Annotated in this window: 51 protein-coding genes and 1 tRNA gene (1 of these 52 running past the window's edge); 21 read left to right on the top strand and 31 right to left on the bottom strand. The window is 45.6% G+C overall.

Annotation, left to right across the window (positions count from 1 at the left end; translation table 11 throughout):
• From JWV37_RS07290 to JWV37_RS07345, 12 genes are all read right to left on the bottom strand, one after another.
• A partial coding sequence (locus JWV37_RS07290) for an Eco57I restriction-modification methylase domain-containing protein (protein ID WP_205459131.1) occupies positions 1-2,167 on the bottom strand: 2,167 nt, incomplete at its 3' end.
• 99 nt (positions 2,168-2,266) lie between these two features.
• The gene (locus JWV37_RS07295) at positions 2,267-3,019 is read right to left on the bottom strand and encodes a GGDEF domain-containing protein (RefSeq protein ID WP_205459132.1); all 753 of its coding nucleotides are present in this window, start codon (positions 3,017-3,019) and stop codon (positions 2,267-2,269) included.
• A gap of 84 nt (positions 3,020-3,103) precedes the next feature.
• Positions 3,104-3,997, bottom strand: a complete 894-nt coding sequence (locus tag JWV37_RS07300) for a DMT family transporter (protein ID WP_205459133.1) — start codon at positions 3,995-3,997, stop codon at positions 3,104-3,106.
• 29 nt (positions 3,998-4,026) lie between these two features.
• The gene (locus JWV37_RS07305; protein WP_205459134.1) at positions 4,027-4,842 is read right to left on the bottom strand and encodes an AraC family transcriptional regulator; all 816 of its coding nucleotides are present in this window, start codon (positions 4,840-4,842) and stop codon (positions 4,027-4,029) included.
• Between the two features lie 74 nt (positions 4,843-4,916).
• The gene (locus JWV37_RS07310; protein ID WP_205459135.1) at positions 4,917-7,481 is read right to left on the bottom strand and encodes a M14 family zinc carboxypeptidase; all 2,565 of its coding nucleotides are present in this window, start codon (positions 7,479-7,481) and stop codon (positions 4,917-4,919) included.
• A 10-nt stretch (positions 7,482-7,491) separates the two neighbouring features.
• On the bottom strand, positions 7,492-8,907 hold the full coding sequence (locus tag JWV37_RS07315) for an ATP-grasp domain-containing protein (protein WP_205459136.1): 1,416 nt from the start codon (positions 8,905-8,907) through the stop codon (positions 7,492-7,494).
• Between the two features lie 8 nt (positions 8,908-8,915).
• Positions 8,916-9,839 (bottom strand): ATP-grasp domain-containing protein, encoded by a 924-nt coding sequence (locus tag JWV37_RS07320; protein ID WP_205459137.1) that lies wholly within the window; start codon positions 9,837-9,839, stop codon positions 8,916-8,918.
• Positions 9,836-10,939 (bottom strand): M20 family metallopeptidase, encoded by a 1,104-nt coding sequence (locus JWV37_RS07325; RefSeq protein WP_205459138.1) that lies wholly within the window; start codon positions 10,937-10,939, stop codon positions 9,836-9,838. The genes JWV37_RS07320 and JWV37_RS07325 overlap by 4 nt, the downstream gene beginning before the upstream one ends.
• Before the next feature lie 97 nt (positions 10,940-11,036).
• Positions 11,037-11,681, bottom strand: a complete 645-nt coding sequence (locus JWV37_RS07330; RefSeq protein ID WP_205459139.1) for a response regulator transcription factor — start codon at positions 11,679-11,681, stop codon at positions 11,037-11,039.
• Positions 11,682-11,690: 9 nt separating this feature from the next.
• Positions 11,691-13,868: a sensor histidine kinase gene (locus JWV37_RS07335; protein WP_205459140.1), complete on the bottom strand. Its 2,178-nt coding sequence runs from the start codon at positions 13,866-13,868 to the stop codon at positions 11,691-11,693.
• A complete protein-coding gene (locus JWV37_RS07340) occupies positions 13,868-15,679 on the bottom strand; it encodes a PilZ domain-containing protein (RefSeq protein ID WP_205459141.1) in 1,812 nt (603 codons plus the stop codon). Before JWV37_RS07340 ends, JWV37_RS07335 begins: the two co-directional genes overlap by 1 nt.
• Positions 15,676-16,182: a rhomboid family intramembrane serine protease gene (locus tag JWV37_RS07345; protein WP_205459142.1), complete on the bottom strand. Its 507-nt coding sequence runs from the start codon at positions 16,180-16,182 to the stop codon at positions 15,676-15,678. The genes JWV37_RS07340 and JWV37_RS07345 overlap by 4 nt, the downstream gene beginning before the upstream one ends.
• Positions 16,183-16,459: 277 nt before the next feature.
• Here JWV37_RS07345 and murA point away from each other — a divergent pair, with 277 nt between their 5' ends.
• From murA to JWV37_RS07400, 11 genes are all read left to right on the top strand, one after another.
• The gene (gene murA, locus JWV37_RS07350; protein ID WP_205459143.1) at positions 16,460-17,722 is read left to right on the top strand and encodes a UDP-N-acetylglucosamine 1-carboxyvinyltransferase; all 1,263 of its coding nucleotides are present in this window, start codon (positions 16,460-16,462) and stop codon (positions 17,720-17,722) included.
• A 9-nt stretch (positions 17,723-17,731) separates the two neighbouring features.
• Positions 17,732-18,919 carry a molybdopterin molybdotransferase MoeA gene (locus JWV37_RS07355; RefSeq protein WP_205459144.1) on the top strand — a complete coding sequence of 396 codons (1,188 nt, stop codon included), beginning with the start codon at positions 17,732-17,734 and terminating at the stop codon, positions 18,917-18,919.
• A 48-nt stretch (positions 18,920-18,967) separates the two neighbouring features.
• Positions 18,968-19,042: transfer RNA gene (locus JWV37_RS07360), tRNA-Gly, on the top strand.
• An 83-nt stretch (positions 19,043-19,125) separates the two neighbouring features.
• The gene (flgA, locus tag JWV37_RS07365) at positions 19,126-19,926 is read left to right on the top strand and encodes a flagellar basal body P-ring formation chaperone FlgA (protein WP_205459145.1); all 801 of its coding nucleotides are present in this window, start codon (positions 19,126-19,128) and stop codon (positions 19,924-19,926) included.
• On the top strand, positions 19,923-20,447 hold the full coding sequence (locus JWV37_RS07370) for a UbiX family flavin prenyltransferase (RefSeq protein ID WP_205459146.1): 525 nt from the start codon (positions 19,923-19,925) through the stop codon (positions 20,445-20,447). The genes flgA and JWV37_RS07370 overlap by 4 nt, the downstream gene beginning before the upstream one ends.
• 5 nt (positions 20,448-20,452) lie before the next feature.
• Positions 20,453-20,941 (top strand): pantetheine-phosphate adenylyltransferase, encoded by a 489-nt coding sequence (coaD, locus tag JWV37_RS07375; protein WP_205459180.1) that lies wholly within the window; start codon positions 20,453-20,455, stop codon positions 20,939-20,941.
• Positions 20,925-21,503: a dTMP kinase gene (gene tmk / locus JWV37_RS07380; protein WP_205459147.1), complete on the top strand. Its 579-nt coding sequence runs from the start codon at positions 20,925-20,927 to the stop codon at positions 21,501-21,503. The genes coaD and tmk overlap by 17 nt, the downstream gene beginning before the upstream one ends.
• Entirely contained in the window at positions 21,500-22,708 is a 1,209-nt protein-coding gene (gene hisS, locus JWV37_RS07385) for a histidine--tRNA ligase (protein ID WP_205459148.1), read from the top strand. The genes tmk and hisS overlap by 4 nt, the downstream gene beginning before the upstream one ends.
• Before the next feature lie 8 nt (positions 22,709-22,716).
• A complete protein-coding gene (gene speA, locus JWV37_RS07390) occupies positions 22,717-24,567 on the top strand; it encodes a biosynthetic arginine decarboxylase (RefSeq protein ID WP_205459181.1) in 1,851 nt (616 codons plus the stop codon).
• On the top strand, positions 24,567-25,280 hold the full coding sequence (gene cysE / locus JWV37_RS07395) for a serine O-acetyltransferase (RefSeq protein WP_205459149.1): 714 nt from the start codon (positions 24,567-24,569) through the stop codon (positions 25,278-25,280). The genes speA and cysE overlap by 1 nt, the downstream gene beginning before the upstream one ends.
• 46 nt (positions 25,281-25,326) lie before the next feature.
• Positions 25,327-26,496, top strand: coding sequence for a pyridoxal phosphate-dependent aminotransferase (locus JWV37_RS07400; protein ID WP_205459150.1), 1,170 nt, complete (start codon positions 25,327-25,329; stop codon positions 26,494-26,496).
• Between the two features lie 39 nt (positions 26,497-26,535).
• Here the strand turns inward: JWV37_RS07400 and JWV37_RS07405 are convergent, their stop codons facing one another.
• The 5 genes from JWV37_RS07405 to JWV37_RS07425 all read right to left on the bottom strand — a co-directional run bounded on the left by JWV37_RS07405 (position 26,536) and on the right by JWV37_RS07425 (position 30,888).
• Positions 26,536-26,772 (bottom strand): hypothetical protein, encoded by a 237-nt coding sequence (locus JWV37_RS07405; RefSeq protein WP_205459151.1) that lies wholly within the window; start codon positions 26,770-26,772, stop codon positions 26,536-26,538.
• Complete coding sequence (gene lpxD, locus JWV37_RS07410) at positions 26,769-27,734, bottom strand: UDP-3-O-(3-hydroxymyristoyl)glucosamine N-acyltransferase (protein ID WP_205459152.1); 966 nt, start codon at positions 27,732-27,734, stop codon at positions 26,769-26,771. Before lpxD ends, JWV37_RS07405 begins: the two co-directional genes overlap by 4 nt.
• A complete protein-coding gene (gene ilvN / locus JWV37_RS07415; protein ID WP_205459153.1) occupies positions 27,731-28,201 on the bottom strand; it encodes an acetolactate synthase small subunit in 471 nt (156 codons plus the stop codon). The genes lpxD and ilvN overlap by 4 nt, the downstream gene beginning before the upstream one ends.
• A 2-nt stretch (positions 28,202-28,203) precedes the next feature.
• Positions 28,204-29,895, bottom strand: a complete 1,692-nt coding sequence (locus tag JWV37_RS07420) for an acetolactate synthase large subunit (RefSeq protein WP_205459154.1) — start codon at positions 29,893-29,895, stop codon at positions 28,204-28,206.
• A 99-nt stretch (positions 29,896-29,994) separates the two neighbouring features.
• Positions 29,995-30,888 carry a Ppx/GppA phosphatase family protein gene (locus tag JWV37_RS07425; RefSeq protein WP_205459155.1) on the bottom strand — a complete coding sequence of 298 codons (894 nt, stop codon included), beginning with the start codon at positions 30,886-30,888 and terminating at the stop codon, positions 29,995-29,997.
• Between the two features lie 65 nt (positions 30,889-30,953).
• On the opposite strand from JWV37_RS07425, the gene JWV37_RS07430 reads away from it, so the two are divergent.
• From JWV37_RS07430 to JWV37_RS07450, 5 genes are all read left to right on the top strand, one after another.
• On the top strand, positions 30,954-31,733 hold the full coding sequence (locus tag JWV37_RS07430) for a pyridoxine 5'-phosphate synthase (protein ID WP_205459156.1): 780 nt from the start codon (positions 30,954-30,956) through the stop codon (positions 31,731-31,733).
• Positions 31,730-32,659 (top strand): 4-hydroxythreonine-4-phosphate dehydrogenase, encoded by a 930-nt coding sequence (gene pdxA / locus JWV37_RS07435; protein WP_205459157.1) that lies wholly within the window; start codon positions 31,730-31,732, stop codon positions 32,657-32,659. Before JWV37_RS07430 ends, pdxA begins: the two co-directional genes overlap by 4 nt.
• Positions 32,660-32,741: 82 nt before the next feature.
• Positions 32,742-34,292 (top strand): inorganic phosphate transporter, encoded by a 1,551-nt coding sequence (locus JWV37_RS07440; protein ID WP_205459158.1) that lies wholly within the window; start codon positions 32,742-32,744, stop codon positions 34,290-34,292.
• Positions 34,293-34,400: 108 nt separating this feature from the next.
• Complete coding sequence (locus JWV37_RS07445) at positions 34,401-35,636, top strand: DEAD/DEAH box helicase (protein ID WP_205459159.1); 1,236 nt, start codon at positions 34,401-34,403, stop codon at positions 35,634-35,636.
• Position 35,637: 1 nt separating this feature from the next.
• Positions 35,638-36,087 (top strand): YaiI/YqxD family protein, encoded by a 450-nt coding sequence (locus tag JWV37_RS07450; RefSeq protein WP_205459160.1) that lies wholly within the window; start codon positions 35,638-35,640, stop codon positions 36,085-36,087.
• Here JWV37_RS07450 and JWV37_RS07455 read toward each other — a convergent pair.
• Genes JWV37_RS07455 through JWV37_RS07505 form a run of 11 tightly spaced genes read right to left on the bottom strand, consistent with a single transcriptional unit; the run spans position 36,084 to position 47,562 of the window.
• Positions 36,084-36,395, bottom strand: coding sequence for a thiamine-binding protein (locus JWV37_RS07455; protein WP_205459161.1), 312 nt, complete (start codon positions 36,393-36,395; stop codon positions 36,084-36,086). The two genes, JWV37_RS07450 and JWV37_RS07455, sit on opposite strands and share 4 nt — an antisense overlap.
• A complete protein-coding gene (locus JWV37_RS07460; protein ID WP_205459162.1) occupies positions 36,392-37,165 on the bottom strand; it encodes a pyridoxamine 5'-phosphate oxidase family protein in 774 nt (257 codons plus the stop codon). The genes JWV37_RS07455 and JWV37_RS07460 overlap by 4 nt, the downstream gene beginning before the upstream one ends.
• A 57-nt stretch (positions 37,166-37,222) precedes the next feature.
• Complete coding sequence (ppdK, locus tag JWV37_RS07465; protein ID WP_205459163.1) at positions 37,223-39,829, bottom strand: pyruvate, phosphate dikinase; 2,607 nt, start codon at positions 39,827-39,829, stop codon at positions 37,223-37,225.
• Complete coding sequence (gene mnmH, locus JWV37_RS07470; protein WP_205459164.1) at positions 39,781-40,818, bottom strand: tRNA 2-selenouridine(34) synthase MnmH; 1,038 nt, start codon at positions 40,816-40,818, stop codon at positions 39,781-39,783. Before mnmH ends, ppdK begins: the two co-directional genes overlap by 49 nt.
• The gene (locus tag JWV37_RS07475; protein WP_205459165.1) at positions 40,818-41,318 is read right to left on the bottom strand and encodes an HIT family protein; all 501 of its coding nucleotides are present in this window, start codon (positions 41,316-41,318) and stop codon (positions 40,818-40,820) included. Before JWV37_RS07475 ends, mnmH begins: the two co-directional genes overlap by 1 nt.
• A complete protein-coding gene (gene trpC / locus JWV37_RS07480) occupies positions 41,318-42,106 on the bottom strand; it encodes an indole-3-glycerol phosphate synthase TrpC (protein WP_205459166.1) in 789 nt (262 codons plus the stop codon). Before trpC ends, JWV37_RS07475 begins: the two co-directional genes overlap by 1 nt.
• Positions 42,103-43,368 carry a tetratricopeptide repeat protein gene (locus JWV37_RS07485; RefSeq protein ID WP_205459167.1) on the bottom strand — a complete coding sequence of 422 codons (1,266 nt, stop codon included), beginning with the start codon at positions 43,366-43,368 and terminating at the stop codon, positions 42,103-42,105. Before JWV37_RS07485 ends, trpC begins: the two co-directional genes overlap by 4 nt.
• Positions 43,338-43,718, bottom strand: a complete 381-nt coding sequence (locus JWV37_RS07490) for a YkgJ family cysteine cluster protein (RefSeq protein WP_205459168.1) — start codon at positions 43,716-43,718, stop codon at positions 43,338-43,340. The genes JWV37_RS07485 and JWV37_RS07490 overlap by 31 nt, the downstream gene beginning before the upstream one ends.
• The gene (locus tag JWV37_RS07495) at positions 43,712-44,401 is read right to left on the bottom strand and encodes a tRNA1(Val) (adenine(37)-N6)-methyltransferase (RefSeq protein WP_369407665.1); all 690 of its coding nucleotides are present in this window, start codon (positions 44,399-44,401) and stop codon (positions 43,712-43,714) included. The genes JWV37_RS07490 and JWV37_RS07495 overlap by 7 nt, the downstream gene beginning before the upstream one ends.
• Positions 44,401-46,605 carry a coiled-coil domain-containing protein gene (locus JWV37_RS07500; protein WP_205459169.1) on the bottom strand — a complete coding sequence of 735 codons (2,205 nt, stop codon included), beginning with the start codon at positions 46,603-46,605 and terminating at the stop codon, positions 44,401-44,403. The genes JWV37_RS07495 and JWV37_RS07500 overlap by 1 nt, the downstream gene beginning before the upstream one ends.
• Positions 46,606-46,608: 3 nt before the next feature.
• Positions 46,609-47,562 carry an NAD(P)-binding domain-containing protein gene (locus tag JWV37_RS07505; protein WP_205459170.1) on the bottom strand — a complete coding sequence of 318 codons (954 nt, stop codon included), beginning with the start codon at positions 47,560-47,562 and terminating at the stop codon, positions 46,609-46,611.
• 231 nt (positions 47,563-47,793) lie between these two features.
• Here JWV37_RS07505 and JWV37_RS07510 point away from each other — a divergent pair, with 231 nt between their 5' ends.
• The 3 genes from JWV37_RS07510 to JWV37_RS07520 are packed head-to-tail and all read left to right on the top strand — an operon-like array spanning position 47,794 to position 50,637.
• Positions 47,794-49,047 (top strand): glutamate-5-semialdehyde dehydrogenase, encoded by a 1,254-nt coding sequence (locus JWV37_RS07510; protein WP_369407666.1) that lies wholly within the window; start codon positions 47,794-47,796, stop codon positions 49,045-49,047.
• Complete coding sequence (locus tag JWV37_RS07515) at positions 49,034-49,618, top strand: ATP-binding cassette domain-containing protein (protein WP_240332098.1); 585 nt, start codon at positions 49,034-49,036, stop codon at positions 49,616-49,618. The genes JWV37_RS07510 and JWV37_RS07515 overlap by 14 nt, the downstream gene beginning before the upstream one ends.
• Positions 49,615-50,637, top strand: a complete 1,023-nt coding sequence (locus JWV37_RS07520; RefSeq protein WP_205459173.1) for a mechanosensitive ion channel family protein — start codon at positions 49,615-49,617, stop codon at positions 50,635-50,637. The genes JWV37_RS07515 and JWV37_RS07520 overlap by 4 nt, the downstream gene beginning before the upstream one ends.
• Here the strand turns inward: JWV37_RS07520 and JWV37_RS07525 are convergent.
• A complete protein-coding gene (locus JWV37_RS07525) occupies positions 50,634-51,986 on the bottom strand; it encodes a class II 3-deoxy-7-phosphoheptulonate synthase (protein WP_205459174.1) in 1,353 nt (450 codons plus the stop codon). The genes JWV37_RS07520 and JWV37_RS07525 overlap by 4 nt on opposite strands.
• A 137-nt stretch (positions 51,987-52,123) precedes the next feature.
• Between JWV37_RS07525 and rarD the strand changes: the two genes are divergently transcribed.
• On the top strand, positions 52,124-53,014 hold the full coding sequence (gene rarD / locus JWV37_RS07530; RefSeq protein ID WP_240332094.1) for an EamA family transporter RarD: 891 nt from the start codon (positions 52,124-52,126) through the stop codon (positions 53,012-53,014).
• 18 nt (positions 53,015-53,032) lie between these two features.
• Positions 53,033-53,491, top strand: coding sequence for a hypothetical protein (locus tag JWV37_RS07535; protein WP_205459175.1), 459 nt, complete (start codon positions 53,033-53,035; stop codon positions 53,489-53,491).
• Positions 53,492-53,518: 27 nt separating this feature from the next.
• Here JWV37_RS07535 and JWV37_RS12925 read toward each other — a convergent pair whose 3' ends face one another.
• Both JWV37_RS12925 and JWV37_RS07545 read right to left on the bottom strand, forming a co-directional pair.
• Positions 53,519-57,658, bottom strand: coding sequence for a PAS domain S-box protein (locus tag JWV37_RS12925; RefSeq protein WP_205459176.1), 4,140 nt, complete (start codon positions 57,656-57,658; stop codon positions 53,519-53,521).
• Between the two features lie 3 nt (positions 57,659-57,661).
• Positions 57,662-57,671, bottom strand: partial view of a diguanylate cyclase gene (locus tag JWV37_RS07545; protein ID WP_205459177.1) — the end only. 1,289 nt of this gene lie beyond the right edge of the window; only the last 10 of its 1,299 coding nucleotides appear in the window; its start codon lies beyond the right edge, outside the window; it ends in the stop codon at positions 57,662-57,664.

The following is a 57,671-nucleotide window of genomic DNA, read 5'->3' on the forward strand; positions in this document are numbered from 1 at the left end:
CTTTTGTTTGCAAAAGTAGATACACATCATCGCCACTCGTTTGTAGTCCCACAAATATTTTTGCAAAAACATCTTTGACTTTTAAAGGTTGTTGGTTGAGTTTTTCCAGCACCGTCAAAATCTCATTATTGGAGAGATTCCATTTGTCGCTTCCTAGTTTTTCGTAGCCGATGGTATCGTATTTAAAATCATCAGAAATATCTTTTGGGCTGATAGATTTAAACTTGAGTTGTTCGTTTCCATGGGAAAGTGTGATGATACATGTATAGGTTGACGCATCTTCAAAGACCATCTCACTGCCAAAATGGAGCAAACTTTCAACCGCTTTATTCTCCGCCAAAAAGCCTCTTAGTCCACTTCCAAAATCTGAAATCAAAAACTTATGAGGCAAGATATAGCTTAGCTTTCCTGTTGGTTTTAACATGCCAAAACTCATCTCTAAAAAGAGTGCGTAAATGTCATAGTTTCCCGTTGCGCTTTGGTATTTTGCTTCGTAGAGTTTCGCTTCATCTTCGTAGTTGCTTTTAAGTCCTTGCACGCGCACATACGGTGGATTGCCAATCACTACATCAAAGCTATTTTCAGGAAATGGCATGTCTAATAGTGAGTTGGCGCATTTGATTTTATCTGCCAGTTTTGTCAGCTCCCTGCCCTTTTGGGCGGTGCGGAGCCAGAGGCTGAGTTTGGCTATCTCTACGGCATCTTCGTTGATGTCCACGCCGTAGAGGTTGTTTTCTAGTACAGAAGCTTCGATGTCATAGTACGCGGTGATGTCGCCCATGATGGTGAGTTTTTCTTGGAGTTCTTTGTGTTCTTTGATGAGGTACTCTAGGGCTTGGGTGAGGAACGCGCCGCTTCCGCACGCGGGGTCAAGCACCTTTACATGTAAGAGCCACTCTTTGTAGTGTTGTAGGGCTTCTTTGGTTTTGGCTTCTTCTTTGGTGGGGCGTTTGCTGTTTTTGGGTGGGGTGACGTGCTTTACATGTAAGGCTTCTTTTTTCTCTTCGCATAGTGCGCCTAGCGTGTTTTGGACGATGTACTTGGTGATGTATTCGGGCGTGTAGAAAACGCCGTCTTTTTTGCGTTTTGATTTGGTTTTGTCAAAGTCGGTGTGCTCGATGTTGGCTTGGATTTCTTCTAGGTCGGTGAGGCTTTGTTCAAAGATATGTCCCAAGATATTGACACTCACATCACTGGCAAAATCATAGCTACTGAGCTTTTGGGCTTCCATGTCTAGGGCATTGTCGCTAATAACCAAAGAGTCCAACTGCTCATCTTTGGCAAAAAGTCCGCCGTTGTATTTTGGAATTTTAAGCCTAGCATTGCCTTCATTGATAGCATCAAAGTAGTTTTTGTACATGTCGTAAAGCACAAAATTAGTAAATTTTTGATTTTTAAACTCGGTGATGATTTCGTTGATAGTGTTGGGTGCTAAAAGCCCTCTGTCTTCGGCAAAGAGAATGAACACAATGCGGTCACAGAGCTTTTGCGTGAGGCGCAAAAGGTGGCTTGGGTCGAGGTCTGGGTTGTGGTGGCGAATGTCGCCAAACAAGTGGGCGCGAAAGGCGCTAAAGTCTTTGTAGAGGGCTTTTGAGATGTGCTGTTCAAAGTGTGCGGATTTTTCTTTGAGCTGGAGGGGTAGATGGGTGCGGATGCTCTCAAAGCTTAAGAGCAAATGGAGTTTTTTAAACCCTTCGTAGTTTAAGTCAAACAGTTTAAACACTTCGTATTCGGTTTTTTTGTCAATATAAAAGCGCAACTCGTCAAAATTTGAGAGGATGATGTAGCGCGAATGGCTGTGCGAGTTGTGGTAATTAAAGGCTTGGGGTTCGATGGCATCGAGGTTTTTGGTCTTTTGGTCTTTGAGTTCTATCACTCCGATGACTTTACCGTCTGCGTAGATCACGCCATCGGCTTTTTTGCCGTCGGTTTCGTTTTTTTTCTCACGCTCTAGGGTGAAGTTTTCGGGGCTGGAGGTTTTGAGGGTGTAGCCAAGGCAGTTTTCAAAGATGTCTTTTAAAAAGCCGTCTTGATACTCTTCTTCTTTGAAGTGTTTAATGTGGTCAACTTTGGCCAAAAACGCTTGGAACTTTGCCCACGCAAGGGCGACGTTGCCCTCATCTTGGGAAACACTTTTTAATACCGAGGGCGTAAAAATGCTCATCATCCATCTCGCTTTACATGTAAGGGTTTTTGGATTATAGCAACCTTTACATGTAAAGCCTCTTTGGGCGGGTGTTCTCTTTTTTGTTGCGAAGGTTGCGGGTTAGAAGAGTTCAAGGTCGTCATTTTCGTGAATCACCACCCTGTTTCTCCCCTCTTTTTTTGCAATGTAAAGTGCGTCATCGGCCATGGAGTAAAAGCCATCTTCGTTGACATTAATCTCAGAAAAATCTACATGTAACAACCCAAGGGAGATGGTAATGTATTTGGAGACTTCTGAGGCGGAGTGGGGTATTTTTAAATCTTCAATCTTTTTTCTTATCGACTCTGCAAATTCCAATGATTTTTCCCTGCCTTCTCTTGAGAAGATGATGCCAAACTCCTCTCCTCCAAGCCTAAAAGCAAAATCCCCTCCCCTTTGGAGTGCGCTTTTAAGGGCATTGGCGACATTTATCAGGGCAGTGTCGCCAGCCTTGTGTCCATTTGAATCATTGTATTTTTTAAAATAGTCAATATCTAAAATGATAAAAGAGAGCGTGCTGTTTTCTCTTTTTGCTCGGTTAATCTCTCTTGTCAAAATTTCATTAAAATGCCTTCTGTTGTACAGTAAGGTCAGCGGGTCAGTAACTGCTAGTTTTTCAAAAACTTTTTTTTGCGTTATGTCATATCTGACGATAACTTCACCAATCTCCTTGCCATCATCATCCAAAATGGGCATCACGCTGTTTTGGTACCAGCGCTCTTTCCCATCCACTGTTCTCTCTTGGAGTTCGCCCTCAAGAGACTCTTTGTTGATGAGGGCGTCTTTTACTTTTTTGACAAATTCGTTGGGTAGTTTATGTTGATTTTGTTTCATGCGTGATTATAACACAGGCAAATTATAAATTATGCCAGTTGTATTTGGTTTGCTAAATATGATGTGCCTTACATGTAAGAGTTTTCACGCCCTTGTGCGTCTTTTGCGCAAGCTGATGTTGTTCAACAGTTTCACCGCAAAGAGTGTTAGTGCCGTTCCGATGACGAGTGAGAGGCTGATGGATTCGCCTAGGAAAAGGATGCTGAGGCTAATGGCGGCGAAGGGGACGAGGAAGATAAAGGAGCTTACTTCTCTAGCGCCCAAGCGTTCGATGCCGAGGAAATAGATAGTGTTGGCAAAGGTTGAAGCGCCAAAGGCGATGAAGAGCATATTGAGCCAAAAAATCCCATCATAGGTAGAAAAATCAAGGGCGTCCACATCCACAAAAAACGCCCAAGCCACTGCCGTGGTGATGACGTACATGTAAAAGGTAAAAACGATGGGCGAAATCTTGGTCGCCTTGGAGCTGAGGATAGTCACCACGGGCCACAGTAGCGAAGCGATGAGAAAGTAAAGATTATGCACCGCGCCAAGTTGCGCCATGTCAAAATGCCACACATCCAGCATCGTCAGTACGCCAAGGGCGCCTAAAATGAGGGCGAAAAGGTCTTTTTTGGTGATGGTGCGCACCCGCAAAAGTGCCAAGAGGAGAAAGGTGTTGATGGGGATGAGCGAGGTGACCATCGCCCCGCCAAGGGACGCAGTGCCGTACTTGGTGCCTAGAAAAAAGTAGTTCATGTAGGCGATGAGCGCAAGCGACGTGAGCACCACAAGGCCAAAGCTTCTTAGGTCGATGGCAAAAGATTTTTTCAAAAAAAGGATGATGGGCACCATACTAAGCGCGGTGATAAAGTAGCGAAAAAAGACCACATCGTACGCGCCGATGTACCCGCTTAAGACTTTGATGTTTACCCACGACCCGCCCCAACAAAGCATGGCAAGAAAGAGCATGGCGTAGAGGCTGTTTTTTTGTTCCATAAAAGCGTCCTTGTGTGTTTGGGCGCAGTTTAGCGCGAAAAATGCGAAGGGTATAGAATAAAATTGCGCTTGTTTAAAAGTTCTTTGGGCGCGTAGCCGTACATCCTGCGAAAACTGCGGATGAAGTGGGACTGGTCGCTAAACCCCGCCTCCACGCTCGCTTGTGCCAAAGAGCGTCCGCCAAGGGTGAGCTCTTTAGCGCGCGAGACCCGCTCCATGATGATGTACTGGTGGGGCGTGAGTCCCGTGTCTTTGGCAAACACCCGCAAAAAATGGTACTTGCTGAGGTGCGTTTGAGTCGAGAGGTCGTCTAAAGAGAGCTCTTCGCTTAAGTTCTCTTGGATGTAGGCTTTAGCCGTATGTACGGCGGTTTTGTCCCCAAGGTCGGGCACTTTCGTTCTGTTGACATGGGCGTAAGTGCGGATGAGGTACGAAAGGGCGCGGATGAGTTTGGTTTCGCTCTCCATGGGTGCTTCGTAAGCGTACACGCTGTGAAAAAACGTTTTAAGTAGCGTGTATAAGTGCGCATCCTGCACGATGTGTTGGGCAAACAATGGCAGTTTTCGCTCTCCGTAAAGTTGCGCATACATATCGATGAGTAACTCTGCTTGAGGGTAGAAGTTGGTGTATTGCCATGCGTAGGAGTCACCGCAATGTACCTCTTGGGGGTTAATGATGCGCGTTGAGTAAGCGTAAGCATCACAAGATGTGCGCTCTTTAGTGGACTTAAATAGCCCTGCGTGCGTAAGCCCGATGGTGTAGGTGTTATGAAAATGGCGCGTAAAAGCGCCGTTGGAGTCGGTGATGTTTTCAAAAACCGTGTTGTGAAGAAGTGAAGGCATCATGGGGCGCATTATAGCGCAATCTTGCCCTTGCTAATAGAACAAAATTGCGCTTACATGTAAGGGTTTTTGTCGCCCTAGGCTTCCCACGTGCCGCGAAGTGGTTCGCTGTAGTTGGGCACATCGTCGTAGCTAAAAATAGCAAAATACTTGGAAATTTGCGCCGTGCCAAAGGTGTCGTACGTGTAGTTGTCTTTACCCGCGTAAAGCTTGTCCCCGTCGGAAGGGTTGGTCGGGGGATGGAAGCGATTGCGCACCACATAAACGCCTACAAATCCTTCTTCCTTGGGGTTTGTCCATGTGAGCTTAATCTTGCCGCCTTCGTTGGAAACTTTGAGGTCGGTGGCCATGGGTGGCGGGCTTTTGCGGCGCGGGATGTACTCTACGGTGAGGGTGACATTTTCATCCCACGTGACAAGGTGGTTTTTGACGATAGCAGAAGTAGGCTTGATGATAAATTTGCTTTTTTGCCCCTTTTGGTGCATTTCTTCTAGAGATTGTAACGAGTAGCTGTCAAAGATAAAATGGTGGCATTTGTTCTTTTGCAAGTCGGCTCGGCTCACTTCATAACCGATAAACTCGATGCGCTCTCGAACTTTGATGTTCTCGCAACTCAGCTCTTCGATGTCCACAAACTCCACGTTGTAGCGGATGTCCTCTTTACTGCGTGTCCGGTTGCGACTTTTGATGCTAATGTACGCTCCTGTGATGACGGTTTGGTCGGGCGCGGGAAGCGTGTCGAGGCTAAATTCCATGTAGCCGTAGATTTTTTGATTTTCCTTGTCAAATCCACAAGAGAGTTGATGATTTTTTGTGTAGTCTAGGCTCACTGTGGCAATGGCATTTACGGGAATCTGAAGGGACTGGCTTGGCAAGGTGTATTTGATGAACAGGTTAGGACGGTAGTGAATCCCACCGCCAAAATTTCCATACCCCAAGTCAAACATCATCATCTGCGAATCCCGCCCCAAAGGGAGCTTGGTAGGCCCGCTGATTTTGAGTAAAAGGGCGTTGTGGGTTTGGAGTTGGGTTTCTAGCAAGCGACGTTCGTATTCGTTAAATTTCCAATGGCTCCAGATGCCTTGGGTGAGTGTTTCTGAGGGCATCGTGGTGCCGATGGTTTGAATCACGGTGCTTTGGCTGATGTGGTCAAAGTCAGTGATGTCTCCAACGCTCTCGCGGTCGATGAGCGAAACCGACCACTCGCCAAATTTTTCTATCTTGGCATTGACGCGGTTAAGGGGGTAAAGAGAAAGGTACGCCTCTTTGATGATGGCATTTTGCGGCAAAGTATCAAGCTTAAAATCAATCACCCCGTAGCTAATGCCCTTGGTTTCGTTGATGCCGATAAAAAGCGAATTGCGTCCAAAATGGGCACGGTTTTGCTCTTTGGTAAATTCTGCCGTGTAGCCCACGTCGCTAGGAGTGGGGAAAATGGTGCGGTGAAATTCTGTGGAATCAAGCAAGGTTTGCACCCGCATTTTGGGGGCAAAAGCCGACTTGACGCCCGTGATGTTGTCCACCGCGCGAATGTAGTAAAAATAATTCGTCCCACTGGAGAGTTCAATGTCCGTAAAATGGTGGTTTTTAGTCACCCCGACAAGGGAGCTTTCATTGCAGGCTTCTTTGTTTTCGGTGTTGCGAAAAAGTTGAAAATAGATATCTTTTTTACAGGGGTATTCCCACGCCAGCGTGACTTCTTGGGAAGTTTTGTGCTGAAGCAAAAAATTCTCAGGCCGCCTTGGCGCGTTGGTGGAGTAGTTGTGCGCCTCGCTTAGGGCGTAAAGGAGCGCGGGGATGTTTTCGTGAATGCTCTCGCGCATGTTTTGCATAAAATCAGGAATATTGCGCGTGCCTACTTCTACTACCGTAGCGATGATGCCTTTGTTGTAGTAGTACTCTCGCCCACTCCCGCTAATGAGTTTTTTGGGCGGTTTTCCCCGGTGAATGCCGTATTTTCGCCCTGTTGCTTTGCGGATGTGGTAGTTCATATTTGCGCATAGGGTGTTGAGGTCTGTGCCTTCGATTTCGGCTTCGTGGTTGAACTTGTGGGCAGGAAAAAAGACGTTTCCCTGAGAGTGATAATCAAGGGCGATGGTGATGTTTTCATGGGCGTCTACAAAGGCTTTGATGGCCTGCGTTTCGGGCTCTGAAAAGGGTGCGGGGCCACTGTAGACGTTAGAGGAAGTGTCGGAGACTTTTTGAAATCCCACGCTAAAGTTGCGGTTCAAATCCACACCAAAAGTCCCATCTCCGTTGTTACGGCGGTTTTTGCGCCAAAAGGAGAAGTGCTTGCGGCTGTACTCAAACCCATCGGGGTTAAGACAGGGTACGATGTAAAGGGTGTTTTTGGTGAGCACTTCTAAGACCATGGGGTTGGTGTCGTAGTGGCCTAGTAAGTACTCAATGAAACTCACCCCCAACTCGTTGCCTATCCACTCTCTGGCGTGAATAGTGCCCGTGTAAAGCAAGGCGGGTTTTAAATCCGCATGCTCTACATGTAAAGTAATTTTAGCCAAGATAATGTCGCGATTTTCCCAGGTTTTACCCAAGGATTCTAGGGAGATTAAGCTAGGATAGCGTCGTACACATTCTTTTAAAAATTCACAGGTTTGTTCGTAAGATCGGTACTGTTTTTTCATTAAGTTTAGGTTAGCCTTTCTGGTGCCACTCTTCCCAAAGGGTAAGAATTTTCTTTTGTATTTTAGTGGTTAATCCCTTAATGTGTTCAAGAGAGGTGCCGCCTTGGTTTAAGGCCTCGGCCACTGCTTCGGGGCTACCGTACATTTCTAAAATACGGTCAAATTTTTTCTCCCCTACCCCTTCGATGGAGGTGAGCAATTTTTTGAGAGCTTTTTTACCCAGTATTTTTTTGAATTGTGCGGGCGATTCTTGTGCCTCGTCACTTGGCGTTATCGGCGTCATGACAACTTCCGTAGAGCGCACAGGTTTGAGGGCAAATTTACCTTGATAATTCCACGTTTGGCTTGGCCACTCCTGCGTTCCCGTTTCGAGGGTGTTTTCCATCGCGTAGTGCTCATCAAGCGCATGCAGATAATACTCGCCGTCTACTAAGACTTTTTTCTTTTTGCCAAAATATCCTCCATCATAACTTGGGCTATACGCCCCAAAGGTGATATGGCGCATGGTGCGAAGCAAAGATTTGTTGATTTTGCTAAGCTCTTCCCAGTTGTAAACAGGAATGTGAGGCTTAGGGAAACGCCCGTCGCTAAATTTCCACATCAAATACTGTCCAATCCAATCACGGATGTAAGGAAAAGCCGCAAAAGCTGTGGCACACTCAAGGATGCGCACTTTCCCGTCTTTCCCGTAAGCCACATCACATGCCCAGTATTCTGCCTTGGCCGCTTTGCTGACGCGCACGGCCAAATCAAGGACTTTTTTGGGCACGTCGTGGTAATCCATCGAACCTCCTTGGGAAGTGTTGGTGAGCCATTTTCCCTCAGGCGGACGACGCCAAAAGGCACACACGGGCTTGTGGCCGATGAGCATGACGCGAATGTCTGCTTCCATGGGGATGAAATCTTGGATGTACATGGGGTAGTATTTTTTGGCTTTAAAAAGCGCTGTTGCCTCATTAAAGCTGTCTACTTTGTGGACAAAATAGCCACCATAATTAGAAGGGCCGTAGGATTTTTTGATGATTTTAGGGTAGTGGGCTTTTTTCAAAAATGCCTCACCCTCTTCGGGGTTGTAAAAGATGCGGGTTTTAGGCACAGGGATTTTGTACTTCCATGCAAAACGCGTGACGTTTTCTTTGGATTTGTTGGAAAACTGCGTATCCAAGGAGGGCACAAACCGCACATGAGGCAGGGCAAGGCTGATGTCTCGAAAGGTTTCGTAGGCGGTAGCGGGCACATTGCCGATAAGCACGTCGATTTTTTTGCGTTTAATCTCCGCAATGAGACGCGCCTTGTCATTTCCCCAATGGTACGTCACTTTTTCGATTTTATCGGGCCAGCCTTTGAAATTTGAGGTATCAAAAAACTGTAAAACATAATCCAAATACAAAAGCCCAAGCGTTGGTAATTTACTGTTGCGTGCCATGCGTTTTCCTAGTGTTGTGTTTTTTTGTCGATAAGTTCAGCGATGAGTTCAATTTTTTTGCCATTAAAATCCAACCCCACTTTTTCTTGCTCGGGAGTGGCAAAAGCAGGGATGCCATTAACTTCTAGCACCACGTACTCTTCTTTTTTGCGGTCATAGATGATGTCTACCCCTGCAATTTCAAGCCCCGTAATTTTAGCGGCTTTTAGTGCCAGTTCGATTACGGCAGGTTCGGGCTCGCGCAAAAAGACGCTCCCGCCACTGCTAATGTTGGTGCGCCAGTCGCTCCCGCCCGCCTTTCGTCCGTAGCATCCTATGAAGGTGTTGTCCACGATGTCCACGCGGTAATCGGTCTTGTCATAGTCAATAAATTTTTCCACGTAAAAAAAGCGCAAATCCATTTGATTTAGAAAGGGCATCAGCATGTCCAAACTGGCTTCGTTTTCAATCTTGGTAAGCCCCACCCCACCCCAGCCGTCGGTGGGTTTGTAGACCATCTTGTCCCATTTTTTGAGGATTTTTGACAAAAAACGCCCATCGTCGCGATGGCAAAGCCTATAATCAGCGGTCAAAACCCCGTGGTTGCGCAACAAAAAAGAGGTTTGAAATTTGTCTTCAGTGAGTTCAAAGGCTTCGTAATTGTTAATAGTGGGCATGATGCGATTGAGCGCTTTGTAGAGAAACATTTGATACTGTGTTTGCTCCCCTGCATTATAGGAAAAAAAGAGGTCAAGTTTGTTCATTTTGACCGCTTTTCCTTTGCCGTTATCGCTGTTACAGTAAATGGTGCCGTTTTTTGCAACAGCGTTGCGCAGATTGAGTCCTGTGATAGTTTCAATTCCCCGTTCTTTGAGCTGTTTGACCAATTTTTTCTGAATGGCTTCGCCGCCGCTGTTTTGGTAAAGCCACATGCCAATGGTGCGCGTTTTCATTTGAACTCCTGATGTTCTTGGTGCCATGCGAGGATGTGACTCATCATGGTGATGCGTTGGTTAAAGCTTGATTTTAGCGCCCGTTCGTGTACCGTATGGTCTCCGTCCCCAAAAGGCCCCATGCCATCCAGTGTCACCACGCCGCAAGAAGCCACGTGGTTCGCATCGCTCACGCCTCCGCGTTTTTCGGTGGGGATAGGATGTTGACAAAGGGTTTCGAGGGTTTGGATAAAGGCGGCTTGCGCAGCATTTGGCTCCATCACGTCACGTTGAATGAGCCCTTTACATGTAGCGCTTGTCCCTGGCACAAAGGCATGGTTGGTGATCTCCTCTAGGGCGTGGAGCAAGCGCTGTTTTTCTTTTTCGTTGGCAAAGCGGATTTCAAGGAGCATCTCGCAATGGGGACTGATGGTGTTGGCGCCAACGCCTCCTTGGATAGTGCCTACATTGACCGTAGTGCCTTCCTCTAGGTTCGTAAGGGCGGTGAGGGCTTGGAGTTTGTAAGCGGCTTCTAGGTTGGCGTTAATGCCCTCAGTGTAACGCACCCCTGCGTGGGCGGCTTTGCCTTTTACATGTAAGGTGTATGTTCCCACCCCTTTTCTGCCTGTGACCACTTCGAGGTTTTTACCCGCCGCTTCAAACACAAAGCAATAATCATAGCTCTTAGCCAACTCCAAAGTTAAAGCCTTACTATCATCACTACCTGTTTCTTCATCGCTCACGAGGAAAAAATCCACATTATAAAGCGTTCCAAAACGCTTGTGGGTTTCTCGCAAGGCTTCAAGAGCGACGATATTGCCCCCTTTCATGTCACAAACTCCTGGGCCATAGACCCACGCTTCATCGTGGCTAAAGGTTTCAAAGGTTTCTGGCGCAAAGACCGTGTCGTTGTGGCCCAAAAGCAAGATTTTTGCCCCCTCTTTATGGGGGGTTTGAAACAAGAGATGGTTTCCTAGGGTTTCTCTTGTAAAGGTGGTCACGCTAAATCCCAAAGGGACAAGCCACGCTTGCATCTGTTGGCCTACCTTGTCTACACCTGCTTTATTTTTGGTGTAAGAGTTGATGCAGCATAGGGTTTCTAGGTCTTGAAGGTAGTGCATGAGGAACCCTTGTGTGGCAAATTAAGGGTTCATTATAGCTTTATCTGGTTAAAAAGAATAACTATTTGTGTTTAAAAAACCTACAAGAAATTGTGCTTTACATGTAACGCAGTTTGTAGCCCATTCCTCCTTGGGAGAGCAGTGTCTCTGAGGGGAGTTTTTTGCGCAAGCGTTTGACGAGTGCGCGGACGTTTTCGAGGCTCGTAAGCTCCCCTTCCCAGACGTAACACTCAATCATTTCAAAGGTAATGATTTTATCCAAATGTTTTGCCATGAGATTAAGCAGTAGAATCTCTTTTTTGGCCAGCTTGACTTCTTCATTATTTTCGTATAAAAGCTGCGCGTGGGTGTCGAAAAAAACAGTCTCCGAAAAATGCAATTTCGTGTGCGTGGGTTTACATAATTTGTCTACTTTGAAAACCAACTCATCCACATAGAAGGGCTTTTTGAGGTATTCGTCGCACCCATCGCAGTAGGCTTCTTTGATGGTTTCAAGGTCAATGTTGGCACTGATGATAATGGCAGGTGTTTGGCTGTCTAGGAAACGAATTTCTTTAAGGAGCGTGAGTCCATCGATTCCAGGGACATTGATGTCTAAAATGAAGCAGTCGTAGCCGTTATCAATGGCTTCTAGGGCTTTTTTACCATCACTAAATGCGTCTACTTGGTAGCGCGACTGATCAAGGGCTTCAATGATGAGATCGCTTAGGCGCTCATTGTCTTCAAGGAGGAGTATTTTCATAGGGCAATTTTAACCATTTGACGTATTTTTTGCAAGATGAATGCTGATTTTGGCACCTTTGTCTGTGTTGCTTGCTAGAATGCGTCCTTGCATTTTATCTTCAATGATGAGTTTGGCCATGTAAAGCCCAAAGCCATCACCATGTTCTTTGGTGCTGTAAAAAGGGTCAAATACGTGGGGCAGGCTTTCAGGGTCCATGCCGCCCCCATCATCTTCAATCCCCAGAATAGCATTGTGGGCGGTTTGTGAGAGAGTGATAGTGATTTGCCCTGCTTTTTTTCCTGCAATGCGTTGTTTGATGATGGCATCTTTGGCGTTATTGATGATGTTGAGAAGGGTTTGTTTAAATTCATTGGGGTAGCCGTAGGTTTGGAGTGCTATGTCTTCGTCTTTACATGTAAAGATTGAGGTGATGTAGTTGTATTTGAGTGTGTGGTTTAAAATCTTTAAAATATCCTCGATAGCATCCTTGACACAAAAAACTACAGGCTTTGTTGAGGGCTTGATAAACGCGCGAAAATCGTCAATGGTTTGGGTCATATAAGAGACTTGTTCCATGATTTCCATTGAAAACGCCTTGGCCTCTTCTTGGGTGATGGCGTGTTTTTTGCGGGCATAAACAAGAGATTGAGCGATGGCAGAAATTTCAATGAGAGGTGTTTTCCATTGGTGGGCGATGGAGGCGAGCATTTCGCCTACTTCGGACTGTTTGGAACGCTGTAAGACAAACTGCTCATGGCGCTTGTACTCTAGTTCGATTTTTCGTTTTTCGGTAACGTCAGTCATGATGGTAACAACACCGCGTTCAAAGCGCTTTCGGCGTATCATGAGGTCGCGTTTTTTGCCATCAATATCCACATAGGAGAGCTCAATGTCTGTTTTGAAACTCCCCTCTTCTTCGCGCATAAAATCTTTGAGGTTTGGCATGATTTGAGTGATATGGTGGCCGATAAGCTCTTTTTTTGGCTTGTTAAGCAAAGTACACAAAGCGCGGTTGCATCCGAGCAAAATCCCCTCATGAGAACGCCAAAAAATGGCACTTTGTATGGTGTTGAGCAAAACGCTATCAAGCTCATTTTGGGCACGCATTTGTTCTTCTAGAACAGTTTTTTTATAAAGCCCAAACAAAAGCGCTATAGTAAAGAAAAGCAACAAAGGCGAGAGAGTAAATACGCTGTTGACAAGCTCTCTGTTGCGCTCAAGAAATCCAAGGGGCATGTTGATGATAATAGAATTTTTAGGCAGCGCTTCTGTAAGTAAAGCGTGTTTTGTCAGCATATTCATGTCAAACATAGGTTGGGCTTGAGGCGTGGTGATGGGGATATCCATAGGAGAGATACCGCCTAGTATCTCAAGGGCTTTTTTGGCCGCTTCGCTGCCTTGGGTAAAGGGGTCCACCATAATGCCTCCAACAACTCCCTCATCCAGATGAATGGACGTTAAAGCAAAAATGGGAAGTTGCGTCTCTTTAAAAAAACTTTTCAACTTTGCATAAGGGACGTAAATCTCTCGGGTGTCGCGGTAAAGACTTGTGAAAAGCACAGCAGAGCGCACTGGAAGTTGTGCAAGTTTTTGAGGCAAGGTTTCGAGCAAAATGTCGTTATCGTAAATGATTTCAAAGCGCTCAAGGTATTTTTCTTTGGCTTGAAAAATCTGTTCCTTGATGCGTCGCGAAGAGTAAGCCTTGTCGCTAATGATGTAGACTTTTTGGAGGTTTGGCACTAGAGCGTCAATGAGCTCAAAAGTCTTGTCTACTTCTTTATACTCAACTATGCCTGTTGTTTTGTAGGTTGCTTGATGAATTTGAAGTTGCATGGGGTCAAAATTTTCAACACCGCAAAAAACAATGGGCGTATTGGGAAAAAGAGTGCTCCCGTGTTCTAGGGCAAACTCAAAAGCAAAGTTATCGGCCACAATGACGACCTCATAGCGTCTGCCTGTAAATTTCTTGCGGTAGAGTTCGAGTACGGTTTGAAAATATTCGGGCGAATCAATTTTTTTGCTGTCCATGTACTCTGTGGTGATTTCGTATTCTGGGTAGTCTTTAAAAACACTCTCAACCCCCAAAGAGATGCCATCGGTCCATTTTAATCCCTTGTTGTAGGATTGAAGCAAAAGAATTTCTTTGTCATAAGAGGCCCAAAGTAAAGAGGCGAAACAAAACACCAAAAGCACTACGATGCGCATTAGTGTTGTCCGTTTTTGGTGAGTTGTTTGAGCTCGTTAATGAGCTCTTTTTGGCGCATGTACATGTAGCGCAATAGGTACGCATCATAGGGGTCTTTTAGGGTTAGAAGGACAACGATTTTTGTCAAAAGGTCTTTGAGCGGGCGTTGGGAAACAACTTTGCCTGTGGCACGGATTTCTATAAACCCTTCCTCTGTGGTAGGGTCGGGAAGTTTGAAAGTAATGATGCTGGTTTGATTTTGAGCCAAAGAGACAACATTTTGGCGGCTAGTAAACGCAATGGATTTTAAAGAAACATCAAGCATGTCTCCTTGGACTTGTACGCGCCCTTGTTTGAGGTAAACAGGATTTCTAAAACTCGGTTGCACGCGGGTATATTCGCGACTGTTGGTGCTGTCTGGCAAAAAATAGAAAGAATCAGCAATGAGGTACTTTTCTTCAAAATTAATAAATTTTGCACTGCCGTGGATGTCAAAAGGGAGCTCGGCGCTTAAAATAACCGCCTTTTTTGATTCAGAGGCTGTGTAAGCTTGGAGGGTTTGGCACTCAAAATAAACCATTTTGTCTTTGATTTTTATGACTTTTGAAGCGGTGTTGATGCATAGCCCTTTGTAAATATTTTGAAGTTTTAGCGGTGTTTTATTTACCATAAAAGTGTAAAAAGTACGCAAAATACGTTGGGGTTCTTTTAGTGATTCTCCACAAGAAGGAAAAATGCTAATATCGCGCTGTGTTAAATCCCTCTCTTCAAGTGCTCTGCGTGCCATGGAATCAAGTAGAGTCTCTACCTGTGGGAGCGCTTCTTTGACTCCGTGCCACACATGCGCGCTTAGTGTAAAAATTTCAAGAGATGGGATGTTTTTACAGGTTGCGTAAAAGTTTTCAATGTTTGCCTTGATGCTTTCAACACTGTGCTCTTCAAAAGCAAGGACATACGCACTCTCTTCCCATTGGGCGAAAAGGCGTATTTTTTCATGAAAGGAAGAAAGCTTTTCTTTTAGCGCATGGATTGCTCCTTGGTATTCTGCTTCCATGAGTTTTTTTTGAAGTTCGGCGCTATTGTCAATAGTAAGAAGAATAAGGCTCAACTGTCCCGTTTCTTTTTCTTCAAGGCGACTTTTTAGCCACGTTTGTGCTTCTTTTTTTGTATTTGAAGGGGTGATGCAAGAGGAGGAGCTTTTTTTCTCATAAGGAAAAAAGAGCATGTACGTCTCTTTGGCATCCTTAAATCCGTGACAAAAGGCATTCCATGATTGATTGTTGGAGTCCGCAAGCACTTGAAAAGGCTCAACAGGAAAATCTTCAATCTGAAAGTTCTCCTCTCCTAGAAATTCCCTAGCAGCATCACTGGCATACAAAGGTGTTTTGTCGGTGTAGCACACAAGCGGAAGGTGACGCCAAAGAGTAAGTCCAAGTTCGTACATTTCTTTACGTTGGATTTCTGTGAGTAAATGCTGGTGGATTTTTTTGAGGGTTTGTACGTATATTTCAGGGGTTTCAAAAGGAAACAATATTTCTTTTATGCCTACATGTAAAGCATATTTATAAAGGATGACTTGATGCAGCTCCTTGGCAGCAAGAAGGTACAGATGTGCCCCTTTGTGGCGCTTAAGCAATAAGGCTAAAATGCCTAGTTTTTCCTTGGTAATGCTATCAAGCTCCATAAGGTACACTTGTGCTTTTGGAAAAGAAGTAGCCTCATTAGCACATAAAGAGGTGATGTTGAAGAGCGCAGTTTCTTCTTTGAGTAGAGGCGCAAGCGTGTTGGTGCTGAAATAAAGATGGCAAAGTGTGTAAAGTTTGGCTGTCATTGTCTTCTCCAAAACCATCCCACTCCAAACCCAAACAAGTGGGCGTACCACGCAATGTTCATCCCTAAAAGTAGCGGCGCGAAGGAGATGAGCAGTAATGCCACAACCAATCCTTTTCGGCTATAAGGGTCATGCCTAGCAATCCATCCAATAAGCACGGAAATAGCACCTGAAGCCCCTACTAAAACGTGATTAAGTTCGAGTGTATACAAAAAGAAGAAACTCAATAGCGATGTTAAAATCCCACCTAATAAATAAAGAGCAAGAAAAGACCTACCCCCAATGGTGCGCTCCAAGAGAGTGCCAAACTGAAATAGCACTACCATATTCATGGCAAGATGTGTTAATCCCCCGTGCATAAACATGCTTGTAAAGGGTTGCCAAAGAAACAAGCCGTCAAAAAAGAGGCGATTGAGGCCAAAGTAAGCATGAGAATAAGGAATAAAAGATTGCAAAAGAAAGCAAGCAATGTTGGCGACAATGAGCGCAAGAACACTGTTCATTCCTCTCCTTTTGTTGCTTCGTGTGGCTATGATAATACAAAGAACCTAATAAATACCAAAAATATTACCAAAATACCTCAAAAAGTTCTCTCTAAACATCTTTGTACTACAATAACTTTCATTTGAGCCTCCGGCGCAAAAATAGCAAATTTAACAACACCAAGGGTGTGCAGGATTTGTGTCTAAAGACGCCTTATGTTGACGTAGCTTTTGGGGCTTTGCTTCAAAAGAGCGTGTTTTGAGCTCTTTGAGAATGTGATTAAACAAGAGGATTTACATGTACTACTTGCAAATTGAAGGACGTTACCCGCTTCATGGCGAAGTCGCCATTTCTGGCGCAAAAAATGCTGCCCTCCCCCTTTTGGCTTCCACCTTGCTTTGCGCTACGCCCGTGAGGTTAAATAACGTTCCAAAGGTAGCAGATGTGCAAACCTTTATGAAACTCTTGGAACATTTGGGTGCTTCGTGTACCTTTGAAAACAACCAAGCTACCATCGATGCCTCAACTGTCAATTCCACGTGTGCTAACTATGACATTGTTCGCAAAATGCGCGCCTCTATTTTGACACTCGGGCCATTGTTGGCGCGTTTTGGTCAGTGTGAAGTCTCTTTGCCAGGAGGGTGTGCCATTGGTCAGCGGCCTATTGATTTGCACCTTAAAGCCCTTGAGCAAATGGGTGCAGTGATTGAGATTAAACAAGGCTATGTAGTGGCTACGGCCCTTGAGGGGCTAAAAGGTTCTACGATAGTGTTTGATAAAGTGACAGTAACAGGCAGTGAAAACATTATCATGGCAGCAGCCCTAGCCCACGGTAACTCTACCCTTGTGAATGTTGCCCAAGAGCCAGAAGTAGTGCAACTGTGTGAAGTTTTAATGGCGGCGGGCGTGCCTATTGAGGGGGTGGGAAGCAATGAGCTTCACATTCAAGGCTCTGGCCAAACACTTTTGTCTTTTCCTGAAATTTGTGTCATTCCTGACCGCATTGAGGCAGGGACTTATTTGTGTGCAGGAGCCATCACCAATAGCCCCATTACGTTGACTCACGTCCGCCCTGACCACTTGCGTGCTCTCACGCGCAAGCTTTTAAAAATGGGCTTTGGCATCAATGAAACAAAGAACAGTGTTTCTCTTGTGCCTGCAAAGACAATTGCAAGTGTGGATATTGAAACCACGGAATACCCCGGCTTCCCCACCGACATGCAAGCCCAGTTTATGGCTCTTGTCACACAAGCCAAGGGCACAAGCGTGATTGACGAGCGGTTGTTTGAAAACCGTTTTATGCATGTGAGTGAACTTACTCGCATGGGGGCGCAGATTCGGCTCAAAGGCCACAGTGCCACCGTGCAAGGGGAGTGTTCCTTGACGGGCGCGGATGTGATGGCGACGGATTTGCGTGCAAGCTCAGCTTTAGTATTAGCAGCCCTTGTTGCCCAAGGAACCACGCGGATTCATCGTATCTATCATCTTGATCGGGGTTATGAAGACCTTGAGGGAAAACTGGCTAAATTGGGTGCGAAAATTACCCGACTGAGCGAATAAGGAAAGATAATGGAATTAGGATTGTACGAAGCACGTGATACGCTACTCTCTTTGGTGTGCCCTTTAAAACAAACGACGTTTGTGCCCTTGAATTTGGCCCTTGGGCGTGTTACCTCCGAGGCTATTGTGTGCCAAAAAAACCTTCCTTCTTTTAACAATGCTGCCTTGGATGGGTTTGCATTTGCGCACCACGAACATGCGCAGACTCTACGCATTAAGGCCACCATTTATGCAGGAAGAGCGCAAGTGCCGATTCTTGAAAAAGATGAGTGTTATAAGATTATGACAGGAGCAAAGGTGCCAGAAGATGCCGACACTATCGTCGCATTTGAAGATGCCTTGAAATATGATGAGGCAACCGTTACCCTGCCCCCTTTGGTCAAAAAAGGCAATGCGTTTCGCGTCAAGGGAGAGGAACAAGCCAAAGGAAACGTGCTTATAGAGGCGGGTACGACCCTTTCCCCTTCTCACATTGCTATGCTTGCGGCTCAGGGTATTACTCAGGTGCCTGTAGTGGTCCGACCGCGCGTGGCAGTTGTCTCCACGGGTGATGAACTTAAAGAACCATGGGAGCAAAGTGGAGAAGATGAGATTCACAATTGCAACTCTTATGCCCTTGTGGCGCTGTTGCAAAGTGCAGGATTTGAGGCAGATTATTCGGGGGTTATTCCAGATTCTCTTGAAGCATCTAAGCACTTTATTGGCGGGTTAAAAATCTATGACGCAGTTATTTCTAGTGGCGGTATCAGCGCAGGAGAAGCAGACTTTGTGCGAGAGGGTTTGGAAGCCAATGGCTTTGAAGCCGCGTTCCATGGCATTAATATCAAGCCTGGTCGCCCAACCATGGTGGGGCGCATGGGAAAAACCCTTGTAATCTCGTTGCCCGGAAATCCTATGGCTGCTTTCTTAAATGGTTTTTTATTGGCTTTGCCTGCACTTAAAAAACTCTCTGGCATGGGCACGGTTACCCCGCCATTTTTGCGTGCTACGAATGCTTTGGCCTTTACATGTAAAGGGGGGCGCAATGAGTTGGTGCTTGGGCGAATCGAGGCGGGTGTATTTACCGTAACGCGCAGCAACAAATACGGCTCAGGTATGCTTACGCCTCTTCTGGAGAGTAATGCGGTGCTTGTAAGCGAGGCTTCCCAAAAGCACTTTGATGCAGGATGCGAGGTTTGGTGTGTTTTACTCCCCTAATCTCTTGACAAGCGAGGGTGAATTTGCTAAAATCTCACTCTCATTTTTGCGGGAATAGCTCAGTGGTAGAGCACAACCTTGCCAAGGTTGGGGTCGCGAGTTCGAACCTCGTTTCCCGCTCCATTTTTTTTCTCTTTTTCCTCCCCTTTTTATTAATCGCCAAGCCATTAAAAATTGCTTCTGAGTATTGTGTAGAAGGAGAGCATTTGTTGCTTTCTCACATCTCCCCTTCTCTTGAAGCCGTGCCTTTAATGCGCTTGCCCAGCAGTTCCACCTTTCAAATTCCTTTTTTGCGTCTCGAAGCCCTTTTAACAGAGCACAACGTGACAAGTGTTGACCAATCGGGCGGTATTGTGACATTACGTCGCCATTGTGATATTACGCATGATATTGATTTTTTGAAACACAGTGTGCAACAAGCCTTTGAAGAAGCCTACGGGGTGATTAGCATCAAAGCTATCACTCTTGTGCCCCAATCTGTTTTGCCCTCAGATTTTAAAGAATACACCCTCGTGCAAACGCGTCTTTCTGATGCCAATGTGCGCAACGCCCAAGGCACCTTTTCTGCTATTTTTGCAGACGGACAAGGGTTGCGCCGCACGCTCTATTTTCGGTTTCATGTTGAGGCAACTTTGACAGGCTTTAAAGCGAAACATAATCTCCCAAACGGTAAAATCCTAACCCTTAGTGACATTGAGTCTGTGCGATTTGCGCTCGAATCGCTCCCCTCCATGCCCCTGCAAGAGGTAAAACCAGATACATTGGTTGTCAAACAATACGTGCGCGAGAATACCTTGCTTTTGGAGCGTCAATTTGATGCAAAATTGCTCGTGCAACGGCGAAGTTCCGTAGAGGCCCTAATGCAAGATGGCGCACTTGCCATTGGTGTGCGTGCCCAAGCGCTTGAGGGTGGCAACAAAGGCGACACCATTCGCATTCGCACAAACGAAGGGAAAGTTTTTCAAGCGCGCATCCTTTCTAAAAACAAGGTGATAATTAAAGAATGAAACGACTAATTGTAGGCATTAGCGGTGCAAGTGGAGTGACATTAGGAAAGCGTTTTGTGGAACTTCTTCCCAAGGACGTGCAAGTGTACGTGATTCTCTCTGAGCACGCCAAGGTGGTTTTTAAGCGCGAAGAAGGCGTGCATTTGCTGGATGACCAAGACATTGGTGGAGTGAGTGCCTCGGGCTCCTTTCAAAACGATGGCATGATTGTTGTGCCTTGTAGTATGAATAGCCTTGCTAAGATTGCTTGCGGAATTGCTGACACCCTGTTGACCCGCACGGCTTCGGTGATGCTCAAAGAAAAACGCCCTCTTGTCCTTGCGCCAAGGGAGATGCCTTTTGGAACGATAGCTCTTGAAAACATGCACAAACTCTCTGCTTTGGGTGTTGTTATCGCCCCGCCGGTGCTTGGGTATTATGCGAAACCTGAGTCTTTGGAGATGATGGAAGATTTTTTGATTGGCAAGTGGTTTGATTTGTTGGGTATTCCCCATGCACTATACCAAAGGTGGCAAGGGTGAATTTGATCACAAAAGCGGTCTATCCTGGCACCTTTGACCCCATCACCAATGGCCATATGGACATCATCCGACGTGCCAAAAGCGTGTTTGAGGAAGTGACTGTAGCAGTGGCCATTTCCCAGGAAAAACGCCCCATGTTTGACATCGAGGCGCGCGTGGCTATGGTAAAAGCGGCCACAAGGGGAATGAAGGGTGTACATGTAATGCCCTTTGATACCCTTTTGGTGGAGTTTGCTAAAGAGATTGGGTCTCGGATGATTATTCGTGGGCTTCGGGCGGTGAGTGATTTTGAATACGAACTGCAAATTGGATACGCTAATGCTTCGCTGTGGAAGGAAGTGGAAACCATGTACCTCATGCCAAGTCTTCAAAACGCGTTTATCAGCTCTTCCATTGTGCGCTCTATCTTAAAACATAAGGGCGATGTGAGCCATTTGGTTCCCCCTGAAAATGCAGCTTTTTTAAAGGATAGTATCTATGTATGTGATCTTTGAAGGGGTAGATACATCGGGAAAGTCGACCCAGATTGCGCGCCTCAAAACCCGTTTACCTCAAGCTATCATCACCAAAGAACCAGGTGGGACGAACTTAGGCATAGAGATTCGTCGCATGGTCTTGGAAAAAACCGAACCTGTGGATGAAACGGCAGAAATGTTTTTGTTTTTAGCCGACCGCGCGCAGCATTACCGCAATGTTGTTGCGGCACATGCGGACAAGCTTGTCATCAGCGACCGCGGCTTTGTCTCAGGGATGGCGTATGCGATGGCCAATCAAAAAAGCCTTGATTTACCCTTGCTGTTAACCCTTAATCGTCTTGCCCTTGGGGGGAATTTTGCCGATAAGATTGTCTTTTTTAAAACCAACGAAGCCTTGATTTTAGAACGTCTTGGGCAAAAGCATCACGATAGCATCGAAGCGCGCGGCGTTGAGTATTTGTTACATGTACAATATCTCATGGAAGAGATTTTAAAACGCCTTGAACTTCCTGTGTGCACCGTTGATGCGGGATGGAGTGAGGAAAAGATTGAACAAACCATTGAAGGATTTCTTATATGATAACTGCATTGCGCGGGATGAAAGATACCCTAAGTCCAGAAAACAGTGTGTACGCCTTTGTGATTAACGAATGCGTGCGCTTGGCAAAAAATTACGGGTTTGAGTTGATTGAAACACCGATTTTAGAAGAAACCGCCTTGTTTAAACGTAGCGTGGGTGAGAGTAGCGACATTGTGGGCAAAGAGATGTACCAATTTACCGACAAAGGCGACAACGACGTGTGCATGCGCCCTGAGGGCACTGCTGGTGTAGTGCGCGCCTTTGTGCAGCACAAGATGGACAAAGCAGGCGGCGTGAAACGCTTTTTTTACCACGGCCCTATGTACCGCTATGAGCGCCCCCAAAAAGGAAGACTGCGCCAGTTTCACCAATTTGGCGTAGAATCTTTTGGGGAATCAGACGTCAAAGAAGACGCGTCGGTGATTTTGCTTTTAGCAGAAATCCTTCGCGCCCTTGGCATCAAAGCAACCCTAAAGCTCAACTCCCTAGGGTGCCCTACATGTATGCCACCTTATCGGGAAAAACTCATCGCTTTTTTGGACGCCCAAGAGGGCTTGTGTGAGGATTGCTTGCGCCGTAAAAACACCAATCCTATTCGTGTGTTAGACTGTAAAAACGCACATTGCCAAACCCTTTTGGCTACAGCACCGCGCATTACGAACCATTTGTGCGTTACATGTAACGAGGAATTTAGTGCGTTGCAAGCCTTACTAAAGGGCTTTAACCTCCCTTTTGAGGTGGACAGCTCTTTGGTGCGTGGACTTGATTATTACTCCAAAACAGCCTTTGAGTTTGTGAGCGATGAAATCGGGGCGCAAAGTTCCATCGCTGGGGGTGGACGGTACGACCGCTTGGTGGAATTTTTAGACGGCAAGCCCACGCCTGGCATCGGGTTTGCTATGGGGATTGAGCGGCTTTTGGAGCTTGTGGTGATGCCAGAGGCGTCTCGTGAAGGAATTTATCTTGGCGCCTTGTGCGAAGAGGCAATTGGTCCTGTTTATGCACTGGCTATCCAAAAACGCGCCAGTGAAAAAGTAATGGTGGAGTATCAAGCCAAAAGCCTCAAAGCCCACTTAAAACTTGCGGATAAAAAAGAAGCTGTTATCTTTGCGTGCATGGGCGAAGATGAATTAAAAGAGGGTGTGGTGTGGGTTAAAAACCTTATCACAAAAACAGAAACACGTATTCCACTAAAGGATTTTTAGGTATGCCAATGGGAAATTATGGATTAAACATTTGGGGTAGCAATAATTTTGTCATCGAAAACGGAAAGGTGTGTATCAATAAAGGGATGAAACCCGCCTTGTACGACATCGTCGAAGAGATACGAAAAGGGGACATCCGTGGCCCTATTTTGCTTCGGTTTCCCCACCTTATCAAAAAACAAATCGACACCGTGTATAACAGTTTTCGCAAAGCAAAAGTCGAGTTTCATTACAATGGTGAATTTAATGCGGTATATCCATTAAAAGTTAACCAATACCCTGGCTTTGTGAAAAATCTGGTGGAGATTGGAAAGCCCTATGGCTATGGCTTGGAAGCGGGCAGTAAGGCAGAGTTGTTGTTGGCCATGAGTTACAACAACGACGACGCGCCCATTACGGTTAATGGCTTTAAAGACAAGGAAATGATTAACATCGGGTTTATTGCTGCAGAAATGGGCCACAACATCACCCTCACCATCGAAGGGCTCAATGAACTTGAGAGCATCATTGAAACCGCAGGAGAGCGTTTTGCACCCAAGCCTAACATCGGATTGCGGATTCGCTTACACAGTTCGGGTATTGGGATTTGGGCAAAAAGTGGGGGGATTAATTCCAAATTTGGTCTTACTTCCACGGAGCTCATCAAAGCGGTGAGTATGCTTAAAGATGCGGGGCTTTTGGAGTATTTTACGATGATTCACTTCCACATCGGCTCTCAAATTACCGACATTAACCCCCTTAAAAAAGCCTTGCGCGAGGCGGGAAACATTTACGCAGAACTGCGCAAAATGGGAGCGCATAATCTCAAAGCTATTAACCTTGGTGGGGGTTTGGCTATTGAATATTCTCAATACAAAAATACCCTCAACCGTAACTACACCCTCGCTGAGTACGCCAACGACGTTGTGTTTTTGCTTAAAACCATTGCCAACCAAAAACAAGAGCCCGAACCTGATATTTTTATCGAATCAGGGCGCTACATTGCTGCCAGCCACGCCATACTCATTGCGCCCGTATTGGAGCTGTTTTCCCAAGAATACACCGAAGGAAAACTCTTTTTGAAAGAGAAAAACCCTCCTTTGGTGGCGGAACTTTTGGACTTGTACCGTTCTATGAAGCCAGGCAACGCCCTAGAGTACTTGCATGATAGTATTGACCATATGGAGTCGTTGTTGACCCTGTTTGACCTAGGCTACATCGACCTCCAAGACCGCTCTAACACCGAAGTGCTGGTTAACCTCGTCATCAAGCGTGCGGTAAGTATGTTGGGAGATAAAAACCTTACTGAAATCATGGACATCCAAGAGCGCGTACAGGAGCGCTATTTGGTCAACTTTTCTTTGTTTCAAAGTTTGCCAGATTACTGGGGGATTGGGCAAACATTCCCTGTCATGCCCTTAGACAGACTGGACGAAACCCCTACTCGCTCGGCTTCTTTGTGGGACATTACGTGTGATAGTGACGGAGAGATTGGCTTCAACCTTAATAATCCGCTCTTCTTGCACGACGTCGATGTGACAGAACGCAACTACTTTTTAGGCTTTTTCTTGGTGGGTGCGTATCAAGAAGTGTTGGGCATGAGCCACAATCTTTTCACCCACCCTACTGAAGCGGTGATTCGCATTGAAGACAAAGACCCCAAGGGATATGTAGTTGAGGGGCTGTTGGAGTCTCAGTGTATTCAGGATATTTTAGAGGATATGGACTATGATGTGCGCGAAATTCAAGACAATTTGCATGAGCGCATTGAAAAATCCCCACTGATTGATGACAAACAGCGTAAGCATATTTTGGGAGAGATTTACCTCTTCTTGAACGATAATGGCTATTTGAAAACGATTGGAAAAGAAGGAGAATAATGCAACAAGCAAGCCTATGGCAATTAATAAGAGAAGACTTTTCTATGCCACTTAAAAATGACCCCGCCATTCGCTCGCGCGTGGAACTTGTGTTTAACTACCCTGGTGTTTGGGCGTTGGCCAATTACCGCGTTGCGCATGCTTTACATGTAAAGGGATTTAGGCGCCTTGCGCGAGTGATTATGGGGATTACGCAGATGATTACAGGGGTAGATTTGCACCCGGGTGCTACCGTAGGTAGGCGGGTGTTTTTGGACCATGCGGTAGGGATTGTGGTGGGAGAGACGGCGGTGATTGGCAATGATGTGCTTATTTACCAAGGAGTTACCCTTGGGGGTGTGAGTCTTGAGCGCGATACCAAACGGCATCCTACCATCTTGGATGGCGCGGTGATTGGTTCTGGTGCGAAAGTGCTTGGCAACATTACCGTGGGGAGAAATTGCCGTATCGGGTCAAACTCGGTCGTGGTAAGGGATGTACCCGATGAATCTACTGCAGTAGGAATTCCAGCGCGTGTGATTGATAAAGGGCGCGATAAAAACCCCATGGCACATAACAAAATTCCTGACATTAACAAAGAGCTGTTTGCTTACTTGGTTAAACGTGTGGCACTTTTGGAAGAAGCTATTGTTAAAGACAATAAAGAACTTATCGCTAAAGACAAAGAATTGGATGAAATTTACCAATGTTTTATTAAAACCATTAAAGATTAGTGGCGGTTTTGCTATAATTTCGAAATTTTACATGTAAAGGGAAAAGATGCTTTCACAACGTATTCAGGTGTTATCCGAGTCACTCACAATGGCCATCACAGCACAAGCGCGTGAGTTAAAAGCTGCAGGTGAAGATGTGCTTAGCTTTTCAGCCGGCGAGCCTGATTTTGACACACCTAAAGTGTGCCAAGAAGCAGTGATAAAGGCGGTTCAAAGCGGTTTTTCCAAATACACAGCAGTCCCTGGAGCTCCTGAGGTGCTTGAAGCGGTGTGTGTAAAATTAAAGCGTGATCATGGGCTTGAGTATAAACCCAACCAAATTATCACCAATGTTGGCGCAAAGCACTCTTTGTTTAACCTTTTTCAGGCTATTTTGAATGAAGGCGATGAAGTTATCATTCCTGCTCCTTACTGGGTAACGTACCCCGAGATTGTTCTTTACAGTGGTGGTAAGCCTGTAGTTTTAGACACCGATGAAAAAAGCGGTTTTAAAATCACACCCGCTCAACTTCAAGCAGCTATCACGCCAAAAACCAAGGCACTCATTTTAAACACCCCCTCTAATCCCACAGGTGCTGTCTATTCACGTAGTGAAATCGAAGCCCTTGGCGAAGTGCTAAAAGGGACTGACATTTTGGTTGCTTCGGATGAAATGTATGAAAAATTAGTGTTTGGAAAGCCCTTTACGGCGGTTGCCTCTGTGAGCCAAGATTTGTTTGAGCGTACAGTAACTATCAATGGCCTTAGCAAGTGTGCGGCTATGCCAGGATGGCGTTTTGGCTACATGGCAAGCCCCATTAAAGCCCTTAATGACGCCATAAAAAATCTTCAAAGCCAAAGCACTTCCAATATCTGTTCATTGGTACAAAAAGCAGCTATTCCTGCACTTTTGGGCCAAGCAGATGATGAAATAGCGATCATGAAAGCTGCTTTTGAAAAGCGACGCAATATGGCAGTGGCACTTTTCAATGCCATTCCTGGTCTTTCTGTCGTCTCTCCAGATGGTGCATTTTATTTGTATATTAACACCAAAGAAATTGAACCCGACTCCATGAAGTTTTGCAAGGAGTTATTAGCTGAAGCAAAAGTAGCTACGGTGCCTGGAGCTGGATTTGGTTGTGATGGGTATTTTCGTTTTTCGTTCGCGACTGATGAAGTGAGCATCGAAAAAGGGATTGCAAGAATTGCGACTTTTGTAAGAAATTATAAAAAATAAACTTTCAGAGCAGGGAAAATCCCTGCTCTTTGTGTGCACTTACGCGTTAAATCTTGTCTTTGCATCTTCAAGTGCGTCAATAAGCTCTTGAAGGTTTTCGTAAGGAATGTGTGCTTTCCAGTCAGGTTCTTCGGTGTTGCCTTTAAGGGAAATACCAATGCTCACCACAGGGTGTGAATCAGTGCCATAAGGCTCTTCAAGGTGTGAAATAGAAACCGAACCTTTACGTGTTCCTGCTAATGCAAATGATGTTAGTACTGTATTTTTTCCGCTCATTTATTCTCCTTGTTGGTGTTAAAAAATTTTGAAATTTTGGCTTGAAGTTTAAGCCAATCTTTTTGCAAGACAAGGGGGAATCCTCCATAAGTTTTTCCGCCCTCTAAAGACTTTGTAACCCCACCACGTGCGGCGATAGTCGCAAAATCACCTATTTTCAGATGTCCAGAAGTGGCGCTTTGCCCTCCCATAATGACATTTCTTCCTAGTGTTGTTGAGCCAGAGATGCCTGTTTGAGAAACAATGATACACCCTTCTCCTAATTCGCAGTTGTGAGCAATCTGTACCAAATTATCAATTTTGGTACCACGCTTAATGCGTGTTGTTCCAAAAACAGCACGGTCTACCGTGGTGCATGCGCCAATTTCTACATCGTCTTCTAGCACAACAGTGCCCGTATGGTAAATTTTGATATGCTCACCCTGTGCTGTATGAGCATAGCCAAAACCATCAGCACCAATCACAGCATTGGCTAAAATATGGCACCGTTTTCCAAGTTGTGAGCCACTATAAATAACAGCATTAGGATGAATAATTGACCCTTCGCCTATATATGCATTATCTCCAATGTATGCGCCTGCCATGATAGTAACATCCGCTTCAATCACGGCACCTTTCCCTATATAAACATGAGGGAAGATTTGCGCACAAGGGTCCACGCGAGCAGGCTCTCCTGTGGTGGACGCCAAGGGGGTGGCAAAATACGCACTAGCATAAGCCATGCTCAAATGTGGTGTTGGTGTAACAAGCGCACTACAGCCCCCAGGAAGCGCATTAGTGTGCTCTTTACTTATAAGCACAGCCCCTGCTTTGGTGCTTTTGAGCACATCAAGGTAGCGGCTGTGGTCAAGATAGCTTAATTCGTCTTCGAGGGCATTAGCCAAAGTGTTAAGGCGAGATATTTCTTTGTCTTTGCCCAAAAATTCCAAAGAGAGCAAAGAAGCAAGAGTGGAAAGCTTCATTGCACATCCAAGGCGACAGAGCCACCCCGTACAATTTCAATAGGGTTGTATTTTTTAATGGCTTTTAAAAAGTTGTTCACCCTGTTGGGGTCATCCGCAACCATTGCCACAATAAAGTCCTCACCACTGCTGGCAATGGTGCCGTTGTAGGCTTTAAGCATCGCATCAAGGCCGTCAAATTTTTCACTTAAAGGAATTTTTACAAGGGCCATCTCTTTTTCTACGAATTCGCCCGATTCGATAACCTTATAAGTAGGAATTAGCTTATGTAGTTGTTTTACGATTTGCTCAAGCACTTTGGCATTTCCTGAGGTGACAATGGTAAGGCGCGAAAGATTAGTGTTTGGAATCGGTGCAACAGTGAGTGAATCAATGTTGTACCCTCGTCCTGCAAATAATCCTGAAATGCGCGATAAAACCCCGTGTTCATTTAGTACGATTACTGAAATTACGCGTCGTGTTTCCATTATCAATCCTTATACTCAAGCATCATGTTGTACAGTGTTCCGCCCGATGGAACCATAGGAAGAACGTTTTCTAGGCGGTTAACTTTCACGTCAATCATTGCCACAGTTTTGCTCGCAATAGCTTCTTCTAGTGCTTTGTCGAACTCTTCTTTAGTTTCTACGCGTCGTCCAAAACCCCCAAAAGCCTCCACTAATTTGACAAAATCAGGTTGCATTTGTAGGTCGGTTGAGGAGTAGCGTTTGTCATAAAAGAAGGTTTGCCACTGGCGCACCATGCCTAAAAAGTTGTTATTTAGGATGATGTTAATCACGGGAATTTTATTTTCAACTGCCGTCATGAGCTCTTGAATGTTCATTAAAATAGACCCATCGCCCGTGATGTTGATGGAGATTTGCTCTTTTTGCGCCCATTTGGCGCCCATGGCCGCTGGCATTCCAAAGCCCATGGTGCCAAGCCCCCCGCTGGTTACCCATTGGCGCGGATAAGTAAAAGGGTAAAATTGCGCCGCCCACATTTGGTGTTGGCCTACATCCGTTGAAATGACAGCCTTGTCGCCCAAGAGTTCTCCCACACGCTGAATCGCCCATTGGGGCTTGATAACTTCATTGGAATCTTCGTACCCTAAAGGGTGAATTTCGTTATAACGGGCAAGCAAATCACGCCAGTTTTGGTATTTTTCGGATTTGATTTCTTCTTTGGCGCGTGGAAGCATCGCTTCAAGCACGTTTTTCATGTCCCCTACAATAGGATAATCCACATCCACAAGTTTTCCAATGGAGCTAGGGTCAATGTCTACATGTATAATTTTGGCGTGCTTGGCAAATTCGCTGAGCTTGCCTGTGACGCGGTCATCAAACCGTGGCCCAAAAGCAATCATCAAATCCGCTTCGCTCATGCCCATGTTGGCCGCATAAGAACCGTGCATGCCAAGCATTCCTAAAAGTAACGGGTCATCGTAGCGCAAGGCGCCTCTTGCCATCAAGGTTTCAACGGCAGGAATACCCGTGACTTTGGCAAATTCACGCACTAGTTCCGAAGCGCCTGCGCTAATGATGCCACCACCCAAATAAAGAATGGGGCGCTTGGCTGCTGCGATAGCCTCAACCGCTTTTTTGATTTGCCGTACGTTGCCTTTGTAAGTAGGCTTGTAGGTTTGCATGGCAATTTCTTGTGGGTACTCAAAGGTGCCAAGTTGCGCCGTGACGTCTTTAGGAAGGTCAACATGCACGGGGCCTGGTCTGCCTGTGCGCGCGATGTAAAAGGCTTCTTTAAGGATGCGCGGGAGTTCGCTGACGTGGCGCACGAGGTAGTTGTGTTTGACACAAGGACGTGAAATACCCACGGCGTCAATCTCTTGAAACGCATCGGTGCCAATCATTGTAATGGGTACTTGGCCGCTAATGATAACCATAGGAATGGAGTCCATGTACGCCGTGGCAATGCCTGTGACGGCATTGGTAAAGCCAGGCCCGCTGGTGACAAAGGCCACCCCGACGTTTCCGCTTGCCCGTGCGTATCCATCGGCTGCGTGTACCGCAGCTTGTTCGTGTCGGCTAAGAATGTGTGTGAAGTATTTTTGTTTGTAGACTTCATCATACACGTTCATGATTGCTCCGCCGGGGTATCCAAACACCACTTCAACGTTTTCGTTGCGCAGTGCTTCAATTACCATTTGTGAACCGGTCATTTCCATCATGTTCTCCTTAAAAATTGCCCTCACCTGCCCTTTATATGTGTGTAGATAGGTAAAAAGTGCGTCATTATAACAAAAGTAGATTAAATCAGCCTCACGTTAGTGACTTTCTTGCAACCCATGGCAAAGTGCTATGGCTACGCCTTCGCGAAGCCCATCGTCCACTACTGTCATCTCCTTAAACCCTAAGGTTTGCATGAGCGCTGTGATAATGTTAATTCCTGTAACAATCAAATCGCCTCGTCGTACGCCTACCCACTGTTCACGCTCTTTTTCTTCTAGTGCCAAAAGGCGCTTTAGCGCTTCTTTGTATTCTTTACATGTAAGGGTTGTTCCTGTGATTTTTTCGTGTTGGTAATCGGCGTATCGCATGCCTTGCAAAAAGGCACTGACGGTTGTTGGCGTGCCTGCTGTGGCAACGAGTAGCGAGGCTTTTGGCCACGGTTGTGTTGTGTGCGCTATCTCTTTTAGGGCGCTTTCTAGGGCACCAGAGTCGCCCTCAGTGAGGGTGACAATACCCAAAGGAAAACTGTGGGAAAAGGTTTGGGTTTGGGTTTTACATGTAAGCTCTAGCGACCCACCACCCAAATCCATGAGCCAAAAAGGCAGTGCTGTTTGCCCTAGGCGTGTTAATGCAGTTTGGACGCCTAAAAGTGTTAACGCAGCTTCATCGGCCCCGTCGATAACTTCAAACGTAAGGCCTGTGCGCGCATGGATGCTTTGAAGTACTGCTGTAGCGTTGCTAGCGCGCCTTAGGGCTTCGGTGCTCACACAGCGTACGGGCAGGGTTTTAAAATCAAACAGCAACGCGGCTTCATCTAACGCTTCAAGGATGCGGTTTTGGGCATTTTCACCGATGTAGCCGTTGTGGTGCAACCCCTCAGCCGTACGCACAATGCGCTCAAAGGTTTTAATGCGCGTACCGCTTTTGCAAGAGCGTTGCACCACGCGCAAGGTATTCGAGCCTAAATCACACGCAATAACCTCGTCCATAACACTCCTTTTGAAGGGTTCAAGTTTTGCTATAATACTCCAAATTTCTCCCCAAAGGCAACCCCATGCTCCTCGGCGTAAATATCGACCACATCGCCGTTTTGCGCGAAGCAAGACGCATTAATGACCCCGACCCTCTCGACGCTCTTGGCATCGTAAAGCGCGCAGGGGCGGATCAAGTCACCATCCATTTGCGCGAAGACAGGCGACACATTCATGATGAAGATGCCAAACGCATTGTGGCCCTTTCGCCCTTGCCTGTGAACCTTGAATGCGCTATGGCGCCTGAGATGTTAAAGATTGCGACCACGCTTTTGCCCCATCGCGTGACCTTGGTGCCTGAAAAACGCGAAGAGGTGACCACGGAGGGGGGCTTGGATGTTGAGGGGTATTTTGATGGGCTTAAAGAGGCGGTAAAGCTGCTACAAACCCACGGGATTGAAGTGTCACTGTTTATCGACCCAACGCCTGAAGCCGTAAGACTTTCCCAAGCCTTACATGTAGAGTGGGTAGAGCTCCACACTGGGGCGTATGCTAACCTTTATGCCATGCTTTATGGAAATTTGGCCAATTCTCATCACAGCATTAAAGCACTTGAACTTCCCCGCTCAGAGCTAAAAAACAATCTTCTAACAAGCCTAAAAGCGCTGGAAGAAGCCGCAAAATTGGGTACATCTTTGGGATTAAGGGTTGCTGCTGGACACGGGCTTAATTACCAAAACGTGGAAACGATTGCGCGCATGAGGGCCATCGAAGAGCTAAACATTGGCCAAAGTGTCATCGCTCGCTCGGTTTTTACGGGCCTTGAAGAGGCGATTGTGCGCATGCGCGAGTTGGTGCGATGAAGCTAGCCATTAGTCTTGGGGATTTAAATGGCATTGGTCTTGAGATTGCGTTGCGCTCCCATGAGGAGATTGCGCAATGGTGCGAGCCGGTGTATTGCATTGACCCGACGATGCTTGCGTGGGGTGCGGCGCTGTTAGGCTTAGATGTCCCCGAAAGCTTGCAAACATGCCCGTGTGGCGATGTGTTTGACATTACTCCAGGGCGTGCCACAAAAGCTTCAGGTAAGGCCTCTTACGCATCCTTCCTAAAAGCACTCTCTTTGGTGCAAGAAAATAAAGCTGACGCGTTGGTGACCTTGCCTATTCATAAGGAAGCATGGCACAAAGCAGGAATGCTTTACAAGGGACACACTGACGCTCTGGCAGGACTCTTGAAAGAAGATGCCATGATGATGTTAGGGTGTGAAACGCTTTTTGTGGGCCTTTTTACCCACCATATTCCTTTGAAAAACGTTGCTAAACAGATTAAGAAAAAACCATTAATAGGCTTTTTAATACGCTTTTGGGAAGCCTTACATGTAAAGCCTATTGGGGTGCTAGGGCTTAACCCCCACGCGGGCGATGGCGGGGTGATTGGGAAGGAAGAGCGTGTCATTGCCAAGGCGATTGCAGCAGCCAATAAGGCTATCGGGGAAGAGGTATTTATGGGGCCATTGGTGCCTGATGCGGCCTTTACGCCCCAGAAACTAGCGCAGTTTTCCCATCTGGTGTGTTTGTACCATGACCAAGGATTAACGCCTCTTAAGGCCCTCTTTTTTGAAGAGAGTATTAATGTTTCTCTGGGGCTTAGTGTGGTGCGCACTTCGGTGGACCATGGCACGGCGTATGATATTGCTTACAAAGGTATGAATCCTTCGTGTAAAAGCTTTCTTAATGCTACAAAAAGCGCCATAACACTTGCCGAAAAAAGGCGAAATTTTACCTAAATTTTATTACGAAACGGCTACAGTTCTTTCTTAGTAAAATTTTGGGATAATGCCTCCTTAGAAAACTCCTCTAAGGATGTGCATGTCGCGCGATAACTTTCTGGCTTTTACTCTCTTTACTGTTTCTACCATCGGCTTTTTTGTTTGGGGGTATGATTATATCCCATCTCACCATTTTCTTCTTTTTACCATCGCTACTCTTTTTGGCTTGTTTATGGCCTTTAACATTGGCGGTAACGACGTAGCCAACTCTTTTGGCACAAGTGTGGGTGCAAAGACGATTACCCTTAAACAAGCCCTTATTATTGCAGCTATTTTTGAGCTGAGTGGGGCGATTTTTGCAGGCGGTGAAGTTACTAAGACTATTCGCCAAGGCATTGTTCAAATGCCTACATCCGAATTTGACCCCTTGCTGTTTGTGGCAGTGATGCTCGCCGCACTTTTGAGTGCTGGGCTATGGCTTTTGATTGCCTCAAAAAGAGGATTGCCAGTTTCCACTACCCACTCCATTGTAGGCGGGATTGTAGGCGGGAGTATCGCCCTTGGCTATGTGGTCACAGGAGGTGAGAGCTCTTTTTCTATGGTGAGTTGGGGCAAGATTGGTCAGATTGCCATAAGCTGGGTGGTTTCTCCTGTGCTTGGGGGGATTTTGTCTTATATTGTTTACCACTACATCAAAAAAAAGATTCTCACGCCCACAGAAAAAGCAGTGGACGTGTTAAAGCGCATGAAAAAAAGTCGCAAAATCTACAAAGAAAAATACGCCAATGCCCTTGGACTTAAAAGCGACGAAGAACAAATCGAAGCATTGCGTCATTTGGTTATGCAGGATGATGAGGATCAAAACGGTAATTTGGGCACTGAAACGGATTTTCAAAAACGCATTAAGGCGATGAAAAAACGGGAAAAACAGGTAGATACCTTTGGAGCATTGCGTCGGAATATCCCTTTTGTTGGTGCACTTGCTGCGGTTTCTGTTTCTTCAATGTTGTTGTTTAAAGGGTTAAAAAACCTTAAGATGGAGATCAGTACCATTGAGACCGTTTGGATTATTTTCCTCATAGGCACAGCGGCGTATTTAGTCAGCCTTGCCATTGTGAACATTATGGCCAAGAACGATGCCCACAAAAGTGCGACGCGCATTTTTGCATGGCTTCAGATTTTTACCGCTTCGGCGTTTGCTTTTAGCCATGGGGCCAATGACATCGCCAATGCCATTGGGCCATTTGCGGCGGTCTTGGATGTGCTTAAAACCGGAGCCATTAACGCTAGCGCTCCTGTGCCGCTTATCGCTATGGCTGTCTTTGGTGTGTCGCTCATTGTGGGGCTTTGGTTTTTGGGTAAGGAGGTCATCACCACTGTTGGGTCACGCCTTGCAGAGATTTTGCCCGTAACGGGCTTTTCTGCAGAACTTGCGGCAAGTTTGGTGATTTTGCTTGCAACAGCCTTTGGGATTCCTGTTTCTTCTACTCATATTCTCATCGGTGCGGTGCTTGGCATTGGGGTTCTTAACAAAGATGCCAACTGGAAGCTCATGCGTCCCATCGCTCTAGCGTGGGTTATTACTTTGCCTGTTGCGGGCTTTTCTTCTGCCTTCTTCTTTTTTGTACTTAAAGCAGCTATGGGGCTTTAATGCTTTACATGTAAAGGGTTTAAAGGCCCTTTACATGTAACCCTAGGACTTTTTAACCCAAGACTTGCTACACTTCCTTTCTACTTTTAAACTTTACAAGGAATTTTATTGACATCATTTTCACAACTCTCCCTCTCACCTGCCCTTTTGAAGGCAGTAAGTGAGGAAGGGTATACCACCCCTACTCCCGTCCAAGCCAAAGCCATTCCCCCTATCCTAGAAGGTCGCGACATGCTTGCGGGCGCCCAAACAGGCACAGGCAAAACCGCAGGTTTTACCTTACCCATTTTAGAGCGATTAACGCGTCATGAACACCATAAAGGGAAGCCAAAACTGCGGGTGCTTATCCTTACTCCTACACGCGAACTTGCAGCTCAAGTGGCCCAGAGCGTTGTTACCTATGGCAAATATTTGCCTTTTAGAAGCACTGTGGTGTTTGGAGGCGTGGGGATTAATCCACAAATCAAAGCACTCAAAGCGGGTGTAGACATTTTAGTAGCCACCCCTGGGCGTTTATTGGATTTGCATAGCCAGCAATGTGTTGATTTTTCCAACATTGACACGTTTGTGTTGGATGAGGCAGATCGAATGCTGGATATGGGGTTTGTTAAAGATATTCGTCGCATCATTGCTTTACTTCCCAAGAAACGGCAAAACCTTCTTTTTTCAGCTACCTATTCTGATGAAATCAAGGCCTTGTGTGAGTCCATTTTACACAACCCTGCTATCGTCGAAGTGGCTAGACGCAACACCTCTAGCGAACTTGTGCGCCAGCGGGTCATTGTGAGTGATTGTGCGCGTAAAACTGCTCTTTTGGGCAAACTCATTAGCGAAGAAAAATGGAAACAAGTGCTTGTTTTTACCCGCACAAAACACCGCGCCAATAAGGTCAGTGATTATCTCAATAAGCTAGGCATTACTTCCGCAGCCATTCATGGCAACAAAAGCCAAAGTGCGCGCACGAAAGCCTTGAGTGATTTTAAAGCGGGTCATGTCAAAATTTTAGTGGCCACTGACATCGCGGCGCGCGGCCTTGACATTGACCAGCTGCCTCGCGTGGTGAATTTTGAACTGCCCAATATCGCCGAAGATTACGTGCACCGCATTGGTCGTACAGGGCGTGCTGGAAACGCAGGTGAGGCCGTTTCGTTGGTGTGCATCGATGAGTTTGATTACCTTAAGGGCATTGAGCGTTTGATTAAAAAAGTGTTTGAGCGAGAAGTCATCGAAGGATTTGAGCCTGACCCTTCCATTAAGGCCGAGCCTATCATCCAAGGACGTGGTGGTGGACAACGCCCCTCTTCAGGAAACAAGCGCCCGACAGGCCGCAAGCCAAGACGTTAGTGTGAAAATCTTGGTTGACGCAGACGCGTTTCCCAATGCCCTCAAAGAGGTGCTTTTGCGTACCGTATTAAAGCGCAAGATTCCTACAGTGTTTATCGCCAACAAACCCATTGCCACGCCAAATGTGCCTTTTGTACAGATGAAGGTGGTGGCTTTGGGCGCAGACGAAGCAGACCACCATATCGCCGCACTTTGTGAGAAAGAAGACGTGGTGATTACCGCAGACATTCCCCTCGCAGACCGCGTGGTTGCCAAGGGTGCTCTGGCTCTTGATCCACGCGGCACGGTGTACGATGCAGAAAACATCAAAGGCTTGCTTGCCATGCGCAACCTCATGCAAGAGTTGCGCGATGGCGGACAAATCACGGGCGGCCCAAGTGCCATCGGCCCCAAAGACGTGCGGGCATTTGCCGATGGGCTTAATGGGCTTTTGTCTAAAAAAGTCTTCTAAATAACCACTTTGTAGCCCAACTTCTCTTCCACTGAGGCAATTTTTTGCGTCATGCCTTCGCTTCTGTTTTTGCGAATATCGACCTTAAAACACCCGTATACGCGGTTGTGTTTCTCTAAAGCTTCATAAGCATTTTCGATGATTCTTAACGCTTCAGGCAAAGTAGGTGTTTCAATCACCGTACTCATGGGGGTAAGTTTGTAAGGGTAGCCACTTTGGGCAACCATTTCAACAACTTTGGCTACCGAAGCACTTTTGCTCTCGCCCCCTTCCGTAGGAAAGAGTGAGAATTCCAATAAAACACTCATGTTGTTCCTTTACATGTAAAGAGTACTTGCATCATTTTAATAGTCTCTTCATCCAAAACTCCCTTTCTTGCGCGCAAAGTCTCGATGATCTTTTCTTGTTGAATCTTAGGAAGGTTTTGACCGAACTTGACCTTCATGGTACGCGAAATAGGCGCGAGGGCAAAGACCGCTGTTTTTTCCAACATTGTTTTGTGTCCTTGGGAGGCGATGGGCTCATGGTTTCCCTCAGGTTGATGTTTTGCCATAAGTGCGTCAAGGGCCACGGCTTTTTCGGTAGCATCATTCAAAATGCGAACATCCCCTTGAAAAATCAAGCTCGCAAAAAATTGAGTTGCAGAGCAGGCCAAGGTCGAATGTGTTGCATAAGAGGGAACAAAGGCATAAGGCTCGACGACACTGAAAGAGGCTTGTGGATTTGCTTTAATGAGGCGCATTTTTCTTCCCTCTTTGGAACCATGAAACACTACGCACCCTTTCCACCATGTAAAATTAACAGGCACGCCATAAGGCATGCCTCCCTCCACTAGAGAGAGGGTGCCATAACTACAGGTTTGCATCAAGGTCTCAAAAAGGCCCTCATCCGCACTCTCAAACTCATAACGTCGCAAAGAAGAAGGGGCCGCCGGGATTTCTTCTGTAAGCACAATCCATGTTTTACCTTCTTTTTCAACGGTTTTTAATTCCCTGCTGTTGATGCGTTTTATGACTTGAAATTGGCTCATTTTGTGCATGAGCGCATAGCGCTGAACAGAAACAAGGGTCTCTTTCATAATTTTTCATTCCTTTTGGTCGTCGTCTTCTTGTAAAATGTTATACAAGAAGGCGTATTATTTGTTTTTTAAAGCTTTAATCGCCCCGTGTGCCGCGGCCAATCTTGCGATAGGCACGCGATAAGGAGAGCAAGAAACTTCATCTAGCCCAAGCCTGTGGCAAAACTCAACCGATGCAGGGTCGCCGCCGTGCTCACCGCAAATGCCTATGTGAAGGGCGGGGTTTACCGCTCTTGCTTGGGCGACGCAAATCTCCATCAGCCTGCCTACACCGCTTTGATCCAAGCTTTGGAATGGGTCTTTTTCGTAAATGCCCTTGCCCACATAGTGTTTTAAAAAAGAGTCCGCGTCGTCTCTGGAAAACCCACAGCACATTTGGGTCAAGTCGTTGGTTCCAAAGCTAAAAAAATCACAGTGGGGTGCTAGTTCATCAGCAGTTAAAGCGGCTCTAGGCACCTCAATCATCGTACCAATTTTATACGCCACCGCTCCGACTTCCACAGCCACTTTCTCGATGACCTCTTTTAGAAAAAGATACTCTTTTAAATGCCCCACCAAAGGGATCTCAATCCACGGTTCACAACCAGGAACTTTGAGGGCTGCTTGAAAAATGGCTCTGGCTTGCATTTGGGAGATTTCAGGGTAAACCACGCCAAGGCGGCACCCCCTAAACCCAAGCATGGGGTTAAATTCATGCAGGCTGCTAATGGTCTGCTCAAGCTCCTCTTTAGTAACCCCAACCTCTTTAGCAACCTCCCTAATGTCTGCCTCATCTTTTGGTAAAAACTCATGCAACGGCGGGTCTAAAAGGCGAATGATGGCGGGTTTTCCCTCAAGGGCTTCAAAGATTTCTTGGAAATCTTTTTCTTGGTAGGGCAAGAGTTTATCTAGCGCTTTAACCCTGCTGTGAGTATCTTTAGCCACAATCATCTCTCGCACCGCTTGGATTCTAGAAGCGTCAAAAAACATGTGTTCCGTACGGCACAAGCCGATGCCCTGCGCCCCAAACTTGATAGCAGTTAGCGCGTCTTTTGGGTTGTCGGCATTGGTTTTAACCAGTAGCGTTCTAAACTTATCGGCCATGATCATTAGCTCACCAAAATAACCCGAAAGCTCTGGCTCAATGGTCGCAACCCTCCCCTCATAAACAACACCAACAGAACCATCAAGGGTGATGTACTCCCCATCGTTAAGGGTTTTTCCCTTCATGGTGAGTGTTTTTTTCTCTTCGTTAATGAGCGCGTCACTACAGCCTGCGACACAGCACTTACCCATGCCTCTAGCCACCACTGCAGCATGGGATGTCATGCCGCCTCTGGTGGTCAAAACACCCTGCGCGGCGTTCATCCCAATCAAATCCTCAGGAGACGTTTCCACCCTCACCAAGATGACCTTTTCGCCCGCTTCGTTTCTCTTGTGGGCTTCTTCCGCGTCAAATACGATTTTACCTACCGCAGCCCCTGGAGAGGCGGGCAACCCTTTGCCCAAAACCGTTGCGGCTTTGGTGGCTTCGGGGTCAAGCTGTTTATGCAACAACTGGTCAAGCTGTGCGGGGTCTACTCTTAACACCGCTTGTTTTTCATCGATCAAGCCCTCTTTTGCCATCTCTACTGCGATTCTCACGGCCGCGGCCGCGGTTCTTTTGCCGCTTCTGGTTTGTAGCATCCACAACTTGCCCTCTTCGATGGTAAACTCCATGTCTTGCATGTCGGTGGTGTGTTGCTCTAGCTTGTCTTTGTAGCCAACCAACTCCTCGTAAAGGGCCTTGTTTTGATGGCCCAGCGCCTCAATACTCAGTGGCGTTCTTGTGCCCGCAACCACATCTTCGCCTTGGGCGTTCATGAGGTATTCGCCGTAAAAGACGTTTTCGCCAGTGGAGGGATTTCTGCTAAAACACACACCCGTCCCCGACGTCTCTCCCTTGTTGCCAAAGACCATGGCTTGCACCGTTGCGGCTGTGCCTGAAAGGCTTTTGAGGTTGTTTAGTTCGCGGTACAAAATAGCGCGGCTGTTGTTCCAAGACTTAAAGATGGCTTCGATGGACATCTCCAACTGAACCATGGGTGACTGGGGAAAAGGCTGGTTGGTGTGCTTTTGGATAATTTCCTCAAACTCGCCTACAAGTTTTTTAAAATCCTCCGCATTAAGCTCTGTGTCCAAGGTGACATTTTTTTCATTTTTGATGCGCTCTAGCGCCGCCTCAAAAAGATGCGAAGGCACACCCATGACCACCTCGCCAAACATCATCACAAACCTACGGTACGAATCGTAGGCAAATCTTGGGTTGGAAGTTTGCGCGATGAGCCCAAGGACGGATGTGCTGTTTAGGCCTAGATTTAAAATGGTGTCCATCATGCCCGGCATGGAGATAGCACCGCCTGAACGAACAGAAACAAGCAAGGGGTCTTGGTCGTCTCCTAGCTTCTTGCCCATTGTTGCTTCGAGTTTGTCCAGATGCTGGGTGTATTCTTCTACGATGGAAGCGGAGATGGCCTTTGTGTCGCCCTTATAATACGCTTGGCAAGCCTCCGTCGTGATGATAAAACCAGGGGGAACGGGGATTCCTAGCCTCGTCATGACCGCTAGATTGGCCCCTTTTCCACCTAACAACTCTTTTAAATCAGCGCTGCCCTCTTCGAAACTGTACACAAACTTGTTGCCCATTTTGCCCTCCCTATGGTGTGTAGTTTTTCTATGCAAGTTGAGTCGTTTTCCAAAGCAATGGTTTCGTGATGGTATTTGTATATTTTATCGTAGTATTCTGTAAGCAGTAATGAAACAACAGTATCTAAATCACCTTTGTCAAAAGCTTCACACAAGGTGCGTTTGGTTTCTTTAGAAATAAAGCGCGAAATCTTATCAAGAGCATAATAAAAAAAAGGTGCGTCTATGGCTTCATACTCTTTTTTGATGCGGGCTATTCGATCTTTCAAAGGGGCAGTAATGCGCACTTTTTTGCCTTGATACATAGCATGGTATAAGGATGAAGGAAGCATGAGTTTGCCAATGCGCTTACTCTCCCCCTCGATAAAACAAAAAGGAGCTTTTTCGACATCTTTGATGGCGCAGGCAAGAAGGTTCTGAAACATTTTGGTGCTTGGTTGGGTGTGGGTTTGTCTTCCAAAAACAGAACCTTTGTGTTCTGCTAGAGCCTCTAAATCAATAACAGGGGAAAGATGCTGTAAAAGTTCTGTTTTACCACATCCTGTGTTGCCAAAAAGGGTGATAAAAGGAGGAAGTGTGGGTTCTTCAAGTAAGGCAACAATAACATTTCTTATCCCCTTGTAGCCATTTTTGACACGGTCCACACGGTAGCCAATCTGGTCTAAAATCAGTCCAAAAGAGGCTGAACGCAATCCGCCTCTAGCGCAGTACAGGGCGATTTTTCCCCCTGGAGGAACTCGAGTGTAAATAGATGCAAGGTGAGTGGAAACATTGGCGCAAATATACCCTGCTCCCAAGGCTTTTGCACGAAATTTTGACTCTTGTTTGTACACACACCCCACTTCGTGACGCTGGGTATCATCTAGGGCGAAAAAATTATGTGCTGTTGGAAAGTGTGAGGTAGCAAATTCACTAGGGCTACGCGCATCGATAATTAAATCATACTGCGCGTAGGTTTCAAAAAAAGCCTCAGGTTCAATGAGACGCATTAGTAAGTAGACATTTTAAAATGTTCCAAAGAGGCTTGCTTAAGACGCTCATAAATGCCTTCAAATGGGACGCCATGGACGCGTATTTCTCCGATAGTGGTGATGAAATTGGTATCTTTTTGCCACCGCGGGACAAGATGGTAATGCACGTGTTCAGCAATGCCAGCTCCGGCGCACTCACCCAAGTTCATCCCAATATTGACCCCTAAAACCCCAAAGGTTTCTTTGAGCATTTTCACACCCGTGCGCACATGGGCACTCATTTGGTCCCAGACTACTTCGTCTAAGGTTTCGATAGCACTGGTGTGCTCATAGGGGATAATCATAAAATGGCCCGGCGTGTAAGGGTAGCGATTCATGACACCATAGCAGTGTGTGTCGCGAAACAAAACGCCAAGGGCTTCATCGTCTTCTGGCGTATCGGCAATGTGGCAAAACACACAGCCTTGCGTGCTGTTTGTAAAGTATTCACTGCGCCAAGGCGCATACAATCCTTCCATTAATCCACCTTTTTAAACGCACGTAGCGCTTCTTCGATGTTTGCTTGACGCATAAAATGTTCCCCAATCAAAAAAGCATCCGCCCCCACCTTGCTCAAATGAGCAATGGTTTCTTTGCACTCTACCCCGCTTTCTGCCACGATGATTTTCCCATTGGGAATAAGGGGCATGAGTTTTTCGGTGAGGTTCATGTCCATTTCAAAGGTTTCCAGATTGCGGTGGTTGATACCGATGATGTCCGCACCTGCAAAAATAGCTTTGGTTAAATCTTCTTTGTCGTGAATCTCTACGAGCGCTTCCATGCCAAGATGACGAGTGTATTCAAGCAGTTCTTTAAGCTCTTTGCGACTAAGTGCTGTGGCGATGAGCAAGACAAAATCTGCCCCGTACACCAGTGCTTCCACCAGTTGGTATTTGTCGACAATAAAATCTTTGCGCAAGAGAGGCGTTGCCACGTAGCGACGAATTTGGGTGAGGTATTCTAGGTTGCCTTGAAAAAAATGCGGCTCTGTGAGTACCGAGATGGCATTTGCGCCCCCTTTTTCGTAACTTTGAGCGATAACAAGCGGGTCAAAATCCTCTCGAATTACCCCCTTGCTGGGGCTTGCTTTTTTCACCTCTGCGATGATACGATAAGGCTCCTCCTTGGTTGCTTTTAGATAGGGGGAAATATCGCGCGGGGGGTAGTTGTTGTACGCCAAAGAGCGTCCTAGCCACTCCAAGGGATACTCAATCTTGCGGCGTTCCAAATCCTCTTTGGTTTGCCTTATAATCTTGTCTAAAATCATTCACTTTTCCTTATGCATGCGTTAATTTTTTCATAATGGTCTTTGATTTCTTGCTCACTTGTGGTATTTAAAATGGGTACCATGAGAGCATGGGCTTCTTGGCATCGTCCAAGTTTATAATACCCCCATGCTAAGGAATCGATATAATAAGGGGAATCAGGCTCTTTTGCTAAGGCACGTTTGACAAGTGCTATGCCTTTGGCTATATCTACGTCATGGTCAATGAGCAAGTACCCGTAATAGTTCAAGTACAAGGGCTCTTCAAGGGTTTTAATAACCTTTTCAAATTTTTCCGACACCGAAGAGAGTAAGGCTTTTGTGATGGTGTCTTTGTTGTATTCGTATTCGTAAATGGCCACCCTGCCAAGGTAGTCAAGCTTTCCAAAATCTTCATAAGCTCTCTTGGCGACTTTATAGGCTTTTTCAAATTCTTTGCGCGAGGCGTGCAAATCCATTAACATCAATGGGTCGTGGTTGCTTTGGTTTAAAAAGGCAATCGCTCCTGCAAAATCTCGCTTAAATAGTAAAAGTTCCACCACCTTGTTGGCATATTGGTCTTCTTTTTGACCCATATAGAGCATTTTGTAGGTAGAGATAAGCCCGTCAATGTTTTTTGTTTTGCCATATATTTGCACTAAACGGAAACACGTAGCTTTGGTGCATCCGTTCATGCGACGCACGGTTTCAAGATAAGAAATGGCTTCGTTGGTGCGATCAAGATGCGTGTCTAGCAAATCCACAATGGCAAGCAAAGACTCTTCGCTTTGAGACTCTTTGTAGATTGAATCATAGTATTTTAACGCAAGATCATACTCCTTGAGATGAAAATGAATGGAACCCAAAATAGTTAAGTTTTGTATGGATTTTTCCCGCCCGATCAAGTTTATCATCTGCTCTTTGGCTTCTTCAAACGCTTTGTTGTTGAGCAAAACCCCTACATGTAAACGCACTACATCCCCATCCTCTGGCGTATGGGCAAGGGCTTTTTCAAGCAATTTTTCTACAGGAAGCCCCGCAGAAAAACCAATCCTTAGAGCTTCTTTGATGTACTCAAGTTTGTTGGTGCGGTCAAACAGTGTTTCAAACATTTCAACCGACGTGCTTGCGTCTCCCTCTTGATAGGTTACCAAGGCTTGTAGGGCCAGTAGGTCTTCGCCATCGATGGAGTACCTTGGAGGGGATGATGGACTTTGAACAGAGGGCGTACATCCTCCTAGAAAAAAAACAATGGCTAATGAGACAAGGAAACGATACCAGGACATTCTTTCTCCAGTTCGTCAAAATGACGTTTAAAATAGTTCCAAAAAGGAAAGGTTCGGCATTGGCTTGGCCGCACCTCATAGATGCTGCATCCACGTTTTTGGTCATCAAAAAAGAGACACGCAACGCCACTTTCGTGCGGGATTTCTTTAATGCTGTACATGTGCGATTCTTTAAACAAATAGCGTTCCACAAAGAGGGATTCTTCTAAATTTAAAAAATTAGCAATAGCTGTTATCTCTTTGGGGTTAACCCAAATATACCCGCTTTCTCCAATGCAGCAATTGCCTTTACATGTAAAGCACACTTTTGGGTTGAAGCCATAATCAAACCCCTCTTGTGTTTTTAACATGAAACACTCACAGTGCCTGCTTTGCTGAAAATCGTAGCGGCTTGTGGTGTGGGGCCTTGCATGTCATTTACCACCAAAGGTGGTAAAATCTCACACAAACTTTTAGACGAACGCTTTGCTTCTAAAAGAACCAAAGAGGCAATCTTCGATGCCTTGGGATGCACGCATTGTAGGGCTGTGGGGGTCAGTTTGGACGCATGCAAGTGGTGCATGATGGCTCCTAGTTGTTTAGCATCATAACAAAAAAGCACTTTGCCGTGGGGTTTAAGCACCCGTTTCGCTTGGTCTAAAAAATCTTCCAAGGGTAAATGGGTAGCGTAACGGCTCAGGCTTAGGTGTGGGTTTTGGCTTTTTTGGGTTCCATCGTGATAAAACGGTGGATTACTAACAATAACATCCATGCATTGGCGCCACGATAACGTTAAAAAATCCCCTGTTTGAACCTCTAATTCAAGAGAATTTGCGCGCGCATTTTTTTGGGTCAAGGTGACATTTTCAGGCTGAATATCGATGGCGTGAACGGCACATTGGGGCAAATCTCGCTTGATGAGTAACCCTAAAATTCCACATCCACAACCCACGTCCAACACCTCGCCGCTGCACCCTTGGCGCAAAATAAAATCATACAACATAAGACTGTCACTGTTGTAGCGATAGCCTTGAGCAAGTTGTTCTAAGCGCACTAGCGGTACACCCGAATAATGAAGCCACGCCTGTTGGGCACTTCAACTAAATCTGAGGAGTAGCTAATGCGTGCAACTCCTTCAAAATGGCGTTCAATTAACTCTCCACCTTTTGCGGCGCGCTGTTTTCCTAGTCCTAGATTGGAAAGGCGGGTTAAGCGTTCTATCTCATTTTTTGCTACCCCAAGCGCCTCTTCTTGCTCGATGCGTTTTAACGTAGCAAACCCACCATCGTCCACAATAGGAAGCACTTCAAAAAAGTGCGAAGCCTCATAAGTGTTTAAAAAAGCATCGACTCGTGCTTTACATGTAGGGGTTGCTTCGTTGGTGCCACTTTCCATGTCGTCGCAGGTGATGGAGGCCAGGAGTTCAGGTTTTTTAAGAACAGCATCTTTAAGTAGGGTTTGGCTTTCGGTTTGTTCTTGCAAAAGAGCAGTGTTGAGCTGTTCGATTTTGGCTTCGTAAATCTCTTCGCGTTTTTTTATCTCTTGCTGAAGGGCTTCAAACTCATTTTTAAGAGCAAGGAGTTGTTTATCTTGTGTGAGTTCAAGCAGTGCTTTTTCCTTTTCAAGCTTTATGCGGGCTTCCTCTAATGCCTCGATACGCTCTTTGAGTGCCTGTGCTTGGTTCTCAAGTTGAATGCTTTGTTCGCGGTGTTTGGCTTCTAGTGTATCGATATGTTGTGAGGTTTTAGCGATGATAACGTTTCGTTCACGCTCTAATGAAACAATTTTCTCATTGAGAGTTTGGTAGTTTTTGACATGCTTTTCTTCGTTGCTTTCCACGGCTTGAACAGAAGAGCGAGTTGTTTTTTCTAAAGTCTCTTCTAGGGAAGTGATTTTTTCATTGAGGGCTTTTTTCTCAGCGGTTGTTTCTTCTAAGGTTTTTTTGTACGCGTCTACCTGCTCTTTTAAAGAGGCAACCAACTCGCTCTCGCGCTCTTTGGCGTTTAGACTCTGGCCTTTAATTTCCTCTAGAGCGCTCGCGTATTCTTTGTCTTTTTGGCTAACACGTTCTTGGGCCATGCGCTCAATCTCTCTGATGCGTTGGGTGAGTTGCTTTTTTTGCTCCTCAAGGGTGCTATTTTGTGCGCGCAGAGAAACAAGGGTTTCTTCATGGCTCTCACGCAATTTTTCACGCATCAGACGCTCTTGTTGTGCCTTGCTTTCAAGGTCGATGGTTTGGTTGCGTAGCGTGTTTAGTGCTTCTTCATGCTTGCGCATGAGCGTGTCTGTTTCACTGTTTTTTTGCGCTATTTCTTGGTAATAGGTCTCTTTTAGGCCACCCATTTCTTGGATAAGTTTTTGGATAGCTTCATTGTGTTTACGCTCTTGGGCTAAAATTTCGCGGGTGTGGTTGGTTAGGATGGTGTTTTGTTCGGCCTCTTTTTCTCTCAGGGTGTTGCGCAGCTGCTCTGTGTCATTTTTACTCTCGCGCAAGGCTTTCTCTTTTTCATCCAACAAGGCGCTCATCTTCTCTTGAAGGGCTTTGTGCTGCTCTAAGAGATAGCGGTTTTTTTCCGCAAGCGTAGAGTTGCTGATGCGCTGCTCTTTGGTGGCTACACTGATCTCTTTGTCAATTTCCATGGATTTTTCGCGCAACTCTTTTTGCAATTCGTACACGGTATTTTCCAACCCAATAATTTTGGTTTCGTATTCCCGCGAAGTGCGCATCGCTTCTTGTTGCAAGTCGTTAATGCGACGGGTGAGATCGTTGATGTTTTGATAGTGCTGTTGTTCGGCTTGGTTCATGGTTTCTAGATTTTGGGTTTGAAGCTTTTGGCGCTCTTCATCTAGCGCTTTTTTTTCATTGTTAAGCGTGATGGCAAGTTCCCAGTTTTTATTGGCCAAATCAATGTTGTCTTGGTATAAAAAACGGTTTTTTTGACGCAAGGTGAGTACTTGCGCCTTAAGTTCATCCGCAGTCCCTTCAATGGGCGTTTCTACTTCCACCGCAAGCTCTTTGGTGGCAGTAGGGATGGCGCCCAAAGCAGTAATGGCTTGAATGTCGTTTTTATGCACATAGGCTTGCTGAATTTGCGGGGGTAAATCCTCAAATTTTAAAGGCGCTTTTTGCTCCTCATGTTTTGCAAATTCATCTGGAGAAAAGCTGTACATGTAAGCCGCTCCTATTCCAAAAACAAACAACCCGCCCAACGCCATACTTAAGGCAATAACAGACAAAGAACGCCCCTTGTGCTCCATGGATTACCTTTGGCCTAAAATATGCTCAATGATGTGATAACTGTGATTTAACGCCATGGCAATGGATCCACCAGAATTCACCGCAATATCGCCACCAATATAAAGTCCAGGCACCTCGGTTTGATAATTTTCATCAAAAATAGGATGCCCTGCCCCATCAAGCGTAATGCCGCATTTTTTCAAAAAATCCACAGGTGTTGTGCCGCCAATGGCGTAAACAACGCGGTCATAAACCGTAAAGTTGCCGTCGGTAAAATTCACACGCACTTTCCCTGAAGCATTCTCAAGGCTCTTGATGTCTACACCAAGACGCAAACGCAACAACTCTTGGCCGTCATAGGCGTAAAGTTGTTCTTCGTTGATGTCGTTAAGGCGTGAAAAGGTGGGTCGGCGATAATTAAGGGTGACGGTATTGGTTTTGGAGAGTTCTAGCGCGTATTCTGCTGCCGAGTTCCCTCCGCCTACGATGAGGAGTTTTTCCCCTTGGGAACATTTGTCAAGATTGAAATTAACCAATTGTTTAATCGAGGGTGGGATTGGGTAATCGGGCTTATTGGGCTTGCCCATTTTACCAATGGCAACGATGACATTTTTGGCTTCATAGCCCGCTTTTGTGGTGACCACTTGAAAAGAATTCCCTACTTTTTTGACGCTCTCTACTTCGCTGTTAAACGCAGTGTCAATTTCGCCATTATCAAGCAAAGAGTCAAAATAATCAAGCGTGCTCTCTTTTGAGCCATCGGAAAATTGCACGCTCCCTTTAAGCTCAACCACTTGACCTTTATAGTCTTTATCTACCCGCTTGTTGTCTTTGTAAAATTTACGGATGGTTTGGGAGTGGTTTTCCCCTTTTTCGATAAGCAAAACACTTTGTAATCCGCGCATTTTTGCCTCTACTGTTGCACTAATTCCTCCGGGGCCTCCGCCAATGACAATCATGTCGTACACGCAATTCATTTGGTTCTCCTTTGGTTATAATCGCTCCTAAAGCGATAGAAAGATAAAATAGGCTTCTTTTGTAACCCATTAAAACAAGAGATTCAAGACAGTGCACGTCACTTTCTCACACTAAAAACATCGCCATAGCTTTGGCTATGACTCAATTTTGAGTGTAAAAAATTAACGCACTCTGTTTAAACTCTTTATGTTTCGAGGGCTATAAAAGAAGCCTAATTTACCCACTTTTACATTAAAAAGGAAGAAAACGTGGACGCATTCTTGCAAAAGGCCAAATCTTTAACCTCTTTCTTGGCCACCATGGAGCCCCAACAAAAAAATACCCTCCTTTTAGCCATGGCAGACGCCCTTGAGGCCCACCAAGAAGCCATCTTGGAAGCCAATGCCAAAGACATGGACAAAGGAGTCAAAAACACCCTAAGTGCTGCGCTATTGGACCGTCTTAAGCTCACCCCAAAACGCATACGAGGGATGGCTCAAGCAGTGCGTGAGATTGCCGCGCTCAAAGAGCCTGTGGGCCGAGTTCTTGAGGGCTGGGTGGTGCCTAGTGGGCTTCGCATCGAAAAGGTGAGCATTCCCATTGGCGTCGTGGCTATCATTTACGAAAGCCGCCCCAATGTCACCAGTGACACCGCGGCATTGTGCTTTAAAAGTGGCAACATTTGTGTTCTTAAAGGGGGCAAGGAAGCCACCCATAGCAACCACGCTATTGCCAAGGTATTGCAAGACACCTTAGCTTTCAACGGCGTAGACCCTGCGTGTATTTCGTTGCTTCCTGATGAGACCCGTGAAGGGGTCGCTACGCTTATTCGCCAAGACGCCTATGTGGATTTAATTATTCCAAGAGGCGGGGAAGGATTGATTCGTTTTGTCTCTCAAAATGCCACGGTCCCTGTGGTCAAACACGACAAGGGCGTGTGTCACACTTACGTGGACAAGGAAGCCAACCTTGACCAAGCCATGGAAATCGTCCTTAACGCCAAATGCCAGCGCCCCAGTGCGTGTAATGCCCTTGAAACGTTGCTTGTCCATGAGGCAATCGCTTCGGACTTTGTACCACGCATCGCCGCCGCACTCACCCAAGTGGGTGCTAAAGTCAAAGGATGCGCCACAACGCAACAGTTTATACATGTAGACCTTGCTACGCCCGAGGATTTTCACACCGAACACTTAAGCAACGCCCTTTCCATCAAAGTGGTCGCGGATATTCAAGAGGCGTTGCATCACATCACCACTTACGGTTCGTCCCATTCCGAGGCGATTTTGACAGAAAACTACACCACCGCAGAGTGGTTTTTAAACGCAGTGGATGCTTCGTGCGTGTATGTCAATGCCTCCACGCGTTTTACCGACGGGGGTGAATTTGGCTTTGGGGCAGAAGTGGGTATTAGTACCAACAAGCTCCACGCGAGGGGTCCTATGGGCATCAATGAGCTAACCACGTACAAATATAAGGTCTATGGCAAAGGAAATGTGCGTGCGTGAATCTGTGCTTAGCATCGAGGGGTTGCGCTTTGGTTACACTCCTGAAGCGCCACTTTATGAGAATTTTTCCCTTGCTTTACATGTAGGCGAAGTAGTGAGTGTTGTGGGGCCTAGTGGTTCGGGAAAAACAACGCTGTTTGAGCTTATAACGGGCGCGTTAAAACTGCAAGCGGGAAGCCTTACATGTAAAGCTTTTTCTCAAATCTTTCAAGACCCTTATACCTCCTTTCACCCTACTTATTCTCTTTTAGAACAAATGGCGGAAGTGGCGGATACCCAAGAGCACGAACGATTGTGCGACGCCATGCACCTCTCCCCTGCACTCTTGCGTCGCAAGCCCCATGAGCTTAGCGGTGGGCAATTGCAACGCGCGTCGATTATCCGCGCACTGCTCATGAAGCCTAAGCTTTTGCTAGCAGATGAGCCAACGTCGGCGCTGGATAACCTTATTCAACTTGAAGTGATGCAATTGCTTATGGGGTTGTTAGATGAGGTTGGGATACTTTTAATTACCCACGATGAGGCGCTTGCATCGTGGTGCAGTGATTCTATCATAAGGCTAAAATCATGAAACGCTTTTTAGTAGCAGTGTTGTGTTGTGCTCCTGCTGTGTTGCTAGGAGATGAGAATGTTTTGTTAGAGCATATCACGACCCATCCGCAAGAGATAAAACGTGCGCTTGTGGTGGCAGGGTCCATTGCATTGCTTTACGGGATGATGGTGTTGGTGCGCTACTTGGCCCATCGGTATGCAACACAAGTGGAGGACGAAGAACGAAACCAGCGCTATTTTGCCATCAAAAAACTTTCCAATATTTTATTTGTGATACTTTCTGTGCTTATCATTGCGCTGGTGTACACTAAAAACCTCGCGCAGGGACTGGCTATTTTTGGTGTGATTGGCGCGGGCTTAACCATCGTGCTTAAAGAGTTGGTTCTAAGCATCGTTTCGTGGATGATGATGATGGCTAGCTCTTCTGTGCGTTTGGGCGATCGTATTAAAATTGACAAAGACGGCAAGCCAATCATTGGCGATGTAATTGACATCTCTTTAACCAAAATCACGCTCTATGAAAATATTACGAATGATTCTATTACTGACCACAAAAAAGCGGGGCGCATTATCTTTGTGCCTAACTATTTTATGCTCACCCACGATATGTATAATTATACGCATTTATCCATGAAAACCATCATAGACCTTGTTGAAATAAACCTTTCATTTGATACGAATATTGAAAAAACAGAAGCCATTACCTTTGAAATTGTTGAATCCATCAGCGGAAGGTACACAGAAATGGCGAAACGTCAGTATGACAGATTAAAAGATAAATACACGCTTCGTAATATGACAAATTACCCAAAAGTCGTTTTTTATCCCAGCTTTAAAGGAGACGGGATCACCATGGGGATTTGGTATGTGACGCCTTATCGAGAGATTTTACGTGTGAAAAGTGAGTTAACCAAACAAATCATTGGTCGCTTACGCATGGAAGAGGATGTACACTTGATGTATACAGGAACGTCTATGTATCTCGAAACAAGCGACATGAAAGCAACGCTTGCTTCGAGATTATCTTCTAAAGTTTAGGATTGGCGCGCCTCTTTTAAAGACTCGGCAATCAAGAAGGCAAGTTCTAAAGCCTGATCTGCATTGAGCCGTGGGTCACATTGGGTTTCATAGCGAGAGCCGAGCCCTTCTTCGGTGATGGCTTGCGCGCCACCGACACACTCAGTGACGTCTTGCCCTGTCATTTCTAAGTGCACGCCGCCAGGGTAAGTTCCTTCGGCTTTGTGGACATTAAAGAACCCTTTAACTTCAGCTAGGATTTGATCAAAAGCACGGGTCTTGTAGTTAGAAGAGGCCTTGACGGTGTTGCCATGCATGGGATCGATGCTCCATAAGACATTGTGCCCCTCTTTTTTGATGGCGCGCAAGAGGTCTGGAAAGTGTTTTTCGATTTTATCAGCCCCCATGCGCACAATGATGTTGAGACGTCCTGCTTCATTTTCGGGATTAAGTTTGTCAGCAAGTCGCAACAAGTCATCTGCTTGCATTGTAGGACCTGCTTTGATGCCAATGGGGTTTTTAACCCCGCGCAAAAATTCTACGTGCGCCCCGTCCACATCGCGCGTGCGGTCTCCAATCCACAGCATGTGTGCCGAACAGTTGTACCAATCTCCCGTGATGCTATCTTGGCGTGTGAGCGCTTCTTCGTAGTTGAGTAACAAGGCTTCATGGGAAGTGTAAAGTGCGGTTTGGTGTACACTGGGCGTATTGGCCGAAGTGATACCACACGCTTCCATAAATGCTAGCGTTTCTGTGATGCGATTAGCCAAGTGTGCGTAACGGTCTCCCAGCGCACTTTCTTTCACAAAGCCCATGTTCCAGCGGTGCACTTGGTGTAAATCCGCTAAACCGCCCCGTGAAAAAGCGCGCAAAAGGTTAAGGGTTGCGGCGGATTGGTTGTAAGCACGAAGCATGCGAGAAGGGTCAGGGACGCGCGCTAGTTCTGTGAAGTCGATGTTATTGATAATATCGCCACGGTAGCTAGGCAATTTCACCCCGTCAATTTCTTCAAAATCTGAAGAACGCGGCTTTGCAAATTGCCCTGCCATGCGCCCTACTTTTACCACAGGACAGCTTCCTGCAAAAGTCAAAACAACGGCCATTTGCATCAAGACTTTAAACATGTCTCGAATGGTATCGGCACGAAAATCTGAAAAACTCTCGGCACAATCGCCACCTTGGAGTAAAAACGCCTTTCCTGCTTGCACATCAGCGAGTTGTTGTTTAAGGCTGCGCACCTCGCCCGCGAACACAAGGGGTGGGATGGTGGAGAGTTCTGTTTCAACAGATTGTAATGCACTTAAATCTGGGTAGGTAGGTTGTTGTTTAATAGGCATATTACGCCATGACGAGCGGCTCCATTGGTTCATACACAATCCTCTTTTGGTCAAAATTTGCCCATTATAGTCAATCTTCACTTAAGTGTCCTAGCCTTGGGCTTTTTAGAAAGGCTTTTGAAAGATTGCTTTAACGTAAGTCACGTTACAATCGCTTAAAAAGAGTCACCTTGAACGCTTCCTCTCCTAACGCCACCAAGCACGGTATTTTCTATGCGCTGAGTGCTTTTACCTTGTGGGGCTTGGCGCCCATTTACTTCAAAACCCTTGGCACACTTCCTCCTGGCGAAATTTTGCTTCACCGCATTGTTTGGTCGGTTGTTTTTCTTTTTTTGCTTTTGGCATTTAAACGGCAATTGCGTACTATTAGCAGAGTGCTTTTAAACAAAAAAATCCTTATGATGCTTATGGTTTCCTCGTGCCTCATTGCCACAAATTGGCTCATTTTTATTTGGGCTATCAACAATAACATGCTTATTGAAGCAAGCCTTGGGTACTACATCAACCCTCTTATTAATATCTTATTTGGATTTTTATTTTTAAAAGAAACTCCTACTAAAATGCAGGGTATTGGGATTGGGTTGGTGTTTTGTGCTGTTGGGTTTGAAATCTACACATTGGGTTCTTTGCCTGCGGTTGCACTTGCTCTGGCTTTTTTGTTTGCTTTTTACGGTCTGGTGCGCAAGAAAGTGCATGTGCCCTCCTTGCCAGGGCTTTATATTGAAACTCTTTTGCTTTTTCCATTAGCACTTTTATATTGGGGGTACTTGATATTTCAAGCAAACAGTGCGTTTTCTTTCTCTTTTGACACGCCTATTACTTGGTTGCTTTTGCTTGCAGGTCCTGTGACAGTCGCGCCATTGTTGGCATTTACTTCGGCGGCTTCACGGTTGCGCCTTAGCACCATAGGTTATTTTCAGTATTTGGCCCCTTCTATCAACCTTCTCTTAGCCGTCTTTGTGTATAATGAGCCCCTTTTGCAAGGAAAAATTATAACGTTTTCGTTGATTTGGATGGCTTTATTGCTTGTAAGTATTGAGTCATACGCTCGTAAAAAATAACACACAAGGACACAAAAAATGGAAGATTTTTTACCCGCTATAGTTGTTGCGATGGCCGTGGGGTTTATCATGATAAAGCAAATTGGAAAAATTACCCAAGGGCTTGATGCCAAGGGAGAATCTACAGGAACGCAACTCTATGCCACCTTTGCAGGTGTTGTGCAAGAGAAAATCCGTGCCATCAAAAAAGATATTGACACTTCCAAAGAAACCCTTGAGCCTCGCTACATCCTTAAGGCAGGTGAGAATGAAGAAAAAGCCCTTGAAGAACTCTCTGACATGATGCGCAAGCTTGTCTTTTTTGAAACAATGGGGTCTAAGCGCGATTCAAGGGAGCGCATTGAAGGGGAAATGTTTGCTGTACTTAGTGAGCTTGACTCTTTCGTGAGCCAAGCCATTGAAGATGGCGAAGCGTTGGCGGATGAACTACGTGAAGAACTTTTTAGTGTTTATGAAACATTGCAAAAAGAGGGTTAGCGCATAGTCGCGGGGACTGTTTACTTTTTAAACAGTCCATTTTTCCATTATTTTCAAAGCCTTATCAAACTCAAACTCCTCAACACACTCTTTCCATTTTGCAAGCTCTTGATGCGGAATAACACCTATTAGGTTTTCATGCAATACATGTATCGTACCATCATCCATAAGCTCGCCCTCTTTCAAAAACCCCTTAACGGAGGCCAAAAGCTCGTTCAATTCTTGGTGCGAAAGTGTGTTGGGTGCTTGCGTTTGCGCGTTTGTCTCTTTCACTGATTCTAGTGCTCTAAGAAGATTGTTTAGCGCATTGGCAAGACTCTCTACCTCGTGGTTTTCTATTTTTTCATTATTTTTATATTTGCTATCAATAAAGGCAAGCTTTTCGTGAAGTTCAAAGGCTCCAATGTTGCCGCTTACACCCTTGAGGGTGTGTACTTGCTTGCGCGCGTCTGGCGCATTTGACTTGATAGCTTCGATAATATTTTCAAACTCCCCTGCTTGAAGTTGATGTTTGAATTTTAGAAGCAAGGCACTGGCACTATCTTCCGAATCTAATATGTCCGTAAGATAGGCTTTGTCTAGGATTGCTTTGGAAGGTTGTTTTGTCTTATCGCTATTGTTTATTTTGGCTCCACAAAGTCGAGATATTGTGTTGTAGAGTTCATTTTTGTCTATAGGTTTTCCAATATGCCCATTCATGCCTGTCTGAAACGCTTTTTCTTTATCCTCTGCCATGGCCGCAGCTGTTAGTGCCACGATGGGTATGGTTGTGTTGCGCTTTCTTATCTCTCGTGTTGCCTCGTAGCCTCCCATAACAGGCATTTGCAGGTCCATTAAAATAAGGTCAAAATAGTCTTCATTTGCCAAAAATGCCTCAAGACCCTCTTGGCCGTTATTGGCTATCTTGTATGTTATGCCTACTTTTTCTAGCATAAGGCTAACCACCTCTTGATTTACCGCATTGTCCTCTACTATCAAAACAGTGAGACCGCTTAAATCGAGGGTAGTTTGCACGGTTTCTGGAGAGATGTCTCTGATTTTACCACCCCTAGCATCAGTAATTGCATCAAAAAGCGCTGATTGGGTTACTGGCTTTGAAATGAAGCTATCAATGGCAACACTTCCTAAGTCTATATTTTCTTTACTGTAGCCGCTAACCATAAAAACCGTAGGCACATTTGATGTGAGTTCTTTTTGTTCATACAGGGTTTGTAGTTCTTTAATGGTCTCTACGCCATTTAAAATTGGCATATTCCAGTCAATGAGCAAAATGTCATAAGGGGATTTTTTCTTTTCCGCCGTTTTAATGCGCTCAATCGCTTCAGCACCATTGCTTGCTTCATCAAACGCGTAACCAAAGCGCCCTAGCATGGATTTAAGCACTTCTCTTGAAATCTCTTGGTCATCGACAATTAAAACCTTGCCAGCGGCACTGCTGCTAGATTGCGCGTCTATCGCACAAGCGGCCAGTTCAAAATCTAGCGTAAAAGAAAATTTTGTCCCCACTCCTACTTGGCTTTGCACTGCTATCTCTGCACCCATAGCGTTGATGATATTTTTAGATATGACAAGCCCCAAGCCAGTACCTCCGTATTTCCTTGTTGTGGAGGTATCGGCTTGAGAAAAGGGCTTAAAGAGTTTGCTTAAGTGTTCCTTATTCATGCCAATGCCGCTATCTTCAACACTAAAGCCAATGGTTGCTTTTTCGCGCTCTTGTTTGTGTAAACATTCGATAGTAAGAGTGATGTTGCCCTTGTGGGTAAACTTAATAGCATTAGAAAGAAGATTGGTAAGTGTTTGAGTGAGCCTGAGCTCATCCCCAAGAAGTAATCCAGCACACTCGCCTTTGGGGAAAAAGTAAAGCTCAACGCCTTTTTGAGAGGCTTTTGCCTCAAACATCACTTTAAGCTGGGATAAAATATCTTCTAGGCGAAATTGCTTGTATTCAAGTTCAAGCTTTCCTGCTTCAATCTTCGAATAGTCCAAAATATCATTAATGACCCCCAGGAGCATTTTTGCAGAACTGTTTATTTTTCGCAAAACATCTTTTTGCCTTGGGTCATCGAGCATGTCATTCAAAATATCTCCAAGCCCAATCACTGCATTCATAGGCGTGCGTATCTCATGGGACATGTTGGCTAAAAACTGGGTTTTTGCTTCATTTGCGCTTTCTGCTTTGCGCTTTGCGGCCTCAAGGGCTTCTTGGGCTTGCATCTGTGCTGTAACATCGTCATATATGGCTACAATCTCGCCACTGCTTAGCTTGTAGACATAATTCTTCCTATAGACGCTGAGTTTTCCATCGTCATAGAAGCCAATGGGATGATGCTGCGCCTTCCCTGTTTTGTAGACTTCTTGAAAAACATCAAAAAGACCCATCTCTTTAATCCCTGGGAAAACCTCTGTAATTTTTTGGCCTACAATACTTCTGTCCACACCGTCCATTTTTTGAGAAGCTTCATTGATGTTTTTAAAGATAAAATCTTCCCCATTATTAAAGGCTTCATAAATAGCTACTCCGCTACTCATATTTTTATAAAGCTCACTAAAAAGCTCTTTTGCTTTTTCTGCTTTTTCCCTAGCTACTTCAAGTTCTTCTTTAGCCTTTTTTTCAGCCGTGATATCAAGAGCTGCGCCTCTGTAGCCTACAATATTTCCGTTGGTGTCAAACATTGGCAAACCATTTACTTTTTGCCAAACTGTTCTACCATCTTTGGTTAAGGATTTATGAATGAGTCCTCTAAAAGAAGCTCTTTTGGCAGCTATTTCATTTAAGAAATACTCACCCACTCGCACCTCCTCCTCTTTTGGCATAAAAGAAAAAGGAGTTTTGCCTAAAGACTCCTCAATGCTGTAGCCTAGCATTTCTTCAAAAGATTTGGTGACAAGTGTGTATTCACCCCTATCATTAAGTTCCCAAATGTACTCTCCTGAAGCTTCGGCAACATCGCTAAATCTCTGCTCGCTTTCCTTTAAAGAGTGTTCTAGGTTCTTTTGTTTTGTGATGTCCACGTGGCTTCCTAGCATTCGCAATGGAGTCCCATCTTTATCCCACTCAACTACTTTTCCAGAACAAATTACCCAGACAGTTGATCCATTTTTATGCCTATACCTCACCTCTCCAACAAATGGGATTTCTCCTTTGCTCTTTACATGTAAATCAAAAACTTTCAGTGTAGTCTCAAGGTCTTCTTTGAAAATTATCTTCATCCAAGATTCTGGAACATTTGGCATTTCATGGTCTTCGTAACCAAACATTTTTTTAAATCCAGGACTTAAATACTCTGTATTGTTTTTTAAATCCCAGTCCCAATAACCGCCAACTGTATTTTCGATAATGAAATTTACAGCATCCCTCTCTTTTTCTATTACCGTAGCCAATGCTTTTTTTTGCGTAATGTCACTCGCAATACCAAGATAGCCAACAACCGCATCCTCGCTATTTTTTAGGGATGTAATACTTAGTTCTACTGTTATTTTTACCCCATCTTTTCTTATGTACGTCCACTCTTTTTCATCATGCAATCCAATATCTGACCTTGCCCTAAAAACCTCAAAGCCTAACACTTCTCTTTTGAGCTCTTGTTTCAGAGCTACACCTCTCTCTTTTAGCTCCACGGGATCATGAAAAAGCATGGGGGTTTGTTTGTTAATTACCTCTTCTGCCTTATAACCTAAAATCTCTTCAGCTTTTTCGTTAAAGCTAGTAATCAAGCCATTGTTGTCTGTTGTGATTAGGGCGTGCGGGCTATTTTCTAGGAGTATTTTTTTAAATCTATTTTGCTCATCGAGCGTTTTTTGTAACTTTTTTTGATCAGTGATATCTCTAAATGTACACAAAAAATAGGGCTTGTTTTCTATGACGTGGGAGACAACGGTCACTTTAATGTCTAAGATTTTTCCATATTTTGTTTTGTGCTTTGTTTCAAAATCATCGCGCCCATTTTTGATGATGTTTTGTATATGTTGCTGGGTTTCTTCTGGGCTCTCAAGCGCTTCATAGTCTGAAATAGTAAGGTTTTCAAATTCGTCTTTTTCGTATTCTAGCTGAGCGTACGCGGCTTGGTTGAATAGCACAGGGAGCTTTGTGGCAGTGTCTATCAGTACAACCGCGTCAGGAAAAACTTCAAAAAGTTCTTTAAAATGCTTCTCTTCTATAGATTGCACTTTTCACTCCTTG

This window comes from Sulfurospirillum tamanense (assembly GCF_016937535.1).
GTDB lineage: Bacteria > Campylobacterota > Campylobacteria > Campylobacterales > Campylobacteraceae > Sulfurospirillum_B > Sulfurospirillum_B tamanense.

What these genes read in the sequence shown, in the direction of transcription:
- JWV37_RS07520 (WP_205459173.1), top strand. Translation starts at nt 49,615, where the DNA reads ATGAAACGCTTTTTAGTAGCAGTGTTGTGTTGTGCTCCTGCTGTGTTG.
- murA (WP_205459143.1), top strand. Translation starts at nt 16,460, where the DNA reads ATGTACTACTTGCAAATTGAAGGACGTTACCCGCTTCATGGCGAAGTC.
- trpC (WP_205459166.1), bottom strand. Translation starts at nt 42,106, where the DNA reads ATGATTTTAGACAAGATTATAAGGCAAACCAAAGAGGATTTGGAACGC.
- JWV37_RS07485 (WP_205459167.1), bottom strand. Translation starts at nt 43,368, where the DNA reads ATGTCCTGGTATCGTTTCCTTGTCTCATTAGCCATTGTTTTTTTTCTA.
- JWV37_RS07505 (WP_205459170.1), bottom strand. Translation starts at nt 47,562, where the DNA reads ATGAATTGCGTGTACGACATGATTGTCATTGGCGGAGGCCCCGGAGGA.
- JWV37_RS07440 (WP_205459158.1), top strand. Translation starts at nt 32,742, where the DNA reads ATGTCGCGCGATAACTTTCTGGCTTTTACTCTCTTTACTGTTTCTACC.
- ilvN (WP_205459153.1), bottom strand. Translation starts at nt 28,201, where the DNA reads ATGGAAACACGACGCGTAATTTCAGTAATCGTACTAAATGAACACGGG.
- JWV37_RS07405 (WP_205459151.1), bottom strand. Translation starts at nt 26,772, where the DNA reads ATGAGCGGAAAAAATACAGTACTAACATCATTTGCATTAGCAGGAACA.
- tmk (WP_205459147.1), top strand. Translation starts at nt 20,925, where the DNA reads ATGTATGTGATCTTTGAAGGGGTAGATACATCGGGAAAGTCGACCCAG.
- JWV37_RS07535 (WP_205459175.1), top strand. Translation starts at nt 53,033, where the DNA reads ATGGAAGATTTTTTACCCGCTATAGTTGTTGCGATGGCCGTGGGGTTT.
- JWV37_RS07370 (WP_205459146.1), top strand. Translation starts at nt 19,923, where the DNA reads ATGAAACGACTAATTGTAGGCATTAGCGGTGCAAGTGGAGTGACATTA.
- JWV37_RS07305 (WP_205459134.1), bottom strand. Translation starts at nt 4,842, where the DNA reads ATGATGCCTTCACTTCTTCACAACACGGTTTTTGAAAACATCACCGAC.
- JWV37_RS07425 (WP_205459155.1), bottom strand. Translation starts at nt 30,888, where the DNA reads ATGGACGAGGTTATTGCGTGTGATTTAGGCTCGAATACCTTGCGCGTG.
- JWV37_RS07490 (WP_205459168.1), bottom strand. Translation starts at nt 43,718, where the DNA reads ATGTTAAAAACACAAGAGGGGTTTGATTATGGCTTCAACCCAAAAGTG.
- JWV37_RS07320 (WP_205459137.1), bottom strand. Translation starts at nt 9,839, where the DNA reads ATGAAAACGCGCACCATTGGCATGTGGCTTTACCAAAACAGCGGCGGC.
- JWV37_RS07475 (WP_205459165.1), bottom strand. Translation starts at nt 41,318, where the DNA reads ATGGAAGGATTGTATGCGCCTTGGCGCAGTGAATACTTTACAAACAGC.
- JWV37_RS07420 (WP_205459154.1), bottom strand. Translation starts at nt 29,895, where the DNA reads ATGGAAATGACCGGTTCACAAATGGTAATTGAAGCACTGCGCAACGAA.
- mnmH (WP_205459164.1), bottom strand. Translation starts at nt 40,818, where the DNA reads ATGCGTCTCATTGAACCTGAGGCTTTTTTTGAAACCTACGCGCAGTAT.
- JWV37_RS07515 (WP_240332098.1), top strand. Translation starts at nt 49,034, where the DNA reads ATGTGCGTGCGTGAATCTGTGCTTAGCATCGAGGGGTTGCGCTTTGGT.
- JWV37_RS07430 (WP_205459156.1), top strand. Translation starts at nt 30,954, where the DNA reads ATGCTCCTCGGCGTAAATATCGACCACATCGCCGTTTTGCGCGAAGCA.
- JWV37_RS07460 (WP_205459162.1), bottom strand. Translation starts at nt 37,165, where the DNA reads ATGAAAGAGACCCTTGTTTCTGTTCAGCGCTATGCGCTCATGCACAAA.
- JWV37_RS07340 (WP_205459141.1), bottom strand. Translation starts at nt 15,679, where the DNA reads ATGACAGCCAAACTTTACACACTTTGCCATCTTTATTTCAGCACCAAC.
- JWV37_RS07315 (WP_205459136.1), bottom strand. Translation starts at nt 8,907, where the DNA reads ATGGCACGCAACAGTAAATTACCAACGCTTGGGCTTTTGTATTTGGAT.
- JWV37_RS07310 (WP_205459135.1), bottom strand. Translation starts at nt 7,481, where the DNA reads ATGAAAAAACAGTACCGATCTTACGAACAAACCTGTGAATTTTTAAAA.
- hisS (WP_205459148.1), top strand. Translation starts at nt 21,500, where the DNA reads ATGATAACTGCATTGCGCGGGATGAAAGATACCCTAAGTCCAGAAAAC.
- JWV37_RS07300 (WP_205459133.1), bottom strand. Translation starts at nt 3,997, where the DNA reads ATGGAACAAAAAAACAGCCTCTACGCCATGCTCTTTCTTGCCATGCTT.
- JWV37_RS07345 (WP_205459142.1), bottom strand. Translation starts at nt 16,182, where the DNA reads ATGAACAGTGTTCTTGCGCTCATTGTCGCCAACATTGCTTGCTTTCTT.
- lpxD (WP_205459152.1), bottom strand. Translation starts at nt 27,734, where the DNA reads ATGAAGCTTTCCACTCTTGCTTCTTTGCTCTCTTTGGAATTTTTGGGC.
- JWV37_RS07325 (WP_205459138.1), bottom strand. Translation starts at nt 10,939, where the DNA reads ATGCACTACCTTCAAGACCTAGAAACCCTATGCTGCATCAACTCTTAC.
- JWV37_RS07500 (WP_205459169.1), bottom strand. Translation starts at nt 46,605, where the DNA reads ATGGAGCACAAGGGGCGTTCTTTGTCTGTTATTGCCTTAAGTATGGCG.
- pdxA (WP_205459157.1), top strand. Translation starts at nt 31,730, where the DNA reads ATGAAGCTAGCCATTAGTCTTGGGGATTTAAATGGCATTGGTCTTGAG.
- JWV37_RS07335 (WP_205459140.1), bottom strand. Translation starts at nt 13,868, where the DNA reads ATGCGCATCGTAGTGCTTTTGGTGTTTTGTTTCGCCTCTTTACTTTGG.
- cysE (WP_205459149.1), top strand. Translation starts at nt 24,567, where the DNA reads ATGCAACAAGCAAGCCTATGGCAATTAATAAGAGAAGACTTTTCTATG.
- JWV37_RS07355 (WP_205459144.1), top strand. Translation starts at nt 17,732, where the DNA reads ATGGAATTAGGATTGTACGAAGCACGTGATACGCTACTCTCTTTGGTG.
- JWV37_RS07295 (WP_205459132.1), bottom strand. Translation starts at nt 3,019, where the DNA reads ATGAAACAAAATCAACATAAACTACCCAACGAATTTGTCAAAAAAGTA.
- ppdK (WP_205459163.1), bottom strand. Translation starts at nt 39,829, where the DNA reads ATGGGCAACAAGTTTGTGTACAGTTTCGAAGAGGGCAGCGCTGATTTA.
- JWV37_RS07455 (WP_205459161.1), bottom strand. Translation starts at nt 36,395, where the DNA reads ATGAGTGTTTTATTGGAATTCTCACTCTTTCCTACGGAAGGGGGCGAG.
- JWV37_RS07400 (WP_205459150.1), top strand. Translation starts at nt 25,327, where the DNA reads ATGCTTTCACAACGTATTCAGGTGTTATCCGAGTCACTCACAATGGCC.
- speA (WP_205459181.1), top strand. Translation starts at nt 22,717, where the DNA reads ATGGGAAATTATGGATTAAACATTTGGGGTAGCAATAATTTTGTCATC.
- JWV37_RS07330 (WP_205459139.1), bottom strand. Translation starts at nt 11,681, where the DNA reads ATGAAAATACTCCTCCTTGAAGACAATGAGCGCCTAAGCGATCTCATC.
- JWV37_RS07525 (WP_205459174.1), bottom strand. Translation starts at nt 51,986, where the DNA reads ATGAACCAATGGAGCCGCTCGTCATGGCGTAATATGCCTATTAAACAA.